Raw genomic sequence first — 57,671 nt, 5'->3', positions numbered from 1 at the left:
GCCGAAGCGGTTCCACCACACCGTCGAACTGCCCGGCGGGTAATAGTTGGGGATCCAGTAGTAGTTCCATTGCAGCACCCGGTCCAGGGCGTGGGCATGGCGCAGCATGTCGGCCTGGGTGGTGGCCTTGACCAGGCCGTCGATCAGCGCGTCCACCGCCGGGTTCTGCAAGGCCATGTAGTTGTTGGCACCCGGATCGTTGGCCGCCGCCGAGCCGAAATAGTTGTAGAGCTCCATGCCCGGCGAGGTGCTGACAGGATAGCCGGTGATGATCATGTCGTAGTCGCGGCTCATCAGGCGGTTGACGTACTGGGACGCGTCGATGCGACGGATGCTCATGTCGATGCCGATCTGCGCCAGGGTTCGCTTGTAGGGCAACAGCAGGCGGTCGATGCCGTTCTGGCTGTTCAGAAAGGTGAAGCTCAAGGGGTCGCCCTCGGCATTCACCAGGCGGTCGCCGTCGGGCTTCCAGCCGGCCTGCTCCAGCAACGCCAGCGCTTGCAGTTGCTTGTCGCGGATCACGCCGCTGCCATCGGTTTTCGGCGCTTCGAACACCTGGGTGAAGGCTTCATCGGGGATTTTCCCGCGCAAGGGTTCGAGTATCGCCAGCTCGCCCGCACCGGGCAGTTCCCAGGCGGCGAGGTCGGTGTTGGAAAAGTAACTCTGCTGACGCACATAGAGGTTGCGCATCATCTGGCGGTTGCTCCACTCGAAATCCCAGAGCATCGCCAGCGCCTGGCGCACGCGGCGGTCCTGGAACTGCGGTCTTTGCAGGTTGAACACAAAACCCTGGGCGGTTTGCGGTGCTTCGGTGGCCAAGTGGGCCTTTTGCAGGCGACCGTCGCGCAGAGCGGGGCTGTCATAGCCGATGGAGTAGCCGGTGGCAGAGAATTCGCGGTTGTAGTCATAGGCACCGCCGCGCAGCACTTGGCGGGCGACGTCGGTGTCGCCGAAATACTCGATGCTGAAATGGTCGAAATTGTAGAGTCCACGGCTGACCGGCAGGTCCTTGCCCCACCAGTCAGCATTGCGTTCGAAGGTGATGCTGCGCCCGGAATCGACCTTGCTCACCCGGTACGGGCCGCTGCCCAATGGTGCTTCATAACCACCGCCGTTGGCGAAATCGCGGGTTTTCCACCAGTGCTCCGGGAAGACCGGCAGGGTGGCGATGTCCAGGGGCAGGGTGCGGCTTTCGTTGTTCTTGAAGTTGAAGCGCACGGTGCGCTCGTCTTCGACCACCACGTCCTTGACTGCCGCGAACTGGGTGCGATAGCGCAGGCTGCCCTGGGTCATCAGCAGCTCGAAGCTGTAGCGCACGTCCTGGGCGGTGATGGGCTTGCCGTCGGCGAAGCGCGCCTTGGGGTTGAGATAGAAGCGCAGGGACAGGCCATCGTCGGCGCGCTCCATCTTCTGCGCCACCAAGCCATAGACGGTATAGGGCTCGTCCAGCGAGCGCTGGGCCAGCGGCGAATACAGCATCCCGTCGATCTGGCTGACGCCGATGCCTTTGTCGATGTAGGGCAGGATATGGTCGAAGTGGCCGATCTCGACGGCCGAGCGGCGCATCGTTCCACCTTTGGGCGCCTGGGGATTGGTGTAGGCGAAGTGGCCGAAGCCTTCGGCGTACTTGGCCGGTTCACCGTAGACGGTCAGGGCATGCTGCGGTGCTGCATCGACGCCGGTGGCGGTTGTCAGCAGGGCCAGGGCAGTCAATAGCAGTGAAGGGAACGCCAGTCGCATTGTCAGCCTTAGAGCCGGGTGATCGATGACACGATTTGTACGCGAGCGGCGCATGAATCGCCAGCCCTTGTGGCGAGAGGGATTTATCGGTGGGCGCTAGACCTGTGGGAGCAGGCCTGTGGGAGCAAGGCTTGCCCGCGATGGCTGCGCAGCGGTTCAGCAGCTAAACCGCGTTATCGCTCATCGCGGGCAAGCCATGCTCCCACAAGTGGCTTTATGCCGATAAATCAGGATCAATCCTGACGGCTGGTCACTTCTAGCAGGTGGTAGCCGAACTGGGTCTTGACCGGGCCCTGGACCACATTGATCGGGGCGCTGAACACCACGGTGTCGAATTCCTTGACCATCTGGCCTGGACCGAACGAGCCCAGGTCACCGCCCTGGCGGCTGGACGGGCAGGAGGAGTTGGCCTTGGCAACTTCGGCAAAATCGGCACCGGCTTCGATCTGGGCCTTGAGTTCGTTGCACTTGGCTTCGGTGGACACCAGGATGTGGCGGGCAGTGGCTTTGGCCATGGAGGTAATTCCTTTCGATATTTTTAAAGGCATTGAGCCTACCGGATTCATCCAGTACAGGCCACCCGCGATCAGAGGCCGGCTTTGCGCAGGCGTTCGGCGTGCCGCAGGTACAGCGTCGCCGGGTCAGCGCCCTTGGGCACAGGAACGGCTGCCTGGTTGACCGAGGCCAGGTGATCCAGAGGGTAGTCTGAACGGATGACCTTACCCAGGTGCGAGCTGAAACGTCCGACAATGCCGTCGTTCTGCCCGGCTTCGGTAATGAAATACTCGGAAAACGCCTGGCAGAAAAGCTGCGGGGGCGTTGTGGCGTTGGCTGTAACGCCGGGTGGGTGTTGCAGCGTGCCGCTCCAGGAGTAGTAGCGCACGCCGTTGACCACCGCCGGCCCATGGGCGCCCCAGCTTTTTGGCAGGCCCTGGGGGTACCGGTCATTGAACGCCCCGACACCTTCGGTGGTCAGCGCAGCCAATGAGGCGATGGCCCGGGGTGAAAGCTGCGCCTGTCCACTGAGCAGGCAGATGAAATCCGTGAAAAGCGTGGCGACTCTGTTCGCTACCCGTTCCGGCAGGCGCCCCGGGGTGAGGGCCTTGTGCAGGAAGTCGGCCAGTTCGGAGCCATGGTTGGGACCGCTGACCGAGGTGACCGAGGCAATTTTTTCGGGGTTTCGTGCAGCGGCATAACGGGCGGCCAGCGCGCCTTGGCCATGGCCGATCAGGTTGACCCGGGCGACGCCGGTCCCCGTCAGCACGCGCTCGACCTGGCTCAGCAATTGTTCGCCACGGGCTTCACTGGAGTGGGTGGCGGACAAATGCGGGATGAACACCCGGGCACCCGCGCTGCGCAGTGCCTGTTTGATGGCGTGGAAGAGTTCGACGCCGCCGATCCGGTCAAACCCGAACAGTCCATGGACCAGCAGGATAGGAAATCGAGTGGTTGCATTCCGTTGCATGTTCGTACCTTTTTCGAAGAGGTTCATCTTGAATTCGCCACCTCACTCTAATGCAGGCTCTTGGCCGTCGGTGTAGGAAGAAGCCGAGGTGAGTGGCCGAAACCGGAATAAAAAAAGTGGGAAGGGTCAGGGGGAGGCCGAATGATGGGCCAGGTATCTGGATTCTTCCGATAGGCGCCGTCGCTCGGCAGCTACAGCTTCAAGGGCAAGAAGATCACGCTCGCTGTCGTCTTGTCCGACTGCAGGTTTGGGCTGGCTGGGCTTTAATGATTGCTTCAGGTGGCGCTACGGAACAGCGCTGCCTTTATCCAAGGACTGGAGACACACATGACCATTTACCAATCTGCCCAGCGAGCCTTGCTCGCGGCACAGGCGAGGCTGCCGGCGCCTATCCTGGCGGCCGCCAGGGGAGGGGTGATCAACCCTGCCTGGCGCAAGACCGTCATCACCATCAAGCCATACCCGATGATGGCCTGCGGAGATGAGGTGCTGCTGCGCTGGCACGGGCTCAATTCCGACAACGAGCCCTATCGGCACGAGGTCCGCAGGTTCATCACCGAGCGACATGTTGGGAGGGACATCATTTTCGTGGTTCGCGAGCCCCATATCGCCGAGCTCGACGGTGGCTCGCTGGAGATCTCCTATCAGGTGACGGGCAAACGCTTGCCGGCCACCCTGGTTTCAAAACACCTGCAGCTGGAGATCGGCGACGTGCCGGCGCAACTGCCGGCCGCCGTCGCCAATGACGCGGTGGGTGGCAGCCTCGATCCAGGTCGGGTGCCCGAAGGAACCCTCGTGACCATTCGACCCTATGCCAGGATGGCCATCGGCGACCGGCTGATCCTGACGGCCAGCCGCGATGCCAGGGCGCTCTGGCGCGATGTGTTGGAAATCGAGTCCCACGCCATGGGGCGGGAGGTATCGTTCTGGCTGGACCACGGACTGATCGCGCCCCATCTCGGCCATCGCCTGACCCTGGCCTATGTCGTGCGCCACGGGCACTCGGTGCGCCGGGCCAAGCCCTTGTCATTGCGCATCGGTCCGCTGCTGCGCCCGCCATTGAAAGCACCGCGGATTGCCGCGCTGAAGGACGGATGGCTGGAACTCGACGTCCAGGAAAACGGCGTGACGGTGGTGGTCGACGGTGCTGGATTCGAGGCTGGCGAGTCGGTCTGGCTGCAGTGCAACGGCAACTATGCCCATGTCGAGGAGCGGGAAATCACCGAGGCGACGGCAGGTCAGCCGCTGACTTTCGTGGTGCCAGGCAGTTATTGGCAAGGCCAGCGCGGCAGATCGGTGCGGGTGTTTTATCAGGTCGAGCGCCTGGATGACGTCAGCCAGCATTATCCCGGCGTCAGTGTTCAGGTTCGCGCCGAGGCGCCTGGATGAGGGCGCCCCCTGGCGGGGGCGCTTTGCAGGAAGTCAGGCGGGCATTTGCAGTTGGCGGTGGGCTTGCAGCAGCAGTTGCTCGGTGGCCGCCCAACCCAGGCAGCCATCGGTTACCGAGACGCCGTAGCGCATCGCAGCCCCCAGGGGCTGGCAACCTTCGAACAGGTGGCTTTCCAGCATCATGCCGATCAGCGAACGGTTGCCTTGCAGGCGTTGCTGCAACACGTCATTGAACACCTGTGGCTGGCGCAACGGGTCCTTGCCGCTGTTGGCGTGGCTGCAGTCCACCATGATCCGGGCCGGTATCTTGAGACGGGCCAGGTCGTTGTGAATCTGCGCGACGCTCTGCTGATCGTAGTTCGGTCCGCGATGGCCGCCGCGCAGCACCAAGTGGGTGTCGGGATTGCCCGGGGTCTGGATGATCGCCGGATGCCCCTGGCTGTCGACGCCGAAATGCCGATGAGGGTGGGCGGCCGAGCGCATGGCATCGCAGGCGATACCAGCGCCGCCGTCCGTGCCGTTCTTGAAACCGACCGGCATGCCCAGGCCGCTGGCCATTTCCCGGTGGATCTGCGACTCGGTGGTGCGCGCACCGATGGCCACCCAGCTGAGCAGGTCGTCGAAGTAACTGGCGGCCATGGGTTGCAACAGTTCGGTGGCGACGGGTAGGCCAAGCTGCAGTACTTCGCGCATCAGCTCGCGAGACAGCGTCAGGCCGGCGGCCATGTCATCGCTGCCATCCAGGCCGGGATCGTAGGCCAGGCCTTTCCAGCCTACCGTGGTCCGAGGCTTTTCCACGTAGGCGCGCATCACCAGCAGCATGCTGTCGCTTACTTCGTGGGCCAGGCGAGCCAGGTTGGCGGCGTATTCGAGGGCGGATTTCGGGTCGTGGATCGAGCAGGGGCCGACGATGACCAGCAGGCGGGAATCCTCACCGTCGAGGATTGCGCGGATCGCCTGGCGATGGGCGCTGACTTGCTGGCTCAGTGCGGTGCTGAGGGGCAATTGATGCTTGAGCTGCAACGAGCTGGGCAGACGCAGGGTCAGGGCTTCGTTGGCTGGGGCGAGCGTGGACAGCGGCAAAGCAGAGACGGACGAATTCATGATCTGGCTTCCTGGACGGGCCGCGGGTTCGTTCCCGCGCGCCGGCCCTATTGGGGTGTTCGACAGTGGGTTGTACTGGCCGGCAAAGCAGGCATGCCACCGGTAGGTGACCGATCGGAGGCGGCAGGCTGTCCCGAGCGGTGGCTGGTAAATCGCCAGGCGGCAAAGCTGTCGTAACGGTAATAAGTGGCGTAGTTCATTGTTCAATCCTCAAGTGTCTGGTGCTGCGAATGTGTAGGGGCCTGAAAAACAAAACCCCCGGTCGGGAGGCCGACCGGGGGTTTTGGAAAACTCTGGAAGGCGACCCGTTTTAAAGTGGGCGCCGGTTGGGTATCAGGCGCGCCAGTGGCTAAACCAATACCCAAAATAAAAGCTGGCCGGAGTTTGAGCGCCGTTCACCCGGGCAGCCGCAACCGAGCGCGGGGCGCTGGCGGTTTTAAGCGGTGAGAGGGCGTTCAGCATGATCTGTCTCCGGTGAGTGGTCCCGAGCTTACTAGAGGGTGGTGCGCCGGTTCAATCAGAAAATTCTATCGGCGCCATGCAATTGTTCGCCTGGCTTGAGTCTGTCGGGCTTTGTGACAGAATTTGGCTTTGCGCGCTGTGCCCAGGTGCCCGTTGACCGCTTCGAATCGCCGCCTCCCGGGACGGCACATGGCGCAACAGTCACCGGGCGCGGCGCTATGCTATGCAAAGAACGGGTCGGTCTTTGCCTGTGACGAGGTTTTCATGGGGTTCCAATGGCATGAGGCAACCGCCGGTGACATCACGTTCGCCCGGCAATTGACGTGCAACAACATGCTTGCCTACTACCTCAGGCATGATTTGCTCTGGCAGGACGAAGCATTTGACCTGGCCTGGGTTATCCGGCAGAACTGGATCGTTTGCCGCGATGATCAGCCGTTGGGTTTTGTCAGTCTCAGCCGGGATGCGCGAGCGCTGTATATCCGGGAATTGCAGATCGACGAGGCGTTTCGTGGCCAGGGCGCCGGTACCTGGGCGATCGGACAGGTTTGGCAGATGGTTGCCCAAGAGCGTCGCCCGGCCTTGCGCCTGACGGTTTTCAAGGACAATCCGGCCAGGGCGCTGTACGAACGCATGGGATTGCGGGTCATGGGCGAGGATGGATATTTCCTGAGGATGCAGCGGGATGCGGGTGCTTGAGGCGTTGAAGTACGTGCGTCCAAGAAGATGCGCTGTAACTTTTATATGCCCCTTTGCGCTAGGTCTGGCGAGCGCTTTTTGCTAAGGTGTGATCCAATCCAAACAAGACCAAATCGTGAGGTGTCTGCTTGATTAGGGTGTTAGTGGTCGATGACCATGATCTCGTCCGTACGGGCATTACACGAATGCTGGCTGACATCGATGGCCTGCAGGTAGTTGGCCAGGCCGAATCCGGGGAAGAGTCCCTGATCAAGGCGCGTGAATTGAAGCCCGACGTGGTGTTGATGGACGTCAAGATGCCCGGCATCGGCGGTCTCGAAGCCACGCGCAAGCTCTTGCGCAGCCATCCGGACATCAAGGTCGTTGCCGTGACCGTCTGCGAAGAAGACCCGTTCCCGACCCGTTTGTTGCAGGCGGGTGCTGCGGGTTACCTCACCAAAGGTGCCGGCTTGAACGAAATGGTGCAGGCCATTCGTCTGGTTTTTGCCGGACAACGCTACATCAGCCCCCAGATTGCCCAGCAGTTGGCGATCAAGTCGTTCCAGCCGACCACCGAATCACCTTTCGATGCACTGTCGGAACGGGAAATCCAGATTGCCCTGATGATTGTCGGTTGCCAGAAAGTGCAGATCATCTCCGACAAGCTGTGCCTGTCGCCTAAAACCGTCAACACCTACCGATACCGTATCTTCGAGAAGCTTTCGATCAGCAGCGATGTCGAACTGACCCTGTTGGCGGTGCGTCACGGCATGGTCGACGCCAGCGCCTGACAATGACTGACCTGTTCGATCCAAGCGCGTTCCTGTCCACTTGCAGCGGTCGCCCCGGCGTGTACCGCATGTTCGACAGCGATGCGCGCCTGCTGTATGTCGGCAAGGCCAAGAACCTCAAGAAGCGCCTGGCCAGCTATTTCCGCAAGACCGGCCTGGCGCCGAAGACTTCGGCCCTGGTTGGGCGCATCGCGCAAATCGAAACCACCATCACCGCCAATGAAACCGAGGCGTTGCTGCTCGAACAGACGCTGATCAAGGAATGGCGCCCGCCGTACAACATCCTGCTGCGCGACGACAAATCCTATCCGTACGTGTTCCTGTCGGATGGGGCGTTTCCGCGCCTGAGCATTCATCGAGGGGCGAAGAAAGCCAAGGGGCGGTATTTCGGCCCTTACCCCAGCGCCGGGGCGATTCGCGAAAGCCTGGGTTTGCTACAGAAGACGTTCTTCGTGCGCCAGTGCGAAGACAGCTACTACAAGAACCGCACCCGGCCTTGCCTGCAATACCAGATCAAGCGTTGCAAGGCGCCTTGTGTCGGGTTTGTCGAGCCCGAGGTGTACGCCGAGGATGTGCGTCACTCAGTGATGTTCCTGGAGGGGCGCAGCAATGCGCTGACCGACGAACTGTCCTGCGCGATGGAAGAGGCCTCGGTCAACCTGGAATTCGAGCGGGCCGCTGAGTTGCGGGACCAGATCGGCCTGCTGCGCCGCGTGCAGGACCAGCAGAGCATGGAAGGCGGCAGCGGCGACGTCGATGTGATTGCCGCCTTCACCAACCCGGGCGGTGCTTGCGTCCATCTCATCAGCGTGCGCGGCGGCCGTGTACTGGGCAGCAAGAACTTCTTCCCCCAGGTGGGTATCGAGGAAGACGTGTCCGAGGTCATGTCGGCTTTTCTCGGTCAGTACTACGTCAGCAGTCCGGAACGCGACTTGCCGAGCGAGCTGATCGTCAACGTGGTCCATGAAGATTTTCCGGCCCTGATCGAAGCCATCGACACGTTACGCGGTCGTGAACTGACCATCAGCCATCGCGTGCGTGGAACGCGAGCGCGCTGGCAGCAACTGGCCGTGACCAACGCCGAGCAGGCATTGGGCGCGCGTCTAGCCAACCGTCAACATGTGGCAGCACGCTTCGATGCCCTGGCTGAGGTCCTCAACCTGGACGAGCCGCCACAACGGCTGGAATGCTACGACATCAGTCACTCCAGTGGCGAGGCGACCGTGGCCTCCTGCGTGGTGTTCGGCCCGGAAGGTCCGATCAAGTCCGATTACCGTCGCTACAACATTGAAGGCGTCACCCCGGGCGATGACTATGCCGCCATGCACCAGGCGCTGATGCGGCGCTTCGGCAAGCTGAAGGACGGGGAGGGCAAGTTGCCGGACATCCTGCTGGTGGACGGCGGCAAAGGCCAATTGTCCATGGCCCGCGATGTCCTCAATGAACTGATGGTTCCCGACCTGATCCTGCTGGGCGTGGCCAAGGGTGCGACGCGCAAGGCCGGCTTCGAGACCTTGTACCTGAACGACGCCGCCCATGAGTTCACCCTCAAGGGCGATTCGCCGGCGCTGCACCTGATCCAGCAGATCCGCGACGAAGCCCACCGTTTCGCTATCACCGGACACCGTGCCCGCCGTGGCAAGACGCGCCGGACGTCTACACTCGAAGGTGTGGCAGGCGTCGGCCCGACGCGACGTCGCGACTTGTTGAAACATTTTGGTGGATTGCAGGAACTGTCTCGTGCCAGCATCGAAGAGATAGCCAAAGCACCCGGTATCAGTAAAAAGCTCGCTGAGTCGATTTATGCAAACCTGCATAGCGAGTAGAATGCCCGTCAACCTCGCAGCCAGTTGTGCCGATGAATATCCCAAACCTGCTTACCGTTCTACGCGTCCTGCTCATCCCGATCTTCATATTGCTGTTCTACTTGCCGTACCACTGGAGCTACATGGCCTCCGCCACCGTCTTCGCCATCGCCGCCGCGACGGACTGGCTGGACGGCTACCTGGCCCGACGCCTGGAGCAGAGCACGCCCTTCGGCGCGTTCCTCGATCCTGTGGCCGACAAGCTGATGGTCGCAGTGGCCCTGGTGCTGCTGGTGCAGGAACACGGCAACTTCTGGCTGACACTGCCGGCGGCGGTGATCATCGGCCGCGAAATCGTCGTATCGGCACTCCGGGAATGGATGGCCGAACTGGGTGCCCGTGCCCAGGTCGCCGTATCGAACCTGGGCAAATGGAAAACCGCTGCGCAAATGCTGGCGCTGGTGATCCTCCTGGCCAACCCCTCGGATTTCAGTTTCTGGGTCCTGTTGGGCTATGCATTGCTGATGATTTCCGCCGGCCTGACCCTGTGGTCGATGGTGCAATACCTGCGCGCCGCCTGGCCGCATCTGCGGACCGACGTGGAGCCGAAATAAAACTTTTTTGAATCAAGGGGTTGACGGCGTAATTGGAATCTATACAATGCGCCACACCAAGACGCGGGAATAGCTCAGTTGGTAGAGCACGACCTTGCCAAGGTCGGGGTCGCGAGTTCGAGTCTCGTTTCCCGCTCCAATTATTGTTCTACGGGTTTCTATTGAGATCTGTAGAGACTTAAAAAAGAGGCTTCGGCCTCTTTTTTAGTTCCAGCAAGCTCCACTCGAAAACACTGCTATCCACGTTTTCTTAGTACATTTTTTAGTACATTAATCCGGCGCTTGGTAGATCACTTTTTCGTGGGACTCGCCTCTCTGGAAACCGTACAAATCTCCTCCATCCAAACGAGACGGAGATTGTACGATGGCTCTCACCGATACCTCGGTCCGACACGCCAAACCCCGTGCTAAGGACTACACCCTCCCTGACTACAACGGCCTCGCCCTTTTCGTGAATACGAAAGGCGCCAAGTGCTGGCACTTCCGCTTTTCCTGGGCGGATAAGCAACCCCGTATTTCTCTCGGTACCTATCCTGAAATTAGCTTACGAGATGCTCGTGCTCTGCGTGATGTTGCGAGGGCGCTGATCACTAGGGGCATCGATCCGCGTGTCCATCGACAGCTGGAGCGTAATGTCAGGCGCTTGGTCACGGAAAACGCCTAAGAAGCGGTTGTTCAGCATTGAAAGTGGTACGCAAGTTGAACATCGTGTTTCTGGTCGCGGGCCTCGATAGCCCTATCGGGCCAGAACCTCCCGCTTCAATTAGCCGCCGAGTCGGCTGACAGCGAGGGTGCTCAGGTTGCGATGTAGAGGCGGACGCCTCACCTTCGCTATTCATGGCCAGTTAAGCCGTTGGGCCAGGTCGGTGATCAGTCATTAGGCAAGTGCAACTGCACTTCCATGGCGTCATGAAGGAGCCTTACGACCTCGATCACGTCGTCGTTTGCCACACGATAAAACACGATATGGCGTGGGCTTTTGACCGTCCCATGGGGGTGTTTGGCCTGCTGGCGTGAATAGATGAGGTGATAGCTGCGAAGGCCCGGTGCAAGCTCATCGCGGTCGTGGCTGCCAATGCGATAAGGCGTGCCGGCAATCGCTTGCAGCGCCGCGAGGATCAGCGCCTGGTAGCGCTGGCGTGCTTGATCGCCGAACTGCGTCTGGGAGAGCCTGAGGATGTCGACAATGTCGGCGCGCGCCGCGTTGGAAATCCGATACTGCGACATGCTCAGTGTTTCTCTCTCGCGGGGATCGTTGCCTCCAGGCTCAAGCCCTCGAGGTAGTGCTCCAGATCCCCTTCGTTCATCTGAGTAAAGCGCCCGTGCTCAAGGTCCATGATGCCGATCGAGGTCGCCTGACGCAGGGCCTCAATTTTGGCGGTGTCTTCGGCTACGCGCTGTTCCAATAGGCGCAAACCTTCTCGCATCACTTCGCTGGCATTCTGATAACGGCCGGACTGCACCAGGTCCTGGATAACCTGTTCCTGGTGAGGGGTGAGCACAACGTTTCGCGTCGCCATAATTAGCTCCAGCTCTGGGCAAACAGGGTCTTTCGACCATTGGCATATTATGCCATTTTACCTGCGAACACATCGTTTGGGATTTGTATCTGACGGACTGTGTCGTACGGGGTCATCCTTCGCGCCGAACAGCGCGTGCTAACCCGGACTGCATGCGCACAAAGTCCAAAAAGGCTGTTGCAGGCGGACGTCGGGGGGGGGCAGCTTGATTGGTGTGGGCCTTGGGCCGTCTGCTTGGCCAAGCCCTGTTTGATGTGTCCGGCGTTCTCACCGATCGAGTGAAGCGAACCTATATGCATCTTAGTAATTAGCCATTATGCACTGACAGCATCCGTGACAGCTCACATGAGATAGGCGCTGTTCGGATCAATTTTGTGCGTTTTTTAGTACGTGCTGGTATCGTGCTATCACGACAGTCTCGTCATGGAAAAGGATAAAGGGACAAGATGAGCGATTTCGAGCAGCAGCCGTTTGCAGACGCGGAGTTTGCTGAAAATCCCGAGCAACGGTGCCCTTGCATACTTCTGTTGGACACATCTGGATCTATGAATGGGGCGCCAATCCAGATGCTGAACGATGCTTTGCAGTCATTCAAAGATGACTTGTACGCTGATGCGATGGCGGCGAAACGTGTGGAGTTGGCAGTGGTGACCTTTGGTCCCGTCAACGTTCGTACCGAGTTCACGACAGTCGACGGATTTTTCCCCGAAGTGTTGGAAGCGAGTGGTGTAACGCCAATGGGGGAGGCTGTTGTGCGAGCACTGGATCTGTTGCGCGAACGCAAGGATCGTTACCGCGCCAATGGCGTCAAGTACTACCGCCCTTGGGTATTTCTTATTACCGATGGTGCTCCGACTGATGATTGGCAGGAGGCGCGCCGACGCGTCCATGAAGGGGAAGAGCGTAAAGAATTCATGTTCTACTCCGTTGGTGTTGACGGTGCGGATATGTCGTCTCTCTCGCAGTTGGGTACACGTCAGCCATTGAAGCTGAAGGGATTGGCGTTTCGCGAGCTCTTTGCTTGGCTTTCCAGCTCGCTAAGCGCCGTATCGCAGTCCAATCCAGGGGATGCCGTTCCACTTGCCAATCCGACTGGTCCAGAGGGTTGGGCCATTGCTGGATAATCCTCGCTGGCGTTGGGCGGCTGCGTCGTGTATCGGCACGTCCCATCAGCGCATTGGGACGCGAAAGCAGGATGCCTACAGCGTTACTCGGATCAACTCGCATACGTTCTGTGCGGTAGTCTCCGATGGAGCGGGCAGCGCGAGTTACGGTGGGCAAGGCGCGTCCTTGGTTTGCCGCAGCCTGATAGCTAACTTCCGATCATGGTTCGAACGTAATGACAGCTTGCCAGATAATGAGCTGATCCTGTGTTGGATTGATCTGGTGCGAGACCGTCTATCCGAGGCAGCCGCGCGGCGTGGTCTGACTCGGCGACAGTTCGCTGCGACGCTGGTGATGCTGGTGGTTTTCAAAGGGCGTGTCTTGGCTTTGCAGATTGGCGACAGTGCGCTTGTCGCTCGTAAGGCTGGTGTATGGGAGGCCTTGTGCTGGCCAGAAAACGGAGAGTTCGCGTCGACGACCTATTTCGTTACGGATGACCCTGAGGTTCGGCTGCGTACCTTCAATTTGAATCTTGAGTATGACGCCTTCGCTTTATTTTCGGATGGATTGGAGTCAGTCGCTTTGGAGCAAGCAACACAGCAGCCCTTTGCTCGGTTCTTTGATCCGATGATCAATCCGGTCGACCAAGTAGCAGGGGAGGGACGCTTGGTTGAATTGTCAGGCGCACTTGCGCGATACCTGAACAGTCCTGCGCTCTGCGAGCGAACGGATGACGACAAGACTCTCATCCTCGTTTCATGTCGATGAACTCTCCACCGGTACGTATCGCCGGTAAGAATGAGCAACTCGATAAGCGCCTTGGCAAAGGAGGCGAGGGGGATGTGTACGCGCTGGTGGGACGTACCGATCGTGCAGTGAAAATCTACAAGGCTGAGCTTCGGCGCTCCCGCGAAAGTAAGGTTAGGGCGATGGTAGAAGGGCGGTTGGCGGACGCGACCACTCTTGTGGCTTTCCCATCTGAGGTGGTTACTGATTCCTCGGGCAACTTCGCTGGTTTTTCTATGCGACTGGTTGCGGGGTATAGGCCGCTCCATGAGCTGTACAGCCCGAAGTCACGCAAAATCCAATTTCCCAAAGCTGACTATCGGTTTCTAGTACGCGTGGCGCAAAACGTCGCGCGCGCCGTCGCAACGGTGCATCAAGCTGGCTGTATTATTGGGGATCTCAACCATTCCGGGGTTCTGGTAGCGCAGGACGCCACCGTCGCACTGATTGATGCCGATAGTTTTCAGTTTAGTTTGAATGGGCAGTCCTATCCCTGTGTTGTTGGCATGGAGGACTTCACGCCCCCAGAGCTCCATGGCGTCAGCTTTAGTAGCGTCAAGCGTACTCAGGCGCATGACAACTTTGGACTCGCAGTTGCCATCTTCCAATTGCTGGTCATGGGCAAGCATCCCTATTCCGGCCGTTTTAGTGGTGCGGATCTTAGCCTGGGTCAGTCGATTGCACAGCACCGCTTTGCCTTTTCAATTGTCCGACGCGACGAAACACGTACCACACCACCGCCCGGCTCGGTGCTGTTGGCGGATTTCCCGTCGTCGGTTGCCGCTGCATTTGAGTCGGCGTTCGGTCTTGCTGCTACTTCCCGTCCGGATCCGGCTGCGTGGGTGAGTTTGCTTCAAGGTCTCGAAGCTGGCTTGCGTCAATGTGTAAATGTCCCGACTCACTACTTTCCTAGTGCGGCAGGAAGTTGTCTTTGGTGTCGGCTAGCAAGTCAGTCTGGTTTCGAAATGTTCCCATTGGGGCTTGTCATGGGGAATGTTCTTACGGCGGGGCCCTTCGATCTTGAAGCTGTATGGGCGGCTATCCGCGCGGTGCGGATTCCTCGGCCGGAAGAAGCCCTGCCTACCTGGAGCGGAAATGTAGGCCCGCCCAGTGCGGCAGTTACTCAGGCAAAGAGCAACGGTCCAGAGAAAGCTATCTACGGTGTCCTGGCACTATTGGCGGCAATCATCGGCTTTTTCAACGTGCCGCATTTAGGACTCCTTTGGGGAGGCCTGGGCGTTTACGGTTTGGTAGCATTGCTCACTAAGGCCAAGGTAGATCCAGCGCCGTTTCGCAGGGCTTACGTGGATGCTGATAGTCGGGTGCGTTTGCTATCGATGGCACATTTGCAGCGCATTGGCCTGAAGGAGATTTTTGTTCTACGTGCCGACTTGGAAGACTGTGTGGCCCGATATCGGCAGGTTGAGGGGGATCTCGCGCAGGTACTGATAAAACTGAAGTCGACACGAGAGGCGCGTCAGCGAATAGACTTCTTGGATCGGTTCCTGATAGGACGGGCAACAATACCGGGCATCGGGCCTGCGAAGACTGCTACGTTGACCTCATTTGGTATTGAAACTGCTGCTGACATAACGGCATCTGCGGTTCGTGCGGTGCCGGGGTTTGGTGAGGCATTGACTGGAAAAATGCTCGCATGGCGCCAAAGTCACGAGGCTAAGTTCCGTTACAACCCCTCGCCAGATCCATCTGATATCCAAGCCGAGAACGCAGCGCGCTCCGCATCAGCGGCTAGACAGATTGATTTGCAGAAAAAGCTTCGTTCGGGCCTGGCTGCTTTACAAACTGCGGCGCCACGATGCCTATCCGCTAATTCTGCGCCCGATCAATCTCTCTTGCAGGCACTTGCCGAGCGTGCAAAGGCCCAAGAGGATTGCGCGGTCTTGGGGATCAATGTGCCCACACCTGCAGTCGTCACCATCGAGGTTCCCAAAAGAGCTCCAGTTCAACCTGCTCGAAGCCCGGCGCCGCTGACCCCAACACACTCATCTGCAACTGGCCCTGCGCGTTCGCCAGCATCGAATGCCTGCCCCATATGTGGTGCATCTATGGTTCGTCGGACGGCTCGCAAGGGAAAGCGTGCTGGAAGCCAATTCTGGGGGTGTTCCAAATATCCCTCATGTAAAGGAACAAGAGGCTGAAGTGTAGTGGTCTTGTTCTGGGCGATGGGCAGCTCAGTTAGGAGGTGGGAGTTGGGGGGCTCAGGATTTATTCGCTTTCGCTTTTTGCCGTTCGGCAAACTTCGCGGCTTCACCAGATTCCATGAACTCGAACAAGAAATTCTTGGCGGCGAGTACGGTTGTGAAGGTCTTTCGGCCCTGAACATCATTAATGATCAGCTTGCATCCCTGTTGTTCTAAGACAACCGCCATGATGAGTCCACAATGTCTTATCTTGAGAAGGTCGTTCCCGGCTGTCCATTTGGCGGAGGATATGAATCGTCTATACCGCCCTAACCGTCGTCGGCCTTCTGCCGCCTCTCTCGTCCCTGTGAGATTGTCACAGCAATGAGTACCGACCCCCATTTGCTCCCAGTGTTCGTGCTGCACGTAGTGAACATAACGAATCGAGTTGTCACACAGTTCACAGTTGCCGCTCAGGTAGCCTAGATCTTCTTCGCCTACATACTCCCACCCAGCATCCGGTCGTATCTCACCATGCTCTCGAGCATGGCACCCTTGACATAAGGTCTCGCATTCGGAGGTTTCGTATTCCCAAGGCTTACGTCCACTGATGTAGCGTTTGTGGTGAACCTGCAGGACGACGCCATCGTCCCTTGATCGCCCGCATTCGACGCACTGGCTACCGTCCAATTCGATAACTTGTCTCCTGAACGCCGCCCATAATTTGTGCGCATAAAGATTTGCCATTACTAGCCTCCAGTCCTTGGCATGGCTCTGTTAGCGATCGAGAAAACGTCAGCTGTTAGGGAGACCTGAGCTCTGCCTCGGCTTGCAGTGTATTCATGTTTGCGGATGACCTCTTGAAGCATCAATTGCTCCTCCTGGGCCCGGCGCTGTAACGAAGTGATCTCTTTCTCGACCTTCAAGGCCAATGACTTTCTGACTTCGACATTATTCAAATCAATCACCGCTAGGCGCTGGCGAATGTCGGCATTGAAAGATCCTGCTTAGTGTCCGGACTCACTTTGCGCGAATTGCAGTGGCGTGAGCCCACCCAGCTCGGTTTTTGGGTGGTTCAGACAAGCGTCCGCTTTTTGTTTGCTGTCAAAGATTTTCTCCGTTCGACGCTGAAGAAGCCCGATATCAATCATGAATATAGAAAATCGGGTCACTGCAGGCATAAGCCGCCTGGGCGGCTTATGTTTTGAACTGTCGAACTCTCTTCAACTACTCCAGTGTCTCCTCGCGGCGTCTTCTGCTGATTTCACTGCGAATTTTGATTTCTTCCTGGAACTGACGTTCCTGTTTGCGTTTCTCTTCGTCTTTGTCTTCAAGGGCGTTATGTAATGGCGGGCAATAGATCCATCGTTTTTCGTAGGTGTCATCGTGCAACGAATGGAATGCCATGACGGCGAAAACAGATAGGCTTAGCCAAATGTGTGTAGTCGTTGAAAAGTATGTAATGCTCATCTGGGCCAAGGTCTGCGCTTGGGGTGAGCTAGGTAGGCAGCAATTCAGTACGAGAAAGCACAGTGTACAAAATGCAAAAAATTCGACTCTTCGTTGGTTAGTTTGCTCTTGCTTTCGAGTCGTGTCATAGGCGTTATAGAGCTGAATGAGGAAGTCGCTTTGTGTTTTGTGTGCTTCCTCTCGCAGTTCCCATGGACGAACACGATCACGTTCGCGTCTTTTTAGCCCTGTATAGTGTATAGGCTCATTGTCCGGTTCGATCTTCTGCTTCAACCACAGACAGAAACTATAGACCGTAGCAATATAGAGTTGGATCGATGCTATGTATAAAAAAGGCAGAATCATTGAAGCCAAACCTGAGAAAGCCAGGAAGGTCAGAATCAAGGTGATGCCAACGGTTGAAGTGCTCAGGTTCGAAGTGCCTAGTTCAAAGAGTCCGATGTGGTGAAAACGTACTAGCGAAGCGTCGAAGAGCAAAACGAAACTGAATATGAGCAAAAAGAACTGAGGCTTGACCGCTTTTTCAACCAGGGAAAATAATTCTTCTTTCGAAAGCTCTACTGATCCAGACATGGGATGACCTATTCGTTTGTTTAAGATTCGATGCTTTTGAATTATTTTAACGAGATTATTAGTTGATTTTTACTTTCCTGGTACTCGAAATATTTGGCGAGCAAATTTGATACCAGCAGATCATTTCTCCTAGGTTGAATGCTGTTTCCGCAAGCAGAGGGGCAACCTGCCATGCCCCTTTGGCTAGTGCCTTATAGGTGCTGCATCGTGGGTGTTAAGGACGCCGCGCTGGCTGATCACTCAACATGGAAAGTGATCTCATACTCGCCCACGATGATCATGATGGCGGGTAGCCCCTCACTGGACATCAAGCCCGCCAGCGACGTGATTAGCGTTCGATCATCGACACTGGGGGTCGCAGGGTAACCATCAGGATGTGAATGCCATTCGCCCACGTAGTCGACGACTCGAGCCGTGCGTTCGTGTACGTCTGTTAATGCGGCTTCCTGACCGACCTTGCCTCGGATGAAGTGGTGGGGAGTTGCTTGGCTGTCAGCGGGGGGGAGCAACGTGTCGACCAACAGGATGGTTTTAGACTTCAGGTCTGTCACCCCAAGTAATACGCCACCCGTTTCGTTGGGAAGGGCTGCGCCACGAATCTGCTTGAGCTTGGTGATCAACGCAACGTCATAGGTAACCGTCCAACCATTCTGAGCGTGTGAGCTCACCGGATGGGGGGTGATTTCCATCGGGGTTACAGCTTCCGTCTCTTCGTCCACTGTCCACACGCAGATTCGCGCGCCATCGCCCAGCACACTTTTGCGCAGTTGCTTCGAAAGGATTGCTGCATGCAAGTGAATGCGCTCAAGCGGAATCCGAAACGAAATGTCACGGCAGCCACCACCTACCCATAAATCCCCCAAGTGACCTTGAAGGTGCGGTTTTCCCCAGGGGCTGTTGAGGATCGCTCGGTAATATTGTGCCTCCAATGCGGGGGAGCGCAGGGTACGACTCGCGTCCTCCAACAGGATCACGCTGGCAAGGCCTGAAGGGGTGAGGAACACGCTGGCGGTGCGGGGGGCATTTTCACGCTCAGCCAAATCGCGAGGCGCGTCGAAAGTCGTTGTCGCATCGATCACTAAACTCGCTGAACCCAACGCGCTGATCACCTTTTCACTTTGGCTTGTCAGGCTACCCGCAATCGCTTTAGGTGCAGGTTCGTCGGGAAACACCATTTGGGCATGGTGCCGGACTACATCGACTTTCGCGTAGCCCACTTCACTGTCCAATCCGACATGTCGTGCCAGGTTGTGGGGAAGCAACTGATCCGGATCGATGTACGTCCAGCGACCCCAGCCTTCACGCAGCCAGATGTCTGCAAGTGTTCCGCCCAAAGAGCCTACGCCGGCGAGCACTCCATCGAAGTCAGCATCGTCAGGGTTGATCGCGGACATTTGGCGTCCGCCTTCGGCTCCGATCCCCCAGCGGATTTGCACTGAAAGGATTTCCAGATCTCGCCATGCGCTATCTTCATCGCTCTGTGCGGCATCGCCAATCAAAGTCGTGCGATGCCAGCGACGCTTTTCACTGTCGAAGTGCAACATACCGAATGCGTTACCGAGTGCTTGCAGCGAACTCTGGAGCGCATAGCCCAGCACGTCGTACCGTTCAATGCCATCCTTACCCGTGCGCGGCACCCAGACCAGGATAAGTATCGCCTTGATATCGCCAGCCTGTTCAGGGACTAATCCCTGATCGGTCACCGCATCAAACACGCTGCTCAACAATGGCTCCTTTAGCCCACTTCCACGGGAGACCAAGCGGTCATGGAGTTGACCAAGTGTCTGGGGGGCGGCTTCCACCTGTGATGAACCGACACCGTCGACAGACAGCTTCAGTGACTGCAGGCCCACACCTCGAGGATTGTTTGAGTCATCGAACCTTCCCCGCAAGGTAACCTGACGTCCCGGTGCTCCCGTGATTTCCTCGATGATCAGGTTTTTGCCGCTGTCCTCAGACTGCTTCAAATAATTTGAAGGCAGGATCAACTGGTAGCGACTGCTGTAAAACAGTTGCTCCAGTGGTTGATCGTCTCGATGCAGCCGTAGCTGAGACGTCTCGCGTAACCACCAGAACATCCGTTCCAAAAAGCGTTCTGGCGTCCAGCTGCGTTCAACAGCGCTCCACACGATATTGTAGAGGCAGAGGGCGCGTGGTGTGTTCAGGTGTGTGCCGTGTTGATGGGAGTGTCCCGGGAAATCCTTGCGCAAGGTACGCACGACCACCGGGACGTCGGTCTGCGGATTCACTGTTATCGCCAGGGTTTCTCGCCTGCGGATGCGACCCGGGTTGCCTGACTCAATGGTGCCATCACCCGCCTCAATGACGATGGCCTGCTCCGGCCCCAAACCTTCATCGACGGTTCGGATGTCCAGCACCTCGATGCACGGATGATCCTGACAAGCCTGAATCAGGCCAAGCGTCATTGGATGTAGCGAATCCTTTTGTCCTTCACCAATCGGTGTTCCCCATTCGTAGATCTCATTCATGTGCGGCCCGCCCTTGGCGCAGCGGAAGCCACGGCACTAGCTCCTACCCCTGCAGCGACACCGGCGACAATTTTGGACACTCCAGTGGAGGTGATTTCGAACTCGATCGTTTCCGGGCGCTTACCGTCCCCCGTGCAATGGAAGATGCCATCCACTGGCCTCAAGATAGACAGGTATTCGCGCTTGGCCCGGATGCACGGCGGGTTGTCATCGTTGTCCAGTATCTTCTTGCTGCTCGCAACAATAGTTGCACCTTCTCGAGCCTGCCCGAGTGCGTTACGGGCTTCCTGGCAGAGCTCGGCGTCATTGCCGTAGGTTGACCAGCTGTCGACAGAAAGGGAGTGCCATGAGCAGTGGTGGGGCGCTTGAAGCAAATCGTATTCAAGCACTTCTGGAGTGTCTTCGTACTTTTCCCACAGGCGTTTCCAGATGGCCACTTCTGCGTCCCCTCCGGTCAAGAACCTGACGCGCTTGGACGAATAGATTGAAGCCTGCAGTTCAATGTTCAAAATGACGCTGGAGTGGTTTTTGGACAGCATTTCTTCAGTGTCATCGTCCTGCAGAGGAGCGGGCGCAAGCAGGTGAGCCGAGAACAGGAACGAGGGCTCGCCATTGATCTGGGTAAATTTCTCACCAGTCTTGATCACGATGGGCAGCAAATCGTCGGTTTTGCCTTTCTCATCCTCACCCATGATTTTGATGCGGTCGCCTTCCACTGCAGACCGCAATGTGCGCCAAAGCCCAATCCTGCGATGGACTTCCTTATTGAAGGCGACGGCATCCAGGCAGAGCGTGTGGTGTTTCGAGCGGCGTCTAAACACCATCGGAGATGACCACATTTCGCGAATGACAATGCGCTTTTCATGCCACTGCAGATTGTCATCGGGGTAGTCATCGAGTGATCCCAACCAAAAGTGTTTCGCCAAGCCACTGATATGATCCTTGTCCGGGTGGCTCAGCAACAACGCGTCAACGTAAGGCCGTTTTTTTTGATCAAACCGAAGGCGCTTTCGCAGCTCCGTCGCAACGTCTGGAGTCGAGTCCGCTGGGTCATCGGCCGCGACACGAATGTTCATGTCGATCAGCAGAGTGGTGGCTGCCGTGTCGGCTAGCTGCACCAGCGTCATGTCGCCGTTGTCCACCGGGAAAAACGTAATTTTCGCTGACATTCAGTTCCCCAAAGCGTTGCTAGAAATTTGATCGCACGACAGAAGATACGCATAGAAATTATGCTCGTCTAGTTTTTATACGAATATTTTTTATACTCGATTTAGGGTCGGCGACCTAAGGGCTTGGGCTACGACCCATTGACTGGATGAAAGGAGACCCGGCCTCAAGGAAATAGCGAGATAGTCGCCCTGAGAGAGTGCGGGGCGAGACCAAGGGGAAGTAAGGGAAATCTTGCGCCAAACGGCTTGTGAACTCAGGAATGTCGGCTGGACGAACAGCCATTAAACGCGTATATATTCAATACGAATAGTTTTTATATCCGTTTATTTTTTGGATCAGTCAATGCAACCGTCGTCTGTAAATACATCACCTTCCACGGAAACCAAAAGTCGAAGCTGGGGCGCGGATCGTCGTCTTCAGTTCATCGATTTTCGACTGCGCTGGGAAGGGCGTATCAATAGAGCTGACTTGACGGAATACTTTGGTGTGTCGGTGCCTCAGGCTTCGCTCGACATTGCCAAATACACTGAGTTGGCGCCGAACAATCTTGAATATGACCGCAGCTCCAAAACCTACGTGGCTACACAAGACTTCCAGGCAGTGTTCCCACAATCATCCGCTCACCAGTATCTAACGGAATTGCTCGCTACCAGAACCGGGATCATTGACGCTTCGAGCAGTTTTTTAGGGGCTGTACCTGAAGCTGATTTTGTGCCCAGACCTGGTCGAACGCTGGATGAAACGATCGTTGCCGCCGTCATCAAGGCCATCCGCGAAAAGTTGTCGATTCATGTCAGTTACCAGTCGATGACTTCTTTGGAGGTATCCAAGCGTTTGTTGTCGCCCCATTCGCTGGGACATGACGGTTCCCGTTGGCATGTGCGAGCGTATTGTCACAACCGCAAACGGTTTAGCGATTTTGTACTGATCAGGATCTTGAGCCTTGATGGGATTGAAGAATGTTCTGTCGACCCGGCCCAGGATACCCAGTGGCATACCTATGTAACCTTGATCCTTGCCGCAAACCCCGAGTTGGAGACGCCCAAGAAGAGGGTGGTTGAGCGAGATTACGGCATGCGCGACGGAGAGGCCGAGTTGCCGTGCCGCCAGGCGTTTCTTCTCTACACGCTCAAAAGTCTTGGATTGCTGGACGAATGCCTCGACCCGAAGGTGCAGCACATCTATCTAAAAAATCGCACAGAAATTCAACCCTTCATCGATGAACTAAACCCATAGGCTTTTATGATCGCGATATTTGAATTGGTCAAAGACCCGTATGAGCGAAAAGCTCGGGTCATTCCGGGATTGCTGGTTTCGTTACCGTTACTCGTCCCCTTGTTGTGTGTTTACGGCGCAAAACACCCGGTACTGACCAGTGTCATTGGCTTACTTGGCGGATGTGGTGCCATTTACGCGCTCGCCAGCGTGGCCCGCGGGCGTGGGAAAAAGCTTGAAGAAAAGCTGGTCGCGCTATGGGGTGGGATGCCGACCACCTTGGCGCTACGCCACAGTGACAAATTTTTAGATCGCATCAGCAAACAGAGGTATCACGCCGCGATCACTTCAAAGCTAGGCATTGCTATGCCAACCGCGCAGGAGGAGGCGAGCGATCCGGCCAGTGCAGACGACATCTATATCGGTGCAACAAAACGACTCAGGGAACTCACTCGCACCAACAAGCAATTGCTACTCAAGGAGAACATCGCTTACGGCTTTCACCGCAACATGGTAGCCATGAAAGCCGTCGGCATTTTTTCCTGCCTTTGCGGACTGGTTTATGGCTGTTTGATTGCCGGCGTTCTTCGTGTCAAACCTCCACAAATCGAGTTGATCCACTTTGCTGACCCGGGTCTTGCCGCTGGGCTTACCATTCTCATTTCGGGTGCCTTATTGCTGGCATGGCTCTTTTATTTCGACAAGGATGCGGTCAAGCGAATGGGTTTTGTGTACGCGGAGCGTTTGTTTGAATGCCTTGTGACTATGCCGGCGCCAAGAGGGCGCAAGGCCAAAGTCGCCGCGGGAGAGTAGGGCTGGCCAGTGTTGCGAGCGGCTCTAACTAAGTTCAGTCGGACCGTCTCGGTTGATGATGCTATCGCGGCAGCCAGCAGGCTCGACTGGGTTGCAGTTGCTATTAACAGGCGTACGTATTGATGAGCTTCGCTTTGCGACACCAAGTCAATTTGATCTGGAGCGAGGGCTCTGGATTTCTCCATCCGAGGTTTTGAAATAGTCACAGCTGATGATGTGCAAGCAAAGCAAGCGGCCGCAAGACGTTCCTCCTTACTCTGTGCCAGCCTTAGCCCAGGCCCGAAATCGAGCGTCATCTGCTTGGCGCGATGCGCTCTGGTCACGGCTATCTATTTGCAAGCCATGGCGGTCCGATTAAACCATCGTTGAGAACACTCTGGGCCTAGCTTACCGGCCATGGTATCCGAGCCACGATCACAATAGCCTGGGTATCCCAAAGCCTGTGGACCGTCGTTGGGGGGCGGCGGACGATGACGCATGCGGCTCTGATAGACGTCTGTTTTGCCTGCGAAAACCAGTGCCTGATGCCATTGAGGCCTCTCATATTGCTATCGTGCCTGGAGTTGTAGGCTGTTCAAAGACCTCATCGTGCACCTTTACGTCCAAACATAGGATTACTCTCGGTCCAAAGACCATCCTCCACCGCTTGAATGACCTCAGCAGGGACGTCTGCTGAAAATCGCCAGACCTGAATTTGCAGTTCACCCTCAATATCGGGTAGCCAGCGGTTGATGTGCATAGCGTATGTGTCTTTGTGACCCATCCCCAAGTGTTGTTTGAATCTGCTCATCAAGGAACTGGAGCTGCCAACATAAAATATGTTTGACTCCTTATGAATACGTGCATAGGCGCGCCCCTCATGCTTCGTTGATTTTGCGTGGCTGAACGCGTCATAAAATTGCTTGCAGGAGGTGCTGTCTTCTGTCGATATCCGATAAATGTAAGAAGTGCGGGTTGGAGAGCTTTTTACCCAAGCTTGCAATTCCTTCATATGTTCCTCGAGGCAATTTTTGTGAATCGCCGAAAAAGGAATCCTTGCTTTCATTTCAGATTCAAAGGTGAGCTTCTCTATTTGCTTGGCAAGCCTGTTGAAATGGCTTGCGATCCCGCTCAGTAACGACTGATCGATCATTTTTCCTTAGGTCCTGTTTTTTCTGGGGCTTGTTATACCGATATCGTAAGTGCAGCTGTCTGCTGCAGTTGGCGAGCGATTGCGTTCATTTTCGTCAGGCAATGCAGCCAATGCTTCGGAGCCACATGGGGGCATTGGCGCAGCTTGCGGAACTCACTTTCACGGAAGTCGTGTGGCGGAAGATGGACGGTGTCGGCTGGAGTCACTACAGCGGCCGTCTTCACGCCAGTCGAGGGGCGACTTTTCGTTGAAGTGTTACACGATTGAATTCACGAGAGCCTTTGTGGGCCGTACCTCAACGACACGGCCTGTACTCATGAATACGATCATTCCGCGCATGGCGTGGGTAATATCAAGGTAGGTCTGTACCTGTTCCTGATAGTGCTTGAGCGCAGCAGGCGCAGGGTCTACATCACTTTTCCAGTCCACTATGACGTCCGGTAATCCAGACTCCGTAAATGTCAGCGCGTCAGCGATACCGACGGTAGCAGTTTCCTGCCCGTCTTCGGCCTTCGCTGAATAGACCACGAATTCTGGAAGTAGAAATTTCCGCAGAGCGGCGACCTCGGGTAGCTCCAGGGTCCTGGTTACACAACTAGCCAGCTCCTCCGAGGCAAGACCTGTGGCTGGGTCGGCGACAGGCGTCTGTCCAAGTGCCAGGATCAGTTCACGAGCGCGATCAATGAGCGACACCAGCTGCGCATCGGTTTCGCCAGTCAGCACTTCCTCCATAAGCTTGTGCAGAATAAGCCCACGTTCGCGGCCGCCTTGCACCTGTGGCGACGTTTCCATATCGTGCGTTTGATCAACGGAGGTGCCTGTCCAAATTTCTATCGTTTCCTCTTCAAGTACAGCTCCACCGGTGCCTTCATTGCGACTCGGTGCAAGCCAACACAACTGTGGCTGGCTCGCAGCAATGGCTTCAGCCTCTCTAGCAAACCTTTCGCGGGTCTGGTAGTTGCTGTCTAGCCCATTCGTAACAACGACATGCGCAGGCCAATCCGCGAGGTGAGGTTCCGGAAGGTTCGCTAGGTCCAGGTCGAGCAGACTGGCCCATGCAGATTTCGAAGGAACTGTGTCGTGACGCGTAAGTACCAGCAATTCTCGAGCACGCGTCGCTGCTACGTACCACAGTCGGATACGCTCGCGTTCAAGTTCCTCTTTCTCTTTATCCATAGCGGCTTCATAACCCGCCGGCGAAATTTTCAGCACCTTGCAATAGAGGGTGTCGTTATGTCGATCAACTACGGCACCGCTTGCCGACATGATCTGGGTCATTGTGTTGATGGGAATTACAATGGGCCACTCCAAGCCTTTTGCGGCGTGCATCGTCACCAGCGCAACTGCTTCTTCCTGGGCATCTGGGCGGCCTTCCACTGCCCTGGTCTCATCTTCCCAGGCTGCGGCCATCGCTTCAGAGAAGGCGCGTAAGCCGGCGCCTGCATAGGTAGTCGAAAAGCTTAAGTAAAGGTCAATATTGGCCAGGGCTCGTTCGGCTTGGGCCCCATGGCGCTGCAATAGCAACGGGCGCACCTGCAGCATATCCACCGCCTGGGATAACAGTGCATGGGGTGTGGTTGAATTCGCCCGCCGATTGAGTGATTGCAGCTTTTCGATAATCCCACGGGCCAGTGGATGAGTGACGTCTGCGCTCCCAGTGCTCAGATCCAGGGAGGGAAGTCGTTCCGGTGTATCTGCATTTCGTGGCAGCGCCCACACCACATCCAGAAGTTCTTCCTCGCTCAACCCGACCAGTGGGCCACGCAGCAGCGAGCCGAGTGCTAGCGTATCGCGCCGATCGGCCAGCACTCGGGTTAGCGCGATCAAATCTTGAATTTCTTGACGCCGATAGAGTCCTTTGCCAGCCTGCGTAGCCACTGGTATCCCGCGCTGTTCTAACGCTTGTTCGTAACGCCACAGATCAGTCCCGGTGGGCGCGAGGAGAGCGATGTCTCCAGGCTGGCAGGGTCGGGTGGCGGTCCCATTGCGGTCTGCGACTGGTTGGCTACCGATCAGGCGCGCACAGAGATCGGCGACGGCTTCGGCTTCTGCATCGCGTTGTTGTTCAGAGCTGGACTTGCCGTCGGCACCTGCAGCAGCAATATTCAGTGCAGCAACGCAGGGCGTTTCACGCTCGCCATGAAAAGCCTCAAGCGCGGTGAAACCGGGTTGCCCGGGTGACGATAAGATGCCCTGGAAGCGCTCGTTGACGTAAGTGAGGATCGACGAGCATGAGCGGAAGTTGGTGCTGATAGCGAGTAGGCTGTCTGGGGCCTGCTCCTTGAATGCCTCGCGAGCCTGCACATAGGCGCTGACATCGGCGCCGCGGAATCGATAAATGGCCTGCTTGGGGTCCCCCACCAGAAAGAGCGCGCCAGGGCGGATCTGGAACGTTGTCCAGTCGTCAGGCGTACTGCCCGGCGTTCCACAAAGCCGCCAGAAGATCTCTGCCTGAAGTTGATCGGTGTCCTGGAATTCGTCGACCAGTACATGTACAAAGCGTTGCCCTAATGCACTGCACACCTCGGGATGATCGCGCAACAAATCGCGCGCTGTATATATCAGATCGTCGTAATCAAGCCTCGCAGTGGAACGTTTGTACTCACCGTATTTATCTACGGCCTGTTGAGTTTCTTCGATCACGGCTGCCAAGGCTTGAGCAGCAGCCGATTGCTGTATCTCAGTCCATGCTTGGCGGCACGCCTCATAGTGAGCTTGTGCCTGATCGTTGAGCTGAGCCCCCTCTGCCTTCGACAAGCCTGCCAGCTTGGCAGCTGTCTCCCATTTTCCTTTGAATTTATAGGCTTTGAAATCGCCCGCTTGGGTACAAAGTTCCTGGTGGGGTCGTAGCGCCAAAGCCCGAACCGTCCCCGTAGACGTCTCCAGTGATGCGCCTGCGCTTAGTTCGGCTGCAAGCTCAGCCAATTGTGAGGCTTTAATCACAGTTTCAGGTTCATGCGCACTCGCGCTGCTGGTGAAGGCTACAAAGTTGGCGGCTGCGCGTTGGAGTGCTATTTGAGCGAGCTGGATAGGGGCCGCAGCGGGAGCCGAAACCCCACGGTGCTGGCGCAGTTTGTCGGCGACAAGGTGGATGAGTGTCAGGGTCTCATCAGGGCTATGCATCACCATCTCGGCGATAACGCTGCTTCTGTTGGTATTCAGCGTCTCTCGCAGCCAGTCATCTACGATCCCATTGAATGTACGTTCAGCCGCTTGGGCGTCCATGACAACAGCGCCCGGATCGAGGTTAGCTTCAACCGGGTAGGGTTTGATCAAGCGCTGGCAGAAGCCATGAATTGTTGAGCATGTGATTTCATCAATTGCGGCGCGGGCGGTGTGAAGGTTTTCGAGCTGCGCCTCGGACAACCCATTGGGGAGCGCAACGCGAAGTTCGGCTGAGATGACACTGGAGCAAAGCTCGGAAACGAAGTTGCGTACGCGCACCAGCAGCTCACTGGCGGCGAGCTCGGTGAAGGTCACCGCAGCAATATTGCTCGGACGAATGCCATCGGCCAGCATCAGCGCGATGCGCCCGGCCATAACAGCAGTCTTGCCGGAGCCTGCTCCGGCCTCCACTAGAAACGAGCGATCGTGCTGGCTTATCGCCTGCCAGCGCGCATTGTCATCCTTGAGAACCCTGGTTAGCGCGCTCATCATTTTTCCTCCCAGATATTAGCGGCTTCGCCCAATGCTTCCGTTGCGGCCGGTAGTTTGCGTTTGCAGTAAGTGGCGCTTGCATTGGCGGGCAATGCGAATGCGAGCTCGTCATAGTTGATGCCCGCGTCAGTGCCCGGTACCGCCACGCCACTCACCAGGCTTGTCCTTGCCGCCTGGAGATAGTCGGTGAGTCTGTTCATTACGTCTTGGGAGTCAGCGAGGTGAAGACTGGTCTTATCACGCGGATAAAGCAGTGAAGCGCTCACCGCAACCTGATCCCCTAACAATGCCTTTACCGCAAAGGAGTAAAGGCAGCGCTGCAGTTCGCGCCCGCCATCCAGCTCTATTTCATCCTTTGGCTTGCGGCCGGTCTTGTAGTCGCGAACAAATGCTTTAGCTCCATCAGCGGATAGGTCCAGTCGATCGATGTAGCCGGTGATATTGAACCCCGTACCAGGAATTGGCACTGATTCGGCGGTGTTCCAGGGCAATGTTACTGAAGGCTCAGAGCTTGAGCCGCCGAAGGGCACTTCGGCATAGGCACGAGAATCCGACGGCACTCCTTCGCGTTCACTCAGTGCCCAATTTGCCATCGTGCGAGCAGCTTCCAGCGTACGTTCCCAGATAATTCGGGGAGGCACTGGGTGTTCGGTTTCCCATTGGGTGGCAACATCAGCCACCGCGGTGGCAACTGCGGTTTCGATCAAGGTATCAGGGGCATTCGCCAGGCCGTCTGATTTTTCGATGATGAGCAAGGCCTTCTCGAGAATTTCGTGGACCAGGTTGCCGTTCTGCGCACCATCGAGCACCAAAGGCTCGCTAGCGCTTTGTGGGGCGCGCCAGCCCAATCCATAGGCCCATACGAAACCAATTGGATTGCGAAGCAAATGGCGAAGTGAACTGGCCGATTGGGTACGATCGAGGATCGCATCAATCAAGGGGTGCTTGGCCCGAACAAGTCCGTCATGGGCGGTTATGGCCGTGCTTCTCCAATTGATCCAGCAACGCTGCGCGCTCAACGCTTGTGGTTGTGCCTGTAGCTCGTTCGGGCGCGCCATGAGCCGGTCGGTCTCGCTGTAAGCATGCTCAGGTACGGCGTGGCGGCGCAAATAGGCTTCCTCGGGCTGCGAGCCGAGCAGCGGACTTCGTCCTAGCAAACGTCCGTCCTTGTCTCTGCGTGCGCGGGACAGCACGACTTCTCCATCGGTGCTGGCCAGGATGATCTCGAAGTCTCGACGATCAGCGAGATTGAGCGACAGTGGATCGAGCAGCGATGTGGGAATGACATGGGGCGGGATCAGCCGATCCTCGTCCACAGCACGCGGCCACTGGGACGCGTTCAGACCTATCAAACGTACGTAACGTCGTGGCGACGCAGCTAGGGTGCTGGCAGGCATCCAGGCGATCGATATGCAGGAATCTAGCCCATCATCCTGCTTCAAGGTTTCCAGGGTTTGGTCGATGGACACCGCCGGCCCGGCCTGAAGCGCCTTGTTCCATATGGTCAACGCGCGTCCTTTGAGAAACATTTTCCCGAGCTGCGTGGCCGCTTCGGGGCCTTGGCTCAGCAGTTCAATACTGGTAAGCAATGTAGGCGTATGGTCCTGACCATCCACCCAGGAACTGGCCTCCAGGCGCGAAAAAAGTTGCTCCCACGACTTCACTTTCAGAAGTGGCGCGTCGTTTGGCAGGATGCGTTGCCAGCCTTTGGGTAGCGATTCCCAGGCTGCCGAATCACGGCAAAGAGATGCCAGGCGGCGGACACGCGACTGCGACAGGCCGTAAACCACGATATCGGCTAATGCAGCCGCTGCTTGGCCTTCACGAGTACTGACGGTCTTGATTCCGTGAACGAAATGCAGATCGAGGTTGGCATCAGCGCGCAAAGCCAGGAAGTGTTCATCGTATTCGGTGGTGGACGAGGCGGCGATCGCGATCTCGGAGGGAGGCACACCAGATACGAGCAGTTTTCGCACCCACCGCATCGCCTCAATGGACTCGTGGTAGGTCGTTGCCGCGCTAACTGCGCAGATTGCAGGTGTTTGCGCGGGCGCCTGTTGAACGCTGACTGCACTGCCATCCAACCAATCGGGCACTGGCCTCGGACCGAAGTTCCACTGTACCGAAACGTTTTGGGCCAGTGCTATGAGTAGCGGCCGCCAGCAGGGAGGTAGGTCGCTCAAGCCTTCAATAAGCACCTCGCCGAGGACTACTGCGGCATGAGCAATACGATTCTGGGCGGCGGCAGCGATATCGAGCGGGCGCAGCACCGCCGCAGGCAGTTGATCGAGTACTGCTGCTTCCAGGCGAGCGATGGCATCCAACCGGGGATGTTCGGCCGCGCGCGTGTCAAACTCGATTCCTGCATACCAAGCTTTACGCAATGTTTCCGTCGCTGCGTTAGTCATCCCGGGAAGCGTTTTGATGCTGTCCAGTTCACCCAAACCTACACAGGGTAGGGCCATTTGAATGGCCGCGCGCAGGCTTTCGTCGTCTATCGGGCAGGTGAATCCACCTGCCAATCGAACCGCCAACTGCTCAAAAGTCATCACTTGGACGCCATGGCGGCCTTCTCGGGCCAAGGCCAGACGTTGATGGCGCATGGCTAGGCGGCCCTGCACTACAACGGTCGAACGTTTCGCAAAAGACATCGCTGCTCCTTCAGAGTGATACGTAATGATCAAGCGCTTGTATTGTGCTGGCCCGCCAATCTAATGGACCTCGACTAGCTTAAACTCGGTTCGTTGACTGTTTCTGGGCGAAAAATACTGCGGTCGAGATATCCAGCGATATTGAAGCGAAAGACTTCATCAGCAACGAATCCGGTAGTGCCCAATCCCATTTTTCGTGCAGCATGTTTTCCACATCCGAGAGATGTCGAATCAAGATCGCCTGGGTCCAGACAACTGACGGCCTTGAGTGCGGCTTTTGTCTGATCGATGTTCGCGTCGATTTCTATAGCAAGGCCCGAGTTTCACAAGAAAAGCCCACATGATTGGACGTTCGAGCCTGCTAGCCTTCTATTGATGGGAAAGTCGGGTGATCCATTGCTTAAAGCGACCGCCAGCATCATTGCCGCAGTACCATTTTTCACCCACCTTCGCCACTGCCAGATCGGTGGGGCCAACTGATAATGTGCCGTTACTGCTCAGCAGGAAGCGAGCCTCTAGCAAAGGCTGGACAAGCCCATGGATGTCCTCAATGGTGTGTCGCTTCTTGAAGTTGGTCAGAGTGGGATCATCGTCGTTAGACAATTCGCCATGCTCATGGACCAGCGCTAACAGATCCTTTTGAAAGCTGGAAATTTCCAGGGGGGTCCACTCTCGACTCTGCGGCTCGTCTTTCGGTAGCCGTGAAGTTAGGACCATGTAGCTCCAACCCATGCCCTGTTCAGTTTGGACCGGCTTAGCGAGCATGAGCGGGTGGAGAACCTCTTCTTGCAAGTCTGGACCCCGATCAACCGTTACACCCAGCGCGAGCTCGATTCGGTCGTAGAGGAGTTCCAAGATCAACAGAAAGGGGTTGCTGCTACTGGAGGCCAGCCACCCCCAACCATCCAACTCGCTCCAAAATCCCTGGTACGGCAAACCGTTCGTTTTGATGACGGAAAAGCCGTCGCTGATCATCAAGTTAGGCATGTTGATTACACCGTAGCCCTGTTTGTTGACTTTGTTGTCATAAAACCTATTGATGCTGTTTCGGAAGTTTTGTTCGCTCTTGAAACCGTTGTATCCGATAGCAATTCTTACCGGTGTTAGACGTTCGCGGACAAGCGTGTGGTAGACCACACGCTTATGGAACGGCAGACTGCGGCTTTCTTCATATCGCGGTGCGGGCTCGCCAAACAAACACATATATTCGGCCGCTGGTCGAGCCGTGCTGAACTCAAGCGTGTTTTCGTCTTCCTGGCGCTGGTAATCCAGTTTTGACAATCGCAGCGTGTCATTGAGATGGTCGTAAGCATCGGCTATTTCGGTGGCCATAAGGTTTTTTTTAACCTCAATAACCGCAAGGACTTGATGAGTCGGATAAGTAAACTCATCCGTCTTTGGAACAGGAACACCCTCGCCAATCACGATCATGCAATCGATCTGAACAGACTGTTCCTCGCCCACCTGCATAAAGCCCGAAACTACTTTGACGCCGTACTCATCCAGCTTGCTTTGATTCAAGAGTTCCTTGGTAAGGCCTTCGTACATTTTACCAATGGTAGGCGCGTGTTTGATCTGGTGTTCATCGAGGACGACCTTTTCACGATCCCTGATCTTTTTCAGCAGTTCCGATAACGCGTACATGCTTATAGTCTCTCCTTAAAACTTCACATAGTCGGGCGCTTGAAGGTAAGGCCTACAAGGGCAACGGGGGCAGTCAGCGAGCCGCCGCCGTCCCAACAAGCTTGGCTTGTTAGCTACGGTCGTTGCGATTCAGGCGGTTGGTCTCCTAGCGATCAGCAGAGGGGGCTGCTTGATCGATTTTCCCCCGTTGTCGCTCCAGGGAGCTGCGATATTTTCCGGGCGGGGTCAGGGCGATAGCTTTATCAAGATCTGCAACGGCGTCTGGATCCGCTTGAGCATTTCGCACCTTGTAACGGTGAGCCAAGAATGTGCCCAGGTACTTTTGCTGGTCCTCCTTAAGGTTCCGAATGGCGGCATCGATGAGGATCAGAGCACCGGGGCTGTCTGTTAGCGCGAGTCTTACCTGCGAGAGTCGGTGAGACACGAACGCGTCGGCGTCGTGGTCGGGGATCCGTCGCAATACCGTCTCGGCTTCCGGAAACTGCTGTAGATCGATCAGTACCTCACCATGCTTTTGCAGTTGGTAAGGGGCCGGCTGAATAATTGAGTTGTAGTAGCGAACAGCCTCGTATTGTTGATCGCGGTTCGGCGGCCATTGGGACTTAGCTAGCTTCAACAGGACCTCGCCGATCGCCCCTGAGGCCTGGTCGTCAGCCGTCTCTGCGTTGGGAACAGGTATGGTGTCAAAAACTCTTTTGAGTCTGGCGGGGTCATGCCATGACCAGTGGCGCGCTACGGATGCGAGCGCCGTGTACGCTTGTTCAAGACCCGCATCTGCCGCCTCGATTATTTCCCTTTCGATCAACTCGGTATGCTTGTCGAAAAGGTTGTTCAGAGTGGATCCCTTGGCCCAGCTGAGGTTTTCGACCACACCGAGAACAACTGAACTGCTGACCGTTTGCGGAGTTTGTGCGGCGGTTAGAATCTCATCGGCAAGTGCCACGGCGCGCTCATCGCCGTAGAGTCGGATAAGTTGCAGACGAGTCGCTTCCAGTGGTATCGGGCCGGCCATCACCGCCTCGAACTGCTCAGCCGCAGCTTCGGTATGCTTCAGGATCTTTAAGGCCTTTCCCCAATGGTGCTGGGCTTCGGCAAGTGAGCGAGGATGGCTAAAGGTGAGCGCTAGAAGACGCGGAAAAAGAGACAGCCGAATTTCCAATTGGTCCTTGGCGGCCTCAACTGACTTAACTTTTTCGAACCGGTACCAACTCTCAATGGCTTCGAGAATCAACCGGACCTCCACATAACTAACCGGTGTGGCGCGTTCTTTCAGCCGATCAAGATAGGCTTCGGGTGATTCAAGGACGTCTGGCTTCATCTCCTCCGGGCGCCATACCGTCAACAAGGCGACCAGGACGGCAGGGGAGAAGCGGGTCTTGGCGGCTGTTTCCAGTTTGGTGCGAATGTTCGTGGCCAATACGCGAAGGGCCAAGCTTTCCTCCTCAATCAACACGGTCAGGTGGTGTTCGAATTGTTGATCGAGGTCTGCTGCCCGCTCAGGCGTCAGCCATCCTTGAACCTTGAGGCTTGCATAAACCACATCATGAAGGCGAACGACATTCGGTCGATCCGCTGCGAGTAAGCCTTGGCCGCCAATTTTCAGCATGCCGGGTAAACGAATGATGGATCGCAAGAAGCGGCGGTCGCAGCTTGATTGGCCGACCCACTCGAAGACCGCGAGCTCCGCCGACAACAGCGATTTCAAATGGCCTAGAATACGATCAGCCAAACGCTCGCGTCCGTCAGCGAGTTCAGTGAGACTGCCACAGTCTTCGGCAATCTCGCTCCAAGGGATACCTGCGAATACGGCCTTGTTCACCAGTGCCAAACTCAGAGGATGGCCTCCGACGACAGTCATCAGTGCCTTCAATACTGCCTCGGGGCAGGGCGTGGCCATGTTGCGATCCAGGATCTCCCTGGCTTCCGATGGCGTGAGCGCTGGAATCTCAATATCGCCCACCTCAGTCTCACGTCTCGTCACCAATATGTGACTGCCTGGGCTTACCAGCGGCTTCAAATCATTCAGGCTGATATGCGGGGGAAGATCGTCGATAACCAGTAAGCAGTGCCGCGTTCTGAGCATCCCCGCTACGTTGAGGTCGGCCCCTCCGCGCCACAAGTTGAGCGAGGCGAGGTCCGAAACTCTTGTGAGTTCTGCACCTTCGACCCAGATCGGCGTCTGGTAACGGTTGCCTCGGCCATTAACGTATGCCGCTGCGGCATCGGATTTGCCGCTACCGGGTAAACCCGAAATGGCGACAACTGGGTTGGCGTCGTTCAATGCTGTCTCAATAGCCTGTTCGACAGTGCGCAACTCCACTCGGCAGGGATCTACTGCTGGCAGGATGAGGGTTGCCTGGTGTTCATTCAATACTCGCTCTAGTACCGGCAAATGTTCGACGAGAGCCCGAACTGCCGCATCGTCAAGCAGCAACTCATCAACGATGACTTCGGCAATCCGGCGAGCATCGTAGTAGTGAATGGTTCGGTTCTGTAAACCGGGCCACGCACTGACCCGTTCTTTGGCGGTGTTAACTTCCTGCACGGTGGCAGTCTGTGAAGATACTAGGTAGATGTCCTGCACATTGGGGTGCTTGCGCAGGACGTGTAGCAGATCGTTGGACGGCTTATTCCAGTGTCCATGAAAATACTGTTTGTCTATGGAGTATTCGGCGGCGATTTCGCCTGCATCGTCGACGCTGTCGACGGTGCCCCCTATCGGGTTGAGTTGCGTGTTGAGCCCGCGATGAACCAGTCCAGCATGGAGGTGGTGGTCGAGAAACTTGGCACCGAACCGTTCGAAAACGGAACCGCCACCGACGATCTTGATGCCCTCAATCAGCCGTTCCAGATGTTCTACTCGCTGCGCTTCACGCATTGTGACTCTCCATATGATTAATCGCTGTCCTGCGTACACTTGGATTACCACAACACGGAACCGCTTTCTGCAGCATACAGCCGAGACTGCCGAGCTGGCCGGATGTGGCTCGTCGGTGTTTCCGTGTGGGTTCTTTCAGTGGATCCTCCCAATTCCAAGCGCGCGTCTGAACGATATCATATCGCCATGCTCGGCGGCTGGCGGTTCAGCCTCGATCCATCAAAATTCGGAGCGTAATTGAACGGTCACCCATAGGACAAATCGAGTGGGGCGAACTCCTGACTACGATCGTACTGCTTTTAGAATCGCCAGTGCACTGATTGCTATCCGCAGCGACAACGGACCGGAGTGCATCAACACCAAGTTGCTGCTTTGGTCTGACCGACACGGCATCCGCCTGGAGCATATCCAGACGGGTAATCAGTGGCAAAATACCTAAGTTGAGCGCTACAACCACCATACGGCGCGCTACGATTGGGTGGGACATTACTTGTTGACTCCATCGCCGAGGTGCAAGAGCACGCCACGCGTTGGATCTGGACATACAATCACGAACGGCAAAACATGGGCCTGGGAGGCTTAATCCCCAAACAGAAGTTGGCCCTCGCGGCCTGACCTCTAATTCTGGTGAGCACTAAAAAATGGGGGAATTACCCAGTTCTTTATCCTCTCCAAGGACGGATGGCCGACGCGCTTAAACTTCCTGAAGATTTTCCAGACCAGCTGTGCTGAGTAAGCAGTTTATCTTTGACATTTCAGCGCGATGGATGCATATGAGGTAGCTGGGGGCGAACCTGGCCGGACCCTTCTGGGTAGAGGCATCGGAGGGTGTAAACAATGGATCTGTTTCAGGACGACGTGCCGGTGATGGCACAAAATCTCTCTTTGAGCCAACTTGGCTCGTCGCCCGAGGCGTCATCTGAACTGCCAGCAGAGGTGAGACTGGTTGCGGCCGTCTCTCGGCTTATCGATTTCCACCAAACCCGCAGTAGTGGTGGGAGTATTTCGACCCCTGAGGTTCCTGAGTCCGCAGCAGGCAACCTTCATCTCGCAATCTCGTTGATCTCTGCGCTTGGTCGCTGGGAGCTGGAGCAAGGTCAGACTCTGGTCTCGATCAAACTCCTACAGCAGATCCTTAGCGAAGACGTGCAAGCCTTCGATGAGGCAGCGTTGGAACACTGCATCCTGTCGCTTTCCCGTCCACGAGAAATTCGTTACGGCGTCCAGACCACAGAGGGCATTGCCTACGCTCGCACCAGCGATACGACGCGGCTTCTGATCTTTGATAGCAGCTTGAGACAGGTTGGTCTTACCGATAACGCGAGACTGTTCATCCGTGTGGCTGAGCTAAAGGACAGCTGGTTGTACAGCGATCTAGATGCGCAGCGTCTGCTAGCCGCTCTCGAGCGGCGGCAGTTTGGGGATATCCCGCGCTTCTGCCGGGAGATGCTTCGAGATCTTGCGGCCAAAGCCCGTCAGATTTCGGATGTTTCGGAGCGACCAGCTTATACCGATCTGCGCGATGGCTTGATTCGCGAGGGCGTCACCATCAGCAGTGCACTTCGGGATGCTGCAGACCTAGTGCATAAGGCGATGCAACACCTCTTCTCGCCACCTGTAGTAAGCGCCTTCGATCTATGGAAGGTCTCGAACAACATTTCGTATGAGCTGAGCAATCTCCAGGCGGAGATGGAAAACGTTCTTCAGGTGACGGAGAGTCTTTCCAGGAAATTCGTGCGCTTTCTGACCGATGCGCAGAAGGCGCAAACAGTTCGAAGCCCATCGGTAGGTTTTTTGGAGCTGGTCCACTCGCTTCATTCGCGACCAGATGGGTTCCTTGAGCAACTCGAATCTGCAACGACCGATTTTGTCCCCTGGTCCCCCGACCTGGCCTTCTTTAGCCCCGATCTCATCGCTGGCGAGATCAGCCTCTCGAGGCTCTATGCCCAAAGTCTACCTGCTCCGCCCAAGCTCTCGTTCCGCCAGACCGATCAGGTGGATGATCGTGTTGAACAGGTGCATGAATTCCTGTTGCGCAATGCTGAGCTGATAATTGATTCGTTGAAGGTTGGCCCCAAGCCACTCGAAGAGCTGATGAGTCTTGACGGGTTGGTCTACGAAGGGGGGGAGGGGCTAGCCGACTTCACAGGTATTTACTCCTACCCTGAGGTCTTCGAGGTGGGTAACCAGAGCATCCGAGTGGTGCATCAGGACGACCTTATTGAGGTTTCATCAGAAAACTCCGTGCTGGTTACCAATAATCCGATTCTGTCCCTGGAGGAAGTAGCTGATGTCCCCAGCTGAGCAAGGCTTCGTTTTCTCGATGCTACTAAAACACCGGGAACTCTCCACCCGTCCAATAGGGCGCTCGGCGTTTCCCGAAGAAATACGAACAGCTCGAATCTTGTACGACTGTGGGCAGACGGTACTTGATGACTTCGATGAATTTCTCTCCGGGCAAGGTCTTGGGTTGCGGATTCTTGATGGCATCGCAGACCTCGCTATTCCGGACCAGAGCGGGCGCCCGATTGTCTACTACCTCCTGTGCCGTCGGTTCGGTGAGGAGGCTCCGTCCTACGTGGACGTCCGGGCATTCTTTTCGGATTTCCGCGACCGGCGTCGAGAGCGCAGCGCTGATGACGAAGCGGTGGAGTTGAACAAAACATCCTCGGTGTTTTGGATTGCGAGGCTTTGGTTGACCCTCCAGTACTTCTTTTACGATCGAATTGATCGGCCGGTAGGCAACCTCTACAACTGGCGCAACGCCATGGTGAAGGAGACAGACTTCATCACTCAACTGAAGACCGATGTCGAGACGATGGGAAACGCAGGTCGCCCTGAAGGCGAGGCTGGGCTTCTTTGGGACGACTATTGGCAAAAGCGAGAGAGCATCCCTCAGATCGCTCGCCGGTTCTTCAAGCTCATGAAGCAGTACCGAATGATCGAGCCGACTGACCAGGAAGGAATCTGGCGTCAGACACTGGTGGCTGCCGTGGATATGTCTGGTATCGCTGACCGCTCGTTGCGCTACTTGATGCCCGCGACGGATCAAGCGCTTTTGCTTCGCTCCCAATCGCTCATCAACGGCTACGAAGAGTTTTCTATAGGAGAGGAAGATGCCCCTGATTCACGCATTTGAGGTCTCAAACTTCCTGAATCATCGACGAAAATCTCCTTGGATGCCCGACTGGCCCTGCAATCGCTTTCTGCTGGGTGGCTTCCATGCGGCGCTCAACATTCCGAACGGGCGCGGCAAAAGCACTATGATGTTGATGCTCCTGGCGATGCTGGCGGGGAAAACAAAAAAACTGAATCAACTTATGCGAACACACGGCGCGCCGGAGTTTACAGGTTCATTCACGCATCTGCGCGTCGAGATCACTCACCGCAATCCTGACCACGAAGACCTGCTGCTGGGGCTTGTTGGACCCAGCGATGGCGAAAGAATGGTGTTCGGTATCTATGGCAACGCGAGGGAAAACCGGGCATTCGACTTCTACGCCTATCGAGGGACGCTAGATGACTGCCCTCTGGGAGTGCAGGTAGGGCCGGTCATCGACCTGTTCTCTCGTGAGGAATTTTTAGATTGTCTGAGGAAGCGCCCAGGTCTGTTTCCATCCAACCAGAAGGAGCGGCAGGACGAAGAGTGGCGGCGCTTCATCGCGGAGCACTTCGATTCGGCGGCAATTCAGCAGCAATACGCATATCAGTTGGCGAATGCTGCAGAGGGGGCAAGCACGTACTTTGATGTCGCCTCCAAGACCGGCAACTACAGCGCTGAACTGTTCTACAAGCACCTCGCCCCTGAGCTACTCGCAGATGTGATGGGGAGTTACAGCGAGGAAGATGAACGTGGCATCGAAGATACTATCCATGAAAAGGCCAGTAGCGTGGTGCGGGCGCGCAAGCGAACTCGGGAGACAGCGCGCGAGCTGGGAGAGGCTAATCGTGTTCTTGAGTGCTTGAGTGAACTCGACGCTGAAGTGCAGCAGATTGAAGCGGCACAAGCCGATCTACATGCCACACGGCAGCCATTGATTGAGGAGCTTTGCGTTCTTGAGGACGCCGTCGTCACGAATCCGATCGCAGGTTCACCCAGGGTTCCTTCTGCAGATGATCCCGATCTGTATCTCTACATGCTTCTCCAGCGCAGCGAATGGTGGATCACCGATCAGGGGCTCGCATTCCTGCTGAATGAGTCTGTGAAAACTATTAATCAGCGAGCAATGAGGGCCTTGGTTGCACGCACCGACATCACTAGCGTCCAGAAATCGCAAGTCATTGATTTATATTGTGACCTTGCTCGTCGAACGCCTGATCGCGGGGGGCATTCAGCCAAGCTTTACAATCTGCAGGATGCTCTGACTGTCTGCTTCGACGCGATGAAAAATTGGTCGGGAGAGGACAGCGAAGCCGTTGTTTCGCAGTTGAAAGCGGCTTTTGCTTGGGCGAAGGATCAGGCAGATACCAATCCGGCTCGTCGCGAGATCCGAAAGGCTAATCTTCAACTAGCTGCTATCGCGGCGCAGAGCCGCGTTTTGGAAACGGAGAGCGCATCGCTTGATGAAAAAGCTTCCGAACTGAGGCAAGAGGAAGAAGGCCTTAAGAGCGGCGGCATGGCTTGGGAGGCGCTTCAGAAAAGCGGCTACTTCAGTGAACAAGAGCTAGCTGACCCAACAAACACTGCAGCAGCTGTCGCGTCTGAAGCCGCGAGCGCCAACCAGGGGGTCGATGACCACAACAAGATCACGTCCGAACGTCGATTAGTTTTTTTGCAGTGGCAAGCATTCCAGGCCGAATACGGTGACGGCACCTCTCCAGGAGCGCTGGCGGAAGACCTGGAGCAAGAGAAGACCGTGGCAGAGCAACAGTCGAAAGACGCGGAAGGCCGCCATGCTACCCAGAAGGACTTGGTCTCGGGATTGTCTCGGGAACACGAACAGGCTAGATCCACCGTAGAGCAACTTCGCCAAAGTCATTCCAAGGTGCTCCACCATCTCCCTGGCACCTACAAGTTCAAGGAGATGTTTGCGGGTGAACCTTCGGACGGGTTGGAGCAACTAGTTCGCAGCCAGCTAGATGATGCCAAAGCGAAGCACAAGCGTTGCTCTGAAGATATGGGAGCACTCTTTGGAGCAGTCAAAGCGCTCAATGTATTCAATCAAGCGTATCCAAACAGTGACCCGGCTCAGTGGCTCCGTGCGCGAGAAGATGCGCGAAAGGAATTGATAAACCAAAATGCAGCCACTCGCATGGCATTGGGACGTTCGCAGGAGTTGCTGCAGCGCGCCGACAAGCATTGGCAGACAGCCATTCCATTTGAGCTGCGCTTCTCGGGATCCTCGACTGACGGGTTGGAAGCGAACGTTCTGAACGAGCTCCAAAGAGCGCAAGCGTCGCTCGACCAAGATGAGTCTGCCCTGCGCTCCATTCAGCCTGACTTGGCGGCGATTGAGCAGTTTCAGCATCGCTTCCCCAACATGCATCCTAGTGAGTGGCTGGCAGACCGAGACCAGAAGTCGGCTCATGCGGCCGAGCAGATTTCTGCAAACGGGCCGCGATTGGAATCGTCACTTGCTCAGCACCAGGTCGTTTTGGAGCAGAGGGCTCAAGCTGAAGGATATGACACTTGGTTCTTGAATGAGGATCCATACGGCCTAGCGGGCAAGGTCGTAGCACAGTTGGAGTCAGCAAGACAGCGGCGAATTGATTTTGCCAAAGCCCTGACTCACATCCAGGCAGAGCTTGATGCTGTCGATGCGTTTAGGACCGAGGTTGCTGAGGTGGAGCCCGGTCTCTGGCTTGAACAATGGCGTGCATCTCGTTCTGACGTTGAGCATGCTCTGGCCGAGAAGCGCGGAGAATATGAGCGCGTCGCTGAGCGGCGCCGAATCCTCGATAAAGAGCCTGTAGTACCGAATGCAACGGCACGTGCTGCGACGGAAATAGCGGGGACTGCGGCTCAACCACTTTACGCTTTTATCGAGTCTCTAGAGCTCAATGAAGCTCGCAGGGAAGTGGTTCTATCGCTGTTCTCTGCTCTGATATTTGCTCCCGTGCTGTCCAACGTTGAAGCTGCTGCCGAGGTCGCTGTGCGATTGGCTGCAGCCGATATTGACGTGCCCGTATTGGTTGCCGGTCCGCTGGCCGAGTTTTGTCGCAGCGGATCAATTTCTTATCGAGATGGAGTGGCTGATAGCTGGCTAGTAGGAGTGAAGACCTGGCCGGTAGCTTGTCTGCTAGACCCTAATCTTCTTCTGCAAGAGCGCGCTCGCCTTAATTCTTTGCTCAGTGAGCTGCTGAGCCATATTGGCGACCTGAAGACAAGCTACGAGCGGTTCGTGGCGCAGGAGCTATTTGCTCGTATTGCCGCGCGGGCCCAGGACGCGATTGAGCGCGGGATCCCTGATCGCGGAAGTGAGCTCAAAGCCCAGATCCAGCGGATCGACGAGGCCCTCCCAGCACTTGCGAATCGTGCCTCTGATGATGCTCAGCGAACGATTGAGTCTCGGATTGTTGTCACCGAAGTATTAGGCCTGGAGTCCGGCGCTAGCTGGGATTCCATTCTGCACTCCATGGCTGAATTGGATAGCCGTATCCAGGAGCTTCAATCCTGTATCAGTGAGGCGCAAACTATTCTTGCCGAGCTTGAGCGAGATGTGGACCAGGAAGCTAATGCGGCCATCGCTGCGAAAGCCATTGGTGAAGGCAAACCGTCTCAGGCAGAACAGCTGTGCGGATCCATTGCCCGTCTTCGCTCTGCATTGCCCGGTTTTGAAGATAGGGTGACGGATGAAGCTAGGTCTTCTATTCGCGCCATGGCAAGCCTTCAGGACTTGCTTGGACTTGCTTCTCACGCCTCCTGGCAGATCGTTTTGGAAGCACGGTCCAAGGTTGAGGAAGAGCAGGCCGTCCAGGAGGCAAAGCTCAAGGAAATTTTCCAATCGATCGAGGAGTTGAACCAGTCTTCATCGATTGAGTCCTTCGCACGCGAGGCAGCCGCGGCCATCGAAAGCGGAGTTCCTGAGCGACATACCGCATTGGTGTCGCTGAACATTGATCTTGGCCAAAGGATGCCTCTGCTTGAGGCGCGAGCTTCGTTCGATGCACTTACGTCCATTCGAGCCATGTGTGCTGTAGAGCAGGAGCTGCAGGGCAGATCGATTGATGAGTTGAGTCTTGCGATTGAAGCGGCGGATACCAAGCAAGGCGACCTCTCTGACGATCTCGCTACCAACCAGACATTACTCCAGGAGCTGGAACAACTGGGCAAAAAATGCCGGGAAAGACTTCTCCAAGCCTATTCACAGTACCACCAGATTGATGACCTCAGAGGTCTCCAAGCCTTCGCAGATCACACGGAATATGGGCCCGACTTCATGAGTAGGGCTGACGATACAAGCGTCCACCTTGAGCGTGCGCGAGACCATGCTCAGCGCAGAGCTGCGTTCGATTTTCAGGGCGTGACGCAGTTTGTGGACAGCGGAGGAAGCGCTCGCCTGACGTCAATTCAGACGGAATTGGGGCAGGGAGAAAAGCGCCGGCTAGACATTGCCGAGGTGCTTAAGACCAATCTGACTACGCATGAACAACTACGGCAGGCCCAGGATCCGCTTCGAAGAGCTGCTCAGATCATTGACGAGTCAATTATACGAGTGCGACGTAGCTACCTAGAGCGCAAGAAAGTGATACCTGACGCCATCGCTCTGAGCCCCGAACAGCTCCGCAGCCACGAGCTTTATCAGGCGTTTCATCCTAAAGGCGATTTCTTGCTCATGGACCTCGCGCGCAGCATGGATCAAGCCTGTGAAAGACTAACGTCGGAGGAGGCTGAGCAGTTGCAGCAACGCTACAAAGATGCTGACCAGAATCTCCAGCGTCATACGGAGAATTTCATTAAGCTTATCGACAAGGCGCTGGGCGACTCTTACCTCAAGTTGCCTGAGGTGGCACGCACGCAGCTACGGCAAGCGCGACAAAATCCATCGTTAGTCACTGCGATGCTACAAGCGACCCAGGTGTCTTACACTGAGAACCTGAAGGTCAACACGATTGCTGATAATCACCTTACTGAGGAGCGTGCTGGACTCAGCAGCTGGCTTACAAACTTCACGCTACGCCTGCCCGACAACCTTAAGACATTGCGAAGTATCTTCTCCCCCAAGGTGGACCCAGTCTCCAAGACTGTCCTTCGGGCTGGGTTCATCATCGAGGCAAAGGTTATCGATTCAGAGGGAATCCAGGCGTTGATCGAATCGATCATCCAGGATGTAGAGGATTACGAGGCAAATGATCAGGCTAAGGAGTCCTTCGTAAGGGATACCCTGAAGCGCTCGTTGAGAGACAATATCCGCGAGAACTTCTATCGGAAAGTCATCGTCAGCCCGCGCATCTATCTCGTTCTGCCCGCGATGAGTGCGGTAACTCTCGAGATGGAACGCAACATGGCAAGCTCCGGCCAGGGCATCGCAATCACCTTCCTGTGGATCTTGCGGCTTTCTGAGTTCATCAGTGAGCGAGAAATCCGTCGACAAACCGTTGGGCGTGCACAACGTAAGCGGATGCGCGATAGGTCCACAGGCTTCACCATTCTGGACGGTGCCTTCTCGCACCTGTCTTCGAAAAACTTGATCGCCGAAACCTTGAAGGGGATCGAGGATACGACGGGCCGCTTCCAACTGATTGTCACTGTCCACGATCCGGCCTACCAGAATGACTTCAACCGGTTCCCGGCCCTGGTTGTAGCGAGAGAGATGCAGGGGCATTACATGCGCGCCTGGTCTCACCTGAATGAAATAGGAGAAACAGATGCTTTAGGTCAGAACAGCCTTGCTACCTTCCAAGCCATACGGGTGTTACGACCAGCCTCAACGGAGGATAGTCGGTGAGCATTGATGACCGGTTGCCGGAGCTACAAGATGCAATCTGGAAACGACTTGGGAAAGGGTCTTTTCTGAGGCCAACTGGGTTACTGGAAAAGCTTGGTAAAGACCTGGGAATTCACCCCGACGACGTCCGGCGTGGATTTATTCGTCTCAAGGAGCAGGGGTGGTTGGGAAACGTGGCATCCAATGGAATTCCGCTCGGCCAGGTCAGTATCCTGACTCCGAAGCCAGCGGAAGCTGAACCAGCATCGCTATTAGCTTGGCGCTCGGCGTTACAGCGCTGTGCCTTGGATGAGGGGGCCAAGGCTCTGCTCGAGACAATACATTTGGTGACTGATGGATTGTCTCCAGAGATGTTGGAACGTTTGGCGGCCGGACTTGGCCACTTGCGAAACGAGCTTAACCAACCCTCAACAGAGTCGATGTTTGTCATTAGCTCCAAGCACCTACTTGGGTCATCAAAAGTCATCGGCAAACTTCCGGCAGCTACGTTGCGACAGTTCTGCCCCTCCCTGTTCGCCCAACCAGATCGCATTCCATATGTGGTGACTGCTGGTCCCGCGATGCCAGAGCGAGTCGTGCTGATTGAGAATCCTTGGGCATTTGAGCGCGCCATTGAGGCGGGCCTGGCGAGGCGTCACGCATTGATTGCCACTTTTGGCTATGGGCTGTCCAAGAGCGGTGATGCCTATGGCAAGCAGTTGCAGAACCTGCTTACAGGAAATTGGTCAGCCCTGATCCAATTGCGGAGAAATTCCGAAGTAGCAGAGATGAGTGAGTTGCTCACTCATCCTAGGATCGAGTTCTGGGGCGATTTCGACCTGGAAGCGTTTCGGATATACCGGAGTCTGCTTAAGCGCATTCCGCAGCTTGTTCTTAGTCCTCTTTACGGGCCACTGCACTCCCTCCTTCAGGCAGGCAAAGGACATGAGTATCATCAGATCACTGGTAAGGAGGGACAGGCTCCTTTAAGCGCCGATGAGTTTGCGGACCTGCCAGAGATCCAACAACTTGCGGAACTGTGCGCCAAATGCGGCTTGGATCAGGAGTGTCTCTCGCTGCAAGAAATTGCCGCCCATGGCGAATCCGAACACCAATTTCCATGCTAAGTGGTGGAGAATGAAGCAGTGAAAGTCGAAGCTCAAGAGTGATCTCAAGCAGAATCCATGTCTAGTGAACCTGGATCTGTCTTTTCGGTGGACCCATCCCTGTTGATCCTGACACCGCCGGCTTGATGATCGTTCGTCCGATTGGCTATGGGCAGAATTCAATAGCCTTGCTTAGAATTACCCCTTTTTCCGCTCTTGAAACACCCCAAAAACAAGTCCAGAATTGAGTCTTTTCCTGCTTCGGCAAGAAAAGAAACCCCTTAGATTTCAATGGGTCGGACGCTAGATGCGAGTCTCGTTTCCCGCTCCAAGCATTAAAAAATGGACCTCTGAAAAGAGGTCCATTTTTTTTCGTCCAGGCTTTCGCCCGACGGGCGCCAACGTGACGGTCGTCAGCCGCAAGCGCGAGAACGTCGATGCCGCGTGCTCAGCATTGAAACAATTGGGTGGCCAGGTATTGGGCGTATATGCGGATGTCCGCGATGTTGACTCTGTAGGCCAGGCGATGACTACGACGGTGGCGGAGTTAGGCAGCATTGATGTGCTCATCTTGGGGGCCGCCGGCAATTTTCTCTGCGAAGCGAAAGACATGTCGTCCAACGGTTTCACGGTGGTGGTCGATATCGATCTCAACGGTACGTTCAACGTCATGCGGCAAGCTTTAGCGCACATGCGAAAACCTGATGGTGTTTTTACTGAGCAGGATCGAACAGCGCAAGGCTTTAACGACAGCCGAAAAATGCCGGACCTGGTTCAACCAATTGTTTCGCTATGCGCTGGTGAAGATCGAGTAACACATTTAACGTGTCTGGGCGGCTGCTGTGCGCGGCAGGAGGTCTGTGTATGATTAGCGGCACAGAAACCTTGGATTGGATATGGACAAGAGCACAAAAGCACTTCCGCCTGTGGGTCCCCTGGTGTTCTTCGAAGCGGTGGCCCGCACGGGCAGCTTCACGCTCGCAGCTGAGGAGCTGTTCATTACGCAAAGCGCCGTTAGCAAGCAGGTGAAGAAACTCGAAGATAATTTGGGTTTTCCGCTTTTCACCCGTAAGCATCGGGGCGTGGTTCTCACAGATCCTGGGCGGGAGTTGTACGAGGGTGTCCAGCCGGCGCTAGAGTCCTTTCGCGAGACAGTGCAACGTGTCCGAAAATGGTATGACCAGAACACAATTAGCGTCGTGTGCACTCACGCCGTAGCGCATTACTATCTCTTTCCCAAGCTGGCACATTTCCAGCAGCAGTTTCCCGACATTACAGTCAACGTAGTGGCGACCAACCAGCTCACCGCTTCGTCATGCCTGAACCAGGATTTTGGCATTTTGTATGGCGCCGGTGAGTGGTCAGGACTTTCTAGTGTGAAGCTATTTGACGAGATCGTTTACCCGATCTGTAGCGCGACTTATCCCGTGGAGCATGTGAAAACAGTTGATGATCTTTTGAAGCTTCCCCTCATTCAGATTGACAACGAGGGGTGGGATATCATGAACTGGAATGACTGGCTGGGAAGGTTTGGCAAGGCGTTCAAACCCTCTGGCAAGGTAATTACCTACAATCAGGTCACCTTGGCGCTGAACGCCGCGGAACGAGGGCTCGGGGTGGCTTTGGGTTGGGAGTTCATGGCTCGGGATATGATCGAGAAAGGGGCTGTGAAGCCTTTAAAAGATTTCGAGTTGAAAACTGGTTTCTCCGATTATCTGGTCCACTCGAACAAGGCGAAGCTCTCAAATGCCTGCAAGATTTTCGAAGAGTGGCTACTTCAGTCAACCGCTGACGACCGATAGCTCTCGGGCCATGTCAGCGGTTGGACCTGGTGCTTACTCCGTGACGTAGGCGAATGCCTGAACTTCAACGACGTATCCGCCTGCGACCAAGGCGCTTTCTACACAAGCACGCACGGGTTTAGGTCGACCTTCCAGCCACTTCTCGTACACAGCGTTGAAGGTTTCAAACTGATTGATGTCGGTCAGCCAGACCTGTATCCGTACCAGGTTGTCGAGCGAGGCCCCTACTTCTTCGAGAAGGCTGGTTACCTTGCCCAACACTTCCAGGGATTGCTCCTCCAGAGAGACCGAGGTGTTGGTGGCCACCTGACCTGCCGTTTCTACCATGTTGCCGTAACGCACGATCTGCGCCATGAGGTGATTCTCGTGAAGACGTTTGATCATTCGATCCTCTGAATGTTGGAGTGAGTGTTTGGTTCTGCCCTTGAAAAGCAGTCAAGGTATAGACGGCGCCGCGCCGAATGGTCGAGGCAGCGTCCGGCTGTGGTGAGTCAGATATCGCCGCCGGCGCTGCTGGACTCATGCTTGAGACGAATCCCCGCACCGATTCCCTTCAGCGGATCTGGCGGTACCCAGGAGGGGTTGCTATTCGTGAAAATGAAGTCCAGCGCTTCGCTCTTCATGCCGCTGATGTGTTCGGCCATGTAGTAGCCAAGGTACGTTCCCTTGGCCACACCGACTCCATTGCAACCCACGATGGTGTAGACCCCTTCTTCGGACTTCTTGAAGACCGACTGGTGGTTGAGAGTCATGCACAACATGCCACCCCAGGTGTATTCGAAGACCTTTTGCTTCAGGAATGGGAAGCGCGCTTCAAACGAGCATCGATGCTGCTGCCATGCCATTTCCAGACCTTCGGCATTGCTGGTCAGGCTCCGCTCGTAGTTGAGCGAGTTACGCACAAAAATGCGATGGTCAGGCGTGAAGCGCACAGTGGTTCCGGCCGGGTGGGCTGAGGTCGTGCCCCACGGCTCCACGCCGTCGAAATACTTCTTCAGCTCATCCGGTGTCAGCGGCTCAGTGAGGCTTGCATATGTAAAGATTGGAGCCAGTCTGTTCTGCAAGTGACCGAACTCTTCGTTGAACGAGCTGGTGGTCTGAACCACTGTTTGGGCCTGAATCGAACCGCCCAGAAAGTTGAGCTTGTGAGTGGGGCCGTATTCACAGCTCAGCACCGGGCTGTTTTCGAACAAGGTCACTGTCTTGGGCAGTGCAATCGCAAGCCCCCTGATCAGTGAAGATGGGTTGATCAGAATGTTGCCGGGGGTGTAGACGGCCATGCGGTAGTAATCGGTGCCCAGCCGCTTTTTGAGTGCGGCGCCCTCGAAAACTTCGTATTCAAAGCCCGACACCTTCAGGGTTTCGATGAAGTGCTCCAGGCCCGAAATGTTGCTCTTCTCATGTGCCGACATGTACTTGCCGGCGTTCTGCCAAGCGCAGTCGATGGCGTGTTTGTCCTTGAAAGAGCGCAAGCGTTCGATGGCGAAGGTGTTCAGCTTGTACAGTTTCTGGTCGTGTTCCAGATTGGTTTTACCACCATCCAAGTTGTGAGGCACATCGATCACGAAGCCGGCGTTGCGCCCTGATGTTCCTTGGCCTACACCCAGCGCATCGACCAGCGCAATACTGGCGTTCGGGTGAAGCTCAGCCAGACGCTGAGCCACAGCGACACCGGTATAGCCCGCGCCGATCACGGCGAAGTCGAAATTGTGGTTGCCTTTGAGACGCTCTCCGAGCTTTTTCCCGAACGAGGGTGATGTCTCATACCACCCGAGATTTCCATCAACTATGGGGAATTTACTGATTTTTTGCATAACGGCCTCCAACGACGTGATTGCAAGCATCCTGCAATCAGTGCTGGTCAGCTAACGAAAAAACGGCATCCTGCCATTCCAAGTACTCATGCGAATCGCTGTTTAGATTTCTGAAGCAGATTGCAAATTTCTCTCGGTTAGGTGTAACCACCTATTTGCTCGGTGCAGAGTTATCGCATTCCAATCGGGAATATTTGGATTCCAACATATCCGTTGTTCTCGTGTATTCGATGCTCGATAGTCTGTGCACCTGCAATTCGATTTAGTCATCACAGGGCTGGGCATCGCGGCTCCTGACGGATGAGTACTGCCAATATTCCAGTGAATGAGCCGCTCGGCTCTTGAGGCCCTTAATGAGCAAGATAATCCTGACACTCGTTTGTAACGATCAAAAAGGGATAGTTGCAGCCGTCGGCACCTGCGTCTCCGGCCAGTCGGGCAACATCGTTGAATGCGGGCAGTATGTTGATCCTGAAAACAGCCGGTTCTTCATGCGTGTCTGTGTCGAGCTTGGAGATGGCATAACCCTCACGAACTTTCAGGAAGCCTTTACTCCGGTGGCAAAAGCGTACGGCATGGAGTGGCATATCCACGATGCCAACGTGAAGCCTCGCGTGATGATCATGGTTTCGCAGCTTGGTCATTGCCTTAATGATTTGCTGTACCGACACAGCATCAATCAGTTACCGATGGACGTGGTTTCCGTGGTTTCCAACCACGAGTATTTCCGGCGCAGGGCAGAGCATGAAGGACTCGATTTCCACTTCCTGCCGATCACCTCAGAGAACAAGCAGGCGCAGGAAGCGAAGGTTCTGGAAATGGTGCGTGAGCAGAAGATCGACTTGGTGATCCTTGCCCGCTACATGCAGATCCTGAGCGACGACCTGTCGAAGGCCTTGGCCGGCCATGTGATCAATATCCATCACTCTTTCCTGCCGAGTTTCAAGGGCGCACGTCCCTACCATCAGGCCCACAAGCGTGGAGTGAAGCTGATAGGTGCCACAGCGCATTACGTGACCGCTGACCTGGACGAGGGGCCGATCATCGAGCAGAACGTGCAGCGCATTGATCACGCGGCCACAGCTGACGACCTGGTGGCCATCGGGCGAGATACCGAGTGTCAGGTTCTAGCGCGGGCTGTAAAACTTCACATCGAACATAGGATTCTGCTAAATGACGACCGCACAGTCATCTTCCACTAACCCGCTTCAGGTGATCAGCAGCAAAGCCATCGTCAAGCGCATCCTGGGTGCGGTTCAGGAGTCTGTCGAGCGGCACGCCGTTTCGCCTGGTCTGGCGGTGATCCTGGTGGGCAGCGACCCGGCCAGTCAAGTTTACGTGCGCAACAAGACGGTTCAGGCTACAGCCTGCGGCTTTAATTCGCGCCAGTTCGATCTGCCTGCCACGACATCTGAAGCAGAGTTGCTGGCACTGATCGAGTCAATGAACGTCGACGAGGACATCCACGGAATTCTCGTCCAGCTTCCGCTGCCGGGCCACCTGAACGAGGTGAAGGTCACTCAGGCTATTCGGCCTTCGAAGGACGTGGATGGTTTCCACCATATTAACGTGGGTCGGCTCAACGCCGGAGTCATGGACGGGACGTTGGTTCCGTGCACGCCGGCGGGTGCGCTCATTCTGATACAGGAAGCGCTTGGTAACGATCTGTCGGGTAAGCATGCGGTCATTGTCGGTCGATCCAACATCGTGGGTAAACCCATGGCCAGCTTGCTCCTCCAGCAAAACTGTACCGTCTCGGTCGTGCATAGCAAAACCGCCGATCCTGGTGCGATTGCTCGCCATGCCGACATTCTCGTGGTCGCGGCAGGTGTGCCTGAACTTGTGACTGAGGACTGGGTGAAACCTGGTGCAGTAGTTATTGACGTGGGCATCAACCGTGTCGTGACCGAGAACGGGCTGGTCCGCCTGGTCGGTGATGTGAACTTTGACGCCGTTTCTACCCTCGCCCACGCCATCACCCCCGTTCCCGGCGGCGTGGGGCCTATGACAATCGCCATGCTCATGCGCAACACCTTGGAGGCTGCTCTGAACCAGACCAGACGGTGACGTCCGACCGTTAGAAATTTCCGCGTGCAGAAACATACATCAGGCTGTCCCGCTCAGGGCAGCTCATTCGAGCCACACATCAACAACAATAAGGTGTAGCCATGTCCACTACAGTGTCTGAACAAGGTGCGCTCGCGCACGGCTTCAAGCAGCGACATATCACCATGCTCTCCATTGCGGGGGTAATCGGCGCAGGTTTATTCATCGGCTCCGGCCACGCCATTGCCGCAGCAGGGCCTGCGGCTATTCTGGCCTATGTCATGGCCGGCGCTCTGGTAGTCCTAGTGATGCGCATGTTGGGGGAAATGGCCGTAGCCTCTCCCGATACTGGATCTTTTTCCACGTATGCAGATCGTGCCATTGGGCCCTGGGCCGGCTTCACCATCGGTTGGTTGTACTGGTGGTTCTGGGTGCTGGTGATTCCGCTCGAAGCCATTGCCGCCGCTGCGGTTCTCAACACCTGGTTTCCCGGCATAGAAACCTGGGTGTTCGCATTCGGCATCACGGCGATCCTGACCATCACCAATCTGTTCAGCGTGGCCAAATACGGTGAGTTCGAGTTCTGGTTCGCCATGCTCAAGGTTATCGCGATCATTGCCTTCATCGTATTGGGGGCGATGGTCTTGTTCGATCTTATTCCGGATCGCAAGGTCAGTGGGCTCAGCACTCTTGTGGCTCAGAACGGCGGCTTCATGCCAAACGGCTTTGGGGCGGTGATCGGTGCTCTGCTCACCACTATGTTCAGCTTCATCGGTACCGAGGCGGTCACCATTGCAGCGGCAGAGTCTAAAGATCCCGCTCGCAACATCGCCAAGGCCACTCGCGCGGTGATCTGGCGGATTTGTCTGTTCTACTTGGTGTCGATATTCGTGATCATTTCAATCGTGGCATGGAACGACCCCTTGCTGCCGGTTCAGGGGTCATACCAGCGCGCCCTGGAAATCATGAGCATTCCGCACGCGAAGTTCATGATCGATATCGTTGTGCTGGTAGCGGTGTCCAGCTGTTTGAACTCGGCGATCTATATTTCGTCCCGCATGGTCTTCTCGCTGGCCAAGCGGGGTGATGCACCAGCTTTGATCAGCCTGGCCACTCGAAAGGGGGTTCCAGCCTTCGCAGTGATTGCTAGCACTGCAATCGGCTTGCTGACCACAGCCCTCAACTTCTTCGCGCCGTCGCAGGTATTTGGATTTCTGTTGGCTTCCTCGGGGGCTGTCGCACTGCTTGTGTACCTAGTGATCGCGGTGTGTCAACTTCGGATGCGCTACAAGCTGGAACATAGCAACACTCCAATCGCGCTAAAGATGTGGATGTTCCCGCTGCTAACCTGGCTGGTGATCGGCTTTATTGTGGCAGCCTTGACCACGATGGTGGTTTTGCCAGAACACCGCAGCGAAGTTACAGCTACTGGCCTGCTGACGGTGTTCACCATCGCCCTGGGACTCATCTCGCAGAAGCGACGTAAGAGCGCTTACCCATCCAGCTTGGGTGCTGTATCGAAGTGAGGAACTGATGTGCAAGGTGCCTGATTGACTTCAATTGGAGCACCTTTTATCAGCAGAGATAGGTGAGTTCGCCGAATTTTTCCCAACATTTCCATGCTGATCACCCTCTCTCGATACCTATCCTGAAACGAGCTTACGAGGTGCTTGTGTTCTGCGTGATGTTGCGCGACGGCTACGTCGGGGGGCATCAAGCGCTGACCGTCTCCACCAGATGCGCCATCAGCCACTGGCGGAAGCGGTTGACGCTTTGCCTGTTCGGGGCTCGACCTTGAGGTTCCAGCAGGCAGAACTGCGCGTCGGTACGCAGGATGGCTTGCGTTGGCCGCACGAGGTCGCCTGTTTGCAAGTGATTGCTGAGCAGGCCCGACCAGGCCAGGGCGATTCCCTGGCCAGCCAGCGCTGACTGGATCAGCATGGCGTAGCTGTTGATATTGATGCGCCGCCGAGGTTCTGGCGCTGGGTAACCAAGGCGTTGGAACCATTCTTTCCAGCCAATCCAGTCTCGGTGTTGGTCTTCCAGCCACAACCAGGTGCATCCACCCAATTGCTCCAGCGTTTCAATCCCTGGGTGCTGCGCCAGATAGGCGGGGCTGCATACCGGGTAAATCTCTTCGTTGAATAACGGCGTGACCTTCATGTTTTTCGGCGGTGTGCTGCAGTAATAAAGTGCCAGATCACAGTCCAGCCGGGAAAAATCACTGACTTGATCCGTGGCGATGATGCGCAGGTCAATCTCCTCATTCTGGCGCTGAAACTCCGAGACAAACGGCAGCAGCCACAACGACGCCATTGCCGTGCTGGTGACGACGGTGACCTGCTGCGCGCCTTGCCAGTGACGTACGTCTGCCGTGGCCTGGGCGATTTGCTGCAGCGTGTCGCGCACGCTTTCGTAATACTGGCTGCCGGTGGCGGTGAGGTTGATTTCGCGCGTCGTGCGGGTGAACAGCGCCGAGCCCAGATACTCTTCGAGCAAGCGTACCTGGCGGCTGATGGCGCCCTGGGTGACGTTCAGTTCGCGTGCCGCCACGGTGAAGCTCAAATGGCGGGCGGCGGCTTCGAACGCCACCAGGCTGTTGAGTGGCGGCAAGGGTTGCAGTTTCATCAGGCTCACTGTCTTGTAAGTTTTAAGCGCACAGAGATTGTGCAGAAGCTCGTGTGCAGTGACTACCTAATTAGTGAGGAAGGCTAAAGATCAAGGACCAGGTCCGAAGTGGGCTTGCTGCAGCAGAGCAAACGCAGGCCTTTGTCGATTTCCCGTTGCCTGATACCGCCGTTGTGATTCATCTCGACCGTACCTTGTAGCAGGGTGGTCTTGCAGGTGCCACAAACGCCCTGGCTGCAGGAGGAGGGCACGATGGCGCCGGCTTTCTTCGCGGCAGACAGCACTGTCTGATTGGCCGGCATGCTGAAGGTTTTTCCTGAACGCGACAGGGTCACCGTGAAGACGTCCTGCGGATTGAGCGAAACGGCCTGCTCGATCAGTGGTTCTTCATTCAGTGCGCCAATGTCGAAGCTTTCCTGATGGTAGTGGGCGAAATCGAACGCCGCTTCCCGGAGCAACGACTTGACCGCCTCCATGTAGCCCTGGGGACCGCAGGTAAAGATTTCCCGTTCCTTGTAGTCTGGCACTCGCTGGCTCAGCAACGGCAAATCGAGCCGGCCTATCGGCTGCTGCCATTGAGCGGTGTCGCCGAGACCTTCGCAGACACTGATGACCCTCAGCCCCGGCATGGCGGACTGCATGCGCATCAATTCAGCGTGGAAGATGATGTCGATAGGCGTACGGGCGCTGTGCACAAAAACGATGTCGAGGTTGCCGGCCATGTCGCAGGCGGCGCGGGTCATCGACATCAGGGGCGTTACGCCGGAGCCGGCGGACAGGTACAACAACTTGGCCGCAGGATGGCCGACCGGTGTAAAGCTGCCCGCCGGGCCGGACGCCTTCAGGCTGTCTCCGGGCTTGAGATGGTCATGCAGCCAGTTCGATACCGCACCCCCCGGCACGCGTTTGACGGTAATGGAAAACGCAAAGGGTCGGGTGGGGGAGGACGACAGGGTGTAGCAGCGTGCGATGGTCTGCCCGCCAATGACCGGTGAAATCGTGATGAATTGACCGGGCTCGAAGCTCAGGGCGCTGAAGTCCGCACAGCGAAAAACGAAAGTCTTTACGTCGTGGGTTTCCTGGCGTACAGCGCAGCATTGCAGGGTTTTCTGTTCACCGCTGTGCCATTGCGCGCCGAACGTGCCCCAAGTGGTCGGGTCGGTAAAACGTTGCACCACGCTGGTGGGTGCAGGGCGCGTCGGGTTTTTGTAAGTCGTCATGTTCATTCCTCACACGCCATGGGCGGCCAGGCGCGCCGCGTACCAGCGAGAGAACTGGTCGACATAGGTTTCGGTAAAGGCCGAGAACGGCCCGGGCGTGTAGGCCGGGTCCTGGGTGCCGCTGTGGGTGATGCCGACGAGGCTGGCGTCCTGCAGGTTGGTCGCAACCCAGACTTCGGTCAGCTTATCCACCTGGTAGTCGATGCCTTCGATGGCATCGGCATGGACCAGCCATTTGGTGCGCACCAGGGTTTTATCGGGCGCGAGCGGAATGATGTAGGAAACCACGGCATGATCGCTCATGACATGGGTCCACGAGTTGTGTGTCCAAAGATGCACGTCGCCCAAGTCACGACGGGTGAGGTCGCCAAACAGCCGGGTGCACGCCACGCGGGTGTCCAGGGTCTGGGATTCGCCGGTACCGGCAATGGCCAGTCGCTGCGAGCGGAACTGGGTCACGGCGTCTTCATCCAGGTGTTCAACCGCATCGCAGAGGTAGCCTTCGCGTTCCCAGTTGTCCTTGGTATCGGCATTGCGGCGGTGATACTCCGCCAGTGCCTGGAGTGAATCCTCCCCCAGCCCATCGGTGCAGAAACCGAAATCTTCGGGCAGGAACGACGCCGTCAATTCCGGGTGGGTGGCCGCGCAGTGATAACACTCGCGGTTATTTTCGATCACCAGTTTCCAGTTTCCGTTCTCGATGATTTCCGATTCGTAGGCGATCTTTGAATGGGCGAGGTCATATTGGGCGAAACGCGGCGTCATGACCTGGTCAAGGTACACGATGTCTTCTGGCGGTTCGTCGCCCAGGCAGACAAAAACGTGGGTGCCGATGACCCGAGTGTGCACAGGGGTCAGGCTTTTGCATTTCGGGTCGAAGTCCTGGCCCATGTGTGCCGTATGTTTCAGGCTTCCATCAAGGTCGTAGCTCCACTGGTGGTAGGGGCAGACCAGCATACCGACCGTCGACTTGCCGGCCTGTTTCAAACGAGCCCCGCGGTGACGGCAGACATTGCGAAACGCCTGCACGTGCTCGTCATCGTCGCGCACCAGGAGGATGGAAGATTTGCCAATGTCGACGGTCGAGACATCGCCGGGTTCGGGGATGTCGCTGGTGACACCCACCAGAATCCAATGTTTGGTGAAGAAGACTTCGACGTCGGTTTCAAAAATATCCTGGCGACCAAACAAACCGCCTGGCATGCCATGACCGGGCGTGCGGTCGGACAGGAGTTCACGATGGGTCTTCACGGCATTGATTGTCATTATAGGTCTCGCTCACATTCAAGTTGATCAGGCGGCGAATACAGTTTGGAAAGGTGGAATATGACCGTCAATGCGCTTTATTTTCACGCACGCATAACTTTGCGTTATGCGTGAAAGTTGAATTTAAAATGTTGATTATCAGTGGGTTAGATAACTGTCATCGCGCAGCCAATCGACCAGCGCCTGGGTAATGGGCTCAACTTTTCGACCGCTCGGAATAACCAGGTAATAAGCGTCTTTTGGCTTGACCACGTAGGGCGTAATTCTGATCAGCTCACCACTGTTGAGCCGGTGTGCGATCAGCCGACTCCATCCCAGTGCGATGCCATGGCCTTGAACGGCCGCCTGGATCGCATCGTTGTAGGAACTGCAGCGAAATGAATAATTAAGCTTGGGGCGCATATCCCCGAGTTCCCGGCACCAACGGTTCCAAGTCATCCAGCCTTCAAGAGTTGAGTCCGAGTCAATCAGCGCCGTGTCCAGAAAGTCGGTAATGGATGAAGGCGCCGGGTTGGTGGCGAGCCAGGCTGGCGAGCAAACGGGAAACACTTCTTCATCGAACAGGAAAACCGAACTGCCATCCTCCCATTTTCCATTGCCGAAACGGATGGCCAGGTCGACGTCATCCCGGTATGAACTTGGCGAGACCTGCTGCGTCATCAAGCGCAATTTCAATTTCGGCTGCAGGGTGCGCAGAGCGATCAATCTGGGGAGTATTCTCAAGTGAGAAAACGCCTCCGTACAGGCTATGGTGATCTCCTGTTCACCAATGCCCTCGGCAATTTTGTCGAAGACACTGGCCATGCGATGAATGGATTCGGCGACGACCAGGTGCAGGATATAACCTTCGTGGGTCAACTTGATTGCCCGATGAAGCCGATGGAACAGCTTGGTCCCGAGGGTATCTTCCAATAATCGGATTTGTTTGCTGACGGCCGCTTGGGTCACGCCCAGCTCTTGGGCAGCCAGGGTGAAACTGGCCAGCCGCGCCACGGCTTCGAATTCCAGCAACGCCGTCATCGACGGTATCAGCCGCCGATAGCCCTTGACCTTTTTATCGATATCGCTGGGTTGCATAGGTGTGTTCCAACGCCGTTAGCGGAAAAATCAGGCCACCGAAGATTCTCTTGCAGGCTCGGAAGGCACAGGGTGCGACAGGTTGTGCCCCAGCAGTGCCCGGTACAGTTCGCCGTCACCCAAGATACCCAGGACGATACCGGTCTCGTCCCGCACGATCAGGGGATGGCCCGTTTCGTAGCGAATCTGCAGGGCGTCGCGCATGGTGGTCTCCGGTGGCACGCAAGTCGGTTGTCGAGCCAAGGTCTCGATCCGCTCGGTCGGACGCCATGATTGGACGTGTGCGGTTGTGGCGCTTTTTCGAATGCTGGTCAAATGACACTGCGGGTTCACCACCATCCATAGGTTTTGAGCCGTATCTAGGCAATATTCGTCGCGGGCGAAAACGCACTGGTCCAGCGGTGTCATCAAGCTTTTCGCACACAGCACATTCAATGGGTTGGTGTGGGCGACGAAGTTACGCACGTAGTCGTCGGCCGGGTTCAGCACGATCTCTTCGGGCTTGCTGTACTGGATGATCTTGCCGTCCTTCATGATCGCGATACGGCTGCCCA

At 56.2% G+C, this 57,671-nt stretch carries 41 protein-coding genes, 1 tRNA gene and 2 pseudogenes (1 of these 44 running past the window's edge); 22 read left to right on the top strand and 22 right to left on the bottom strand.

The features are described 5' to 3' along the window. From ACODSJ_RS02670 to ACODSJ_RS02660, 3 genes are all read right to left on the bottom strand, one after another. Positions 1–1,740, bottom strand: partial view of an extracellular solute-binding protein gene (locus ACODSJ_RS02670; protein WP_489100253.1) — the 5' portion only. 129 nt of this gene lie to the left of the window's left edge; only the first 1,740 of its 1,869 coding nucleotides appear in the window; the start codon lies at positions 1,738–1,740; its stop codon lies off the left edge, out of view. 233 nt (positions 1,741–1,973) lie between these two features. Continuing rightward, entirely contained in the window at positions 1,974–2,255 is a 282-nt protein-coding gene (locus ACODSJ_RS02665; protein WP_260954483.1) for a peptidylprolyl isomerase, read from the bottom strand. Positions 2,256–2,326: 71 nt separating this feature from the next. After that, the gene (locus ACODSJ_RS02660; RefSeq protein ID WP_489100252.1) at positions 2,327–3,205 is read right to left on the bottom strand and encodes an esterase/lipase family protein; all 879 of its coding nucleotides are present in this window, start codon (positions 3,203–3,205) and stop codon (positions 2,327–2,329) included. 327 nt (positions 3,206–3,532) lie between these two features. Here ACODSJ_RS02660 and ACODSJ_RS02655 point away from each other — a divergent pair, with 327 nt between their 5' ends. Then, positions 3,533–4,594, top strand: coding sequence for a hypothetical protein (locus tag ACODSJ_RS02655; protein WP_489100251.1), 1,062 nt, complete (start codon positions 3,533–3,535; stop codon positions 4,592–4,594). 33 nt (positions 4,595–4,627) lie between these two features. Here ACODSJ_RS02655 and ACODSJ_RS02650 read toward each other — a convergent pair whose 3' ends face one another. Continuing rightward, positions 4,628–5,698, bottom strand: a complete 1,071-nt coding sequence (locus ACODSJ_RS02650; RefSeq protein ID WP_489100250.1) for a 3-deoxy-7-phosphoheptulonate synthase — start codon at positions 5,696–5,698, stop codon at positions 4,628–4,630. A gap of 726 nt (positions 5,699–6,424) precedes the next feature. On the opposite strand from ACODSJ_RS02650, the gene ACODSJ_RS02645 reads away from it, so the two are divergent. The 6 genes from ACODSJ_RS02645 to ACODSJ_RS02620 all read left to right on the top strand — a co-directional run bounded on the left by ACODSJ_RS02645 (position 6,425) and on the right by ACODSJ_RS02620 (position 10,712). After that, positions 6,425–6,859: a GNAT family N-acetyltransferase gene (locus ACODSJ_RS02645; RefSeq protein WP_489100396.1), complete on the top strand. Its 435-nt coding sequence runs from the start codon at positions 6,425–6,427 to the stop codon at positions 6,857–6,859. A 128-nt stretch (positions 6,860–6,987) separates the two neighbouring features. Beyond that, the gene (gacA, locus tag ACODSJ_RS02640; protein ID WP_238964382.1) at positions 6,988–7,629 is read left to right on the top strand and encodes a response regulator transcription factor GacA; all 642 of its coding nucleotides are present in this window, start codon (positions 6,988–6,990) and stop codon (positions 7,627–7,629) included. A gap of 2 nt (positions 7,630–7,631) precedes the next feature. Then, the gene (gene uvrC, locus ACODSJ_RS02635; RefSeq protein ID WP_489100249.1) at positions 7,632–9,455 is read left to right on the top strand and encodes an excinuclease ABC subunit UvrC; all 1,824 of its coding nucleotides are present in this window, start codon (positions 7,632–7,634) and stop codon (positions 9,453–9,455) included. Positions 9,456–9,487: 32 nt separating this feature from the next. Beyond that, on the top strand, positions 9,488–10,048 hold the full coding sequence (gene pgsA, locus ACODSJ_RS02630; protein WP_489100248.1) for a CDP-diacylglycerol--glycerol-3-phosphate 3-phosphatidyltransferase: 561 nt from the start codon (positions 9,488–9,490) through the stop codon (positions 10,046–10,048). 63 nt (positions 10,049–10,111) lie between these two features. Further along, positions 10,112–10,187: transfer RNA gene (locus ACODSJ_RS02625), tRNA-Gly, on the top strand. 225 nt (positions 10,188–10,412) lie between these two features. Then, a complete protein-coding gene (locus tag ACODSJ_RS02620) occupies positions 10,413–10,712 on the top strand; it encodes an Arm DNA-binding domain-containing protein (RefSeq protein ID WP_301279494.1) in 300 nt (99 codons plus the stop codon). Positions 10,713–10,918: 206 nt separating this feature from the next. Here the strand turns inward: ACODSJ_RS02620 and ACODSJ_RS02615 are convergent, their stop codons facing one another. Both ACODSJ_RS02615 and ACODSJ_RS02610 read right to left on the bottom strand, forming a co-directional pair. After that, a complete protein-coding gene (locus tag ACODSJ_RS02615; protein ID WP_301279495.1) occupies positions 10,919–11,275 on the bottom strand; it encodes a type II toxin-antitoxin system RelE/ParE family toxin in 357 nt (118 codons plus the stop codon). A gap of 2 nt (positions 11,276–11,277) precedes the next feature. After that, positions 11,278–11,568, bottom strand: a complete 291-nt coding sequence (locus ACODSJ_RS02610) for a type II toxin-antitoxin system ParD family antitoxin (RefSeq protein ID WP_301279496.1) — start codon at positions 11,566–11,568, stop codon at positions 11,278–11,280. Between the two features lie 446 nt (positions 11,569–12,014). On the opposite strand from ACODSJ_RS02610, the gene ACODSJ_RS02605 reads away from it, so the two are divergent. From ACODSJ_RS02605 to ACODSJ_RS02595, 3 genes are read left to right on the top strand one after another with little or no spacing between them, the layout of a single operon-like run. Continuing rightward, the gene (locus ACODSJ_RS02605; protein ID WP_301279497.1) at positions 12,015–12,692 is read left to right on the top strand and encodes a vWA domain-containing protein; all 678 of its coding nucleotides are present in this window, start codon (positions 12,015–12,017) and stop codon (positions 12,690–12,692) included. Continuing rightward, complete coding sequence (locus ACODSJ_RS02600) at positions 12,637–13,440, top strand: PP2C family serine/threonine-protein phosphatase (protein WP_401367448.1); 804 nt, start codon at positions 12,637–12,639, stop codon at positions 13,438–13,440. The genes ACODSJ_RS02605 and ACODSJ_RS02600 overlap by 56 nt, the downstream gene beginning before the upstream one ends. Continuing rightward, positions 13,437–15,617, top strand: a complete 2,181-nt coding sequence (locus tag ACODSJ_RS02595; protein WP_489100247.1) for a protein kinase domain-containing protein — start codon at positions 13,437–13,439, stop codon at positions 15,615–15,617. Before ACODSJ_RS02600 ends, ACODSJ_RS02595 begins: the two co-directional genes overlap by 4 nt. A gap of 60 nt (positions 15,618–15,677) precedes the next feature. Here the strand turns inward: ACODSJ_RS02595 and ACODSJ_RS02590 are convergent, their stop codons facing one another. The 4 genes from ACODSJ_RS02590 to mblB form a co-directional block, all read right to left on the bottom strand. Beyond that, complete coding sequence (locus ACODSJ_RS02590; RefSeq protein WP_489100246.1) at positions 15,678–16,346, bottom strand: HNH endonuclease; 669 nt, start codon at positions 16,344–16,346, stop codon at positions 15,678–15,680. A 480-nt stretch (positions 16,347–16,826) separates the two neighbouring features. After that, positions 16,827–17,642, bottom strand: a complete 816-nt coding sequence (locus tag ACODSJ_RS02585; protein ID WP_489100245.1) for a hypothetical protein — start codon at positions 17,640–17,642, stop codon at positions 16,827–16,829. Positions 17,643–17,878: 236 nt separating this feature from the next. Further along, complete coding sequence (gene cap2-3, locus ACODSJ_RS02580; protein WP_489100244.1) at positions 17,879–20,131, bottom strand: anti-phage 6A-MBL system cap2_3 protein; 2,253 nt, start codon at positions 20,129–20,131, stop codon at positions 17,879–17,881. Then, a complete protein-coding gene (gene mblB / locus ACODSJ_RS02575) occupies positions 20,128–21,300 on the bottom strand; it encodes an anti-phage 6A-MBL system MBL-fold protein (protein ID WP_489100243.1) in 1,173 nt (390 codons plus the stop codon). Before mblB ends, cap2-3 begins: the two co-directional genes overlap by 4 nt. 343 nt (positions 21,301–21,643) lie before the next feature. Here mblB and ACODSJ_RS02570 point away from each other — a divergent pair, with 343 nt between their 5' ends. Continuing rightward, complete coding sequence (locus ACODSJ_RS02570) at positions 21,644–22,537, top strand: helix-turn-helix transcriptional regulator (protein ID WP_489100242.1); 894 nt, start codon at positions 21,644–21,646, stop codon at positions 22,535–22,537. A 6-nt stretch (positions 22,538–22,543) separates the two neighbouring features. Then, on the top strand, positions 22,544–23,329 hold the full coding sequence (locus ACODSJ_RS02565) for a hypothetical protein (RefSeq protein ID WP_489100241.1): 786 nt from the start codon (positions 22,544–22,546) through the stop codon (positions 23,327–23,329). Between the two features lie 583 nt (positions 23,330–23,912). Here ACODSJ_RS02565 and ACODSJ_RS02560 read toward each other — a convergent pair. The 5 genes from ACODSJ_RS02560 to ACODSJ_RS02540 form a co-directional block, all read right to left on the bottom strand. Beyond that, positions 23,913–24,461 carry a GIY-YIG nuclease family protein gene (locus ACODSJ_RS02560; protein WP_024698759.1) on the bottom strand — a complete coding sequence of 183 codons (549 nt, stop codon included), beginning with the start codon at positions 24,459–24,461 and terminating at the stop codon, positions 23,913–23,915. A 255-nt stretch (positions 24,462–24,716) separates the two neighbouring features. Beyond that, positions 24,717–28,115: a UvrD-helicase domain-containing protein gene (locus ACODSJ_RS02555; RefSeq protein ID WP_489100240.1), complete on the bottom strand. Its 3,399-nt coding sequence runs from the start codon at positions 28,113–28,115 to the stop codon at positions 24,717–24,719. Further along, positions 28,115–30,769 carry a PD-(D/E)XK nuclease family protein gene (locus ACODSJ_RS02550; protein ID WP_489100239.1) on the bottom strand — a complete coding sequence of 885 codons (2,655 nt, stop codon included), beginning with the start codon at positions 30,767–30,769 and terminating at the stop codon, positions 28,115–28,117. Before ACODSJ_RS02550 ends, ACODSJ_RS02555 begins: the two co-directional genes overlap by 1 nt. A gap of 369 nt (positions 30,770–31,138) precedes the next feature. Beyond that, a complete protein-coding gene (locus ACODSJ_RS02545; protein WP_489100238.1) occupies positions 31,139–32,413 on the bottom strand; it encodes a DUF6602 domain-containing protein in 1,275 nt (424 codons plus the stop codon). A gap of 145 nt (positions 32,414–32,558) precedes the next feature. Then, complete coding sequence (locus ACODSJ_RS02540) at positions 32,559–35,291, bottom strand: NB-ARC domain-containing protein (protein ID WP_489100237.1); 2,733 nt, start codon at positions 35,289–35,291, stop codon at positions 32,559–32,561. A gap of 322 nt (positions 35,292–35,613) precedes the next feature. On the opposite strand from ACODSJ_RS02540, the pseudogene ACODSJ_RS02535 reads away from it, so the two are divergent. The 7 genes and pseudogenes from ACODSJ_RS02535 to ACODSJ_RS02505 all read left to right on the top strand — a co-directional run. Further along, a pseudogene (locus tag ACODSJ_RS02535) lies at positions 35,614–35,906 on the top strand (integrase core domain-containing protein); the annotation flags it as partial. Positions 35,907–36,128: 222 nt separating this feature from the next. Continuing rightward, positions 36,129–37,595 carry a hypothetical protein gene (locus ACODSJ_RS02530; protein WP_489100236.1) on the top strand — a complete coding sequence of 489 codons (1,467 nt, stop codon included), beginning with the start codon at positions 36,129–36,131 and terminating at the stop codon, positions 37,593–37,595. Beyond that, a complete protein-coding gene (locus ACODSJ_RS02525; protein WP_489100235.1) occupies positions 37,582–38,430 on the top strand; it encodes a hypothetical protein in 849 nt (282 codons plus the stop codon). The genes ACODSJ_RS02530 and ACODSJ_RS02525 overlap by 14 nt, the downstream gene beginning before the upstream one ends. Beyond that, complete coding sequence (locus tag ACODSJ_RS02520) at positions 38,408–44,179, top strand: coiled-coil domain-containing protein (RefSeq protein ID WP_489100234.1); 5,772 nt, start codon at positions 38,408–38,410, stop codon at positions 44,177–44,179. The genes ACODSJ_RS02525 and ACODSJ_RS02520 overlap by 23 nt, the downstream gene beginning before the upstream one ends. Further along, on the top strand, positions 44,176–45,285 hold the full coding sequence (locus ACODSJ_RS02515; protein ID WP_489100233.1) for a hypothetical protein: 1,110 nt from the start codon (positions 44,176–44,178) through the stop codon (positions 45,283–45,285). The genes ACODSJ_RS02520 and ACODSJ_RS02515 overlap by 4 nt, the downstream gene beginning before the upstream one ends. A gap of 286 nt (positions 45,286–45,571) precedes the next feature. Continuing rightward, positions 45,572–45,955: pseudogene (locus ACODSJ_RS02510) on the top strand (SDR family NAD(P)-dependent oxidoreductase); the annotation flags it as partial. A 205-nt stretch (positions 45,956–46,160) separates the two neighbouring features. Further along, the gene (locus ACODSJ_RS02505; RefSeq protein ID WP_489100232.1) at positions 46,161–47,066 is read left to right on the top strand and encodes a LysR substrate-binding domain-containing protein; all 906 of its coding nucleotides are present in this window, start codon (positions 46,161–46,163) and stop codon (positions 47,064–47,066) included. A gap of 33 nt (positions 47,067–47,099) precedes the next feature. On the opposite strand, the gene ACODSJ_RS02500 is transcribed toward ACODSJ_RS02505, so the two are convergent. Beyond that, the gene (locus ACODSJ_RS02500; RefSeq protein WP_489100231.1) at positions 47,100–47,450 is read right to left on the bottom strand and encodes a RidA family protein; all 351 of its coding nucleotides are present in this window, start codon (positions 47,448–47,450) and stop codon (positions 47,100–47,102) included. Positions 47,451–47,557: 107 nt separating this feature from the next. Further along, positions 47,558–48,880: an NAD(P)/FAD-dependent oxidoreductase gene (locus ACODSJ_RS02495; RefSeq protein WP_489100230.1), complete on the bottom strand. Its 1,323-nt coding sequence runs from the start codon at positions 48,878–48,880 to the stop codon at positions 47,558–47,560. Between the two features lie 353 nt (positions 48,881–49,233). Here ACODSJ_RS02495 and purU point away from each other — a divergent pair, with 353 nt between their 5' ends. The 3 genes from purU to gabP all read left to right on the top strand — a co-directional run bounded on the left by purU (position 49,234) and on the right by gabP (position 52,452). After that, positions 49,234–50,082: a formyltetrahydrofolate deformylase gene (gene purU / locus ACODSJ_RS02490; protein WP_489100229.1), complete on the top strand. Its 849-nt coding sequence runs from the start codon at positions 49,234–49,236 to the stop codon at positions 50,080–50,082. Next, the gene (locus tag ACODSJ_RS02485) at positions 50,054–50,947 is read left to right on the top strand and encodes a bifunctional 5,10-methylenetetrahydrofolate dehydrogenase/5,10-methenyltetrahydrofolate cyclohydrolase (protein WP_489100228.1); all 894 of its coding nucleotides are present in this window, start codon (positions 50,054–50,056) and stop codon (positions 50,945–50,947) included. Before purU ends, ACODSJ_RS02485 begins: the two co-directional genes overlap by 29 nt. 101 nt (positions 50,948–51,048) lie before the next feature. Further along, the gene (gene gabP, locus ACODSJ_RS02480; protein WP_489100227.1) at positions 51,049–52,452 is read left to right on the top strand and encodes a GABA permease; all 1,404 of its coding nucleotides are present in this window, start codon (positions 51,049–51,051) and stop codon (positions 52,450–52,452) included. Between the two features lie 187 nt (positions 52,453–52,639). Here gabP and ACODSJ_RS02475 read toward each other — a convergent pair whose 3' ends face one another. The 5 genes from ACODSJ_RS02475 to ACODSJ_RS02455 all read right to left on the bottom strand — a co-directional run. Then, complete coding sequence (locus tag ACODSJ_RS02475) at positions 52,640–53,554, bottom strand: LysR substrate-binding domain-containing protein (RefSeq protein WP_489100226.1); 915 nt, start codon at positions 53,552–53,554, stop codon at positions 52,640–52,642. An 83-nt stretch (positions 53,555–53,637) separates the two neighbouring features. After that, positions 53,638–54,774: an FAD-binding oxidoreductase gene (locus tag ACODSJ_RS02470; protein ID WP_489100225.1), complete on the bottom strand. Its 1,137-nt coding sequence runs from the start codon at positions 54,772–54,774 to the stop codon at positions 53,638–53,640. Between the two features lie 9 nt (positions 54,775–54,783). Further along, entirely contained in the window at positions 54,784–56,040 is a 1,257-nt protein-coding gene (locus tag ACODSJ_RS02465; RefSeq protein WP_489100224.1) for an aromatic ring-hydroxylating oxygenase subunit alpha, read from the bottom strand. A 138-nt stretch (positions 56,041–56,178) separates the two neighbouring features. After that, positions 56,179–57,117 (bottom strand): LysR substrate-binding domain-containing protein, encoded by a 939-nt coding sequence (locus ACODSJ_RS02460; RefSeq protein ID WP_489100223.1) that lies wholly within the window; start codon positions 57,115–57,117, stop codon positions 56,179–56,181. A 30-nt stretch (positions 57,118–57,147) separates the two neighbouring features. After that, a partial coding sequence (locus ACODSJ_RS02455; RefSeq protein WP_489100222.1) for a CBS domain-containing protein occupies positions 57,148–57,671 on the bottom strand: 524 nt, incomplete at its 5' end.

This window comes from Pseudomonas sp. FG6, assembly GCF_057809015.1.
Note: the sequence above shows the minus strand (reverse complement) of the source record. Positions and strands in the feature narration are given on the sequence as shown.

Coding starts and splice junctions, on each gene's coding strand:
- ACODSJ_RS02470 (WP_489100225.1), bottom strand. CDS start 54,774: ATGACGACTTACAAAAACCCGACGCGCCCTGCACCCACCAGCGTGGTG.
- ACODSJ_RS02460 (WP_489100223.1), bottom strand. CDS start 57,117: ATGCAACCCAGCGATATCGATAAAAAGGTCAAGGGCTATCGGCGGCTG.
- ACODSJ_RS02560 (WP_024698759.1), bottom strand. CDS start 24,461: ATGATCGATCAGTCGTTACTGAGCGGGATCGCAAGCCATTTCAACAGG.
- ACODSJ_RS02655 (WP_489100251.1), top strand. CDS start 3,533: ATGACCATTTACCAATCTGCCCAGCGAGCCTTGCTCGCGGCACAGGCG.
- ACODSJ_RS02540 (WP_489100237.1), bottom strand. CDS start 35,291: ATGCGTGAAGCGCAGCGAGTAGAACATCTGGAACGGCTGATTGAGGGC.
- ACODSJ_RS02660 (WP_489100252.1), bottom strand. CDS start 3,205: ATGCAACGGAATGCAACCACTCGATTTCCTATCCTGCTGGTCCATGGA.
- ACODSJ_RS02610 (WP_301279496.1), bottom strand. CDS start 11,568: ATGGCGACGCGAAACGTTGTGCTCACCCCTCACCAGGAACAGGTTATC.
- ACODSJ_RS02525 (WP_489100235.1), top strand. CDS start 37,582: ATGTCCCCAGCTGAGCAAGGCTTCGTTTTCTCGATGCTACTAAAACAC.
- ACODSJ_RS02605 (WP_301279497.1), top strand. CDS start 12,015: ATGAGCGATTTCGAGCAGCAGCCGTTTGCAGACGCGGAGTTTGCTGAA.
- ACODSJ_RS02600 (WP_401367448.1), top strand. CDS start 12,637: ATGCCGTTCCACTTGCCAATCCGACTGGTCCAGAGGGTTGGGCCATTG.
- gabP (WP_489100227.1), top strand. CDS start 51,049: ATGTCCACTACAGTGTCTGAACAAGGTGCGCTCGCGCACGGCTTCAAG.
- ACODSJ_RS02550 (WP_489100239.1), bottom strand. CDS start 30,769: ATGTCTTTTGCGAAACGTTCGACCGTTGTAGTGCAGGGCCGCCTAGCC.
- ACODSJ_RS02500 (WP_489100231.1), bottom strand. CDS start 47,450: ATGATCAAACGTCTTCACGAGAATCACCTCATGGCGCAGATCGTGCGT.
- ACODSJ_RS02585 (WP_489100245.1), bottom strand. CDS start 17,642: ATGTCTGGATCAGTAGAGCTTTCGAAAGAAGAATTATTTTCCCTGGTT.
- cap2-3 (WP_489100244.1), bottom strand. CDS start 20,131: ATGAATGAGATCTACGAATGGGGAACACCGATTGGTGAAGGACAAAAG.
- ACODSJ_RS02665 (WP_260954483.1), bottom strand. CDS start 2,255: ATGGCCAAAGCCACTGCCCGCCACATCCTGGTGTCCACCGAAGCCAAG.
- ACODSJ_RS02530 (WP_489100236.1), top strand. CDS start 36,129: ATGGATCTGTTTCAGGACGACGTGCCGGTGATGGCACAAAATCTCTCT.
- ACODSJ_RS02465 (WP_489100224.1), bottom strand. CDS start 56,040: ATGACAATCAATGCCGTGAAGACCCATCGTGAACTCCTGTCCGACCGC.
- ACODSJ_RS02485 (WP_489100228.1), top strand. CDS start 50,054: ATGACGACCGCACAGTCATCTTCCACTAACCCGCTTCAGGTGATCAGC.
- ACODSJ_RS02595 (WP_489100247.1), top strand. CDS start 13,437: ATGAACTCTCCACCGGTACGTATCGCCGGTAAGAATGAGCAACTCGAT.
- ACODSJ_RS02650 (WP_489100250.1), bottom strand. CDS start 5,698: ATGAATTCGTCCGTCTCTGCTTTGCCGCTGTCCACGCTCGCCCCAGCC.
- ACODSJ_RS02495 (WP_489100230.1), bottom strand. CDS start 48,880: ATGCAAAAAATCAGTAAATTCCCCATAGTTGATGGAAATCTCGGGTGG.
- ACODSJ_RS02620 (WP_301279494.1), top strand. CDS start 10,413: ATGGCTCTCACCGATACCTCGGTCCGACACGCCAAACCCCGTGCTAAG.
- ACODSJ_RS02565 (WP_489100241.1), top strand. CDS start 22,544: ATGATCGCGATATTTGAATTGGTCAAAGACCCGTATGAGCGAAAAGCT.
- ACODSJ_RS02645 (WP_489100396.1), top strand. CDS start 6,425: ATGGGGTTCCAATGGCATGAGGCAACCGCCGGTGACATCACGTTCGCC.
- ACODSJ_RS02505 (WP_489100232.1), top strand. CDS start 46,161: ATGGACAAGAGCACAAAAGCACTTCCGCCTGTGGGTCCCCTGGTGTTC.
- ACODSJ_RS02475 (WP_489100226.1), bottom strand. CDS start 53,554: ATGAAACTGCAACCCTTGCCGCCACTCAACAGCCTGGTGGCGTTCGAA.
- ACODSJ_RS02570 (WP_489100242.1), top strand. CDS start 21,644: ATGCAACCGTCGTCTGTAAATACATCACCTTCCACGGAAACCAAAAGT.
- ACODSJ_RS02615 (WP_301279495.1), bottom strand. CDS start 11,275: ATGTCGCAGTATCGGATTTCCAACGCGGCGCGCGCCGACATTGTCGAC.
- purU (WP_489100229.1), top strand. CDS start 49,234: ATGAGCAAGATAATCCTGACACTCGTTTGTAACGATCAAAAAGGGATA.
- mblB (WP_489100243.1), bottom strand. CDS start 21,300: ATGTCAGCGAAAATTACGTTTTTCCCGGTGGACAACGGCGACATGACG.
- pgsA (WP_489100248.1), top strand. CDS start 9,488: ATGAATATCCCAAACCTGCTTACCGTTCTACGCGTCCTGCTCATCCCG.
- ACODSJ_RS02590 (WP_489100246.1), bottom strand. CDS start 16,346: ATGGCAAATCTTTATGCGCACAAATTATGGGCGGCGTTCAGGAGACAA.
- ACODSJ_RS02545 (WP_489100238.1), bottom strand. CDS start 32,413: ATGTACGCGTTATCGGAACTGCTGAAAAAGATCAGGGATCGTGAAAAG.
- uvrC (WP_489100249.1), top strand. CDS start 7,632: ATGACTGACCTGTTCGATCCAAGCGCGTTCCTGTCCACTTGCAGCGGT.
- ACODSJ_RS02555 (WP_489100240.1), bottom strand. CDS start 28,115: ATGAGCGCGCTAACCAGGGTTCTCAAGGATGACAATGCGCGCTGGCAG.
- ACODSJ_RS02520 (WP_489100234.1), top strand. CDS start 38,408: ATGCCCCTGATTCACGCATTTGAGGTCTCAAACTTCCTGAATCATCGA.